Origin of the sequence: Streptomyces sp. GbtcB6, assembly GCF_019091475.1 — a bacterium.
Lineage (GTDB): Bacteria > Actinomycetota > Actinomycetes > Streptomycetales > Streptomycetaceae > Streptomyces > Streptomyces hyaluromycini.
This window is the reverse complement of record NZ_JAGXJL010000013.1, coordinates 170,461-225,772: the sequence shown is the minus strand read 5'-3', so window position 1 is coordinate 225,772 and position 55,312 is coordinate 170,461. Positions and strand designations below refer to the sequence as shown.

General features: G+C 71.3%; 52 protein-coding genes and 6 tRNA genes (2 of these 58 running past the window's edge). 23 read left to right on the top strand and 35 right to left on the bottom strand.

All coding sequences use genetic code 11. The features are described from left to right. The 4 genes from KVT45_RS23540 to KVT45_RS23525 all read right to left on the bottom strand — a co-directional run. Positions 1–969, bottom strand: the 5' portion of a protein-coding gene (locus KVT45_RS23540; protein WP_217550534.1) for a carbohydrate ABC transporter permease. Its footprint begins 6 nt before the window's first position; only the first 969 of its 975 coding nucleotides appear in the window; its start codon is at positions 967–969; the stop codon falls past the left edge of the window. Further along, positions 969–2,255, bottom strand: coding sequence for an extracellular solute-binding protein (locus KVT45_RS23535; protein ID WP_217550532.1), 1,287 nt, complete (start codon positions 2,253–2,255; stop codon positions 969–971). The genes KVT45_RS23540 and KVT45_RS23535 overlap by 1 nt, the downstream gene beginning before the upstream one ends. Positions 2,256–2,988: 733 nt before the next feature. Beyond that, positions 2,989–3,060, bottom strand: a tRNA-Val gene (locus tag KVT45_RS23530). Between the two features lie 76 nt (positions 3,061–3,136). Further along, entirely contained in the window at positions 3,137–3,601 is a 465-nt protein-coding gene (locus KVT45_RS23525) for a TIGR02611 family protein (RefSeq protein WP_217550530.1), read from the bottom strand. A 191-nt stretch (positions 3,602–3,792) separates the two neighbouring features. On the opposite strand from KVT45_RS23525, the gene KVT45_RS23520 reads away from it, so the two are divergent. Then, entirely contained in the window at positions 3,793–4,206 is a 414-nt protein-coding gene (locus KVT45_RS23520; protein WP_004002642.1) for an SsgA family sporulation/cell division regulator, read from the top strand. Positions 4,207–4,477: 271 nt separating this feature from the next. Further along, positions 4,478–5,038 carry a CGNR zinc finger domain-containing protein gene (locus KVT45_RS23515; RefSeq protein WP_089103201.1) on the top strand — a complete coding sequence of 187 codons (561 nt, stop codon included), beginning with the start codon at positions 4,478–4,480 and terminating at the stop codon, positions 5,036–5,038. Positions 5,039–5,161: 123 nt separating this feature from the next. On the opposite strand, the gene KVT45_RS23510 is transcribed toward KVT45_RS23515, so the two are convergent. Both KVT45_RS23510 and KVT45_RS23505 read right to left on the bottom strand, forming a co-directional pair. Continuing rightward, on the bottom strand, positions 5,162–5,311 hold the full coding sequence (locus KVT45_RS23510) for a hypothetical protein (RefSeq protein WP_217550528.1): 150 nt from the start codon (positions 5,309–5,311) through the stop codon (positions 5,162–5,164). A 257-nt stretch (positions 5,312–5,568) separates the two neighbouring features. Beyond that, a complete protein-coding gene (locus tag KVT45_RS23505; protein WP_217550526.1) occupies positions 5,569–6,024 on the bottom strand; it encodes a hypothetical protein in 456 nt (151 codons plus the stop codon). 519 nt (positions 6,025–6,543) lie between these two features. On the opposite strand from KVT45_RS23505, the gene KVT45_RS23500 reads away from it, so the two are divergent. Next, a complete protein-coding gene (locus tag KVT45_RS23500; RefSeq protein ID WP_217550524.1) occupies positions 6,544–7,062 on the top strand; it encodes a DsbA family protein in 519 nt (172 codons plus the stop codon). A 6-nt stretch (positions 7,063–7,068) separates the two neighbouring features. Here the strand turns inward: KVT45_RS23500 and KVT45_RS23495 are convergent, their stop codons facing one another. The 3 genes from KVT45_RS23495 to KVT45_RS23485 form a co-directional block, all read right to left on the bottom strand. Then, a complete protein-coding gene (locus KVT45_RS23495) occupies positions 7,069–7,893 on the bottom strand; it encodes a GNAT family N-acetyltransferase (protein WP_217550522.1) in 825 nt (274 codons plus the stop codon). Positions 7,894–7,971: 78 nt separating this feature from the next. Continuing rightward, entirely contained in the window at positions 7,972–8,793 is an 822-nt protein-coding gene (locus tag KVT45_RS23490; protein ID WP_217550520.1) for an aminotransferase class IV, read from the bottom strand. Between the two features lie 11 nt (positions 8,794–8,804). After that, positions 8,805–9,863 (bottom strand): chorismate-binding protein, encoded by a 1,059-nt coding sequence (locus KVT45_RS23485; protein WP_217550518.1) that lies wholly within the window; start codon positions 9,861–9,863, stop codon positions 8,805–8,807. A gap of 178 nt (positions 9,864–10,041) precedes the next feature. On the opposite strand from KVT45_RS23485, the gene KVT45_RS23480 reads away from it, so the two are divergent. From KVT45_RS23480 to KVT45_RS23460, 5 genes are all read left to right on the top strand, one after another. Beyond that, positions 10,042–10,114: transfer RNA gene (locus tag KVT45_RS23480), tRNA-Gly, on the top strand. Positions 10,115–10,152: 38 nt separating this feature from the next. Continuing rightward, a tRNA-Cys gene (locus tag KVT45_RS23475) sits at positions 10,153–10,226 on the top strand. 1 nt (position 10,227) lies between these two features. Further along, a tRNA-Val gene (locus tag KVT45_RS23470) sits at positions 10,228–10,299 on the top strand. 34 nt (positions 10,300–10,333) lie between these two features. Then, positions 10,334–10,405 (top strand) — tRNA-Val (locus tag KVT45_RS23465). 34 nt (positions 10,406–10,439) lie between these two features. Continuing rightward, a tRNA-Val gene (locus KVT45_RS23460) sits at positions 10,440–10,511 on the top strand. Between the two features lie 49 nt (positions 10,512–10,560). Here KVT45_RS23460 and KVT45_RS23455 read toward each other — a convergent pair. From KVT45_RS23455 to KVT45_RS23440, 4 genes are all read right to left on the bottom strand, one after another. Then, positions 10,561–10,872 (bottom strand): zf-TFIIB domain-containing protein, encoded by a 312-nt coding sequence (locus KVT45_RS23455; RefSeq protein WP_089103196.1) that lies wholly within the window; start codon positions 10,870–10,872, stop codon positions 10,561–10,563. 155 nt (positions 10,873–11,027) lie between these two features. Then, on the bottom strand, positions 11,028–11,948 hold the full coding sequence (locus tag KVT45_RS23450) for a phosphotransferase (protein ID WP_217550516.1): 921 nt from the start codon (positions 11,946–11,948) through the stop codon (positions 11,028–11,030). Between the two features lie 414 nt (positions 11,949–12,362). Next, positions 12,363–12,539, bottom strand: a complete 177-nt coding sequence (locus KVT45_RS23445; protein WP_046726640.1) for a hypothetical protein — start codon at positions 12,537–12,539, stop codon at positions 12,363–12,365. A 209-nt stretch (positions 12,540–12,748) separates the two neighbouring features. Further along, on the bottom strand, positions 12,749–13,024 hold the full coding sequence (locus KVT45_RS23440; protein ID WP_217550514.1) for a hypothetical protein: 276 nt from the start codon (positions 13,022–13,024) through the stop codon (positions 12,749–12,751). 196 nt (positions 13,025–13,220) lie between these two features. Here KVT45_RS23440 and KVT45_RS23435 point away from each other — a divergent pair, with 196 nt between their 5' ends. Further along, positions 13,221–14,543, top strand: coding sequence for a serine/threonine-protein kinase (locus KVT45_RS23435; protein ID WP_217550634.1), 1,323 nt, complete (start codon positions 13,221–13,223; stop codon positions 14,541–14,543). Between the two features lie 5 nt (positions 14,544–14,548). On the opposite strand, the gene KVT45_RS23430 is transcribed toward KVT45_RS23435, so the two are convergent. From KVT45_RS23430 to KVT45_RS23390, 9 genes are all read right to left on the bottom strand, one after another. Continuing rightward, complete coding sequence (locus KVT45_RS23430) at positions 14,549–15,367, bottom strand: RNA methyltransferase (RefSeq protein ID WP_217550512.1); 819 nt, start codon at positions 15,365–15,367, stop codon at positions 14,549–14,551. A gap of 79 nt (positions 15,368–15,446) precedes the next feature. Then, positions 15,447–16,679 (bottom strand): uroporphyrinogen-III C-methyltransferase, encoded by a 1,233-nt coding sequence (cobA, locus tag KVT45_RS23425; RefSeq protein ID WP_217550510.1) that lies wholly within the window; start codon positions 16,677–16,679, stop codon positions 15,447–15,449. Positions 16,680–17,114: 435 nt separating this feature from the next. Further along, positions 17,115–20,900, bottom strand: coding sequence for a nicotinate-nucleotide--dimethylbenzimidazole phosphoribosyltransferase (gene cobT, locus KVT45_RS23420; protein ID WP_217550508.1), 3,786 nt, complete (start codon positions 20,898–20,900; stop codon positions 17,115–17,117). Positions 20,901–21,244: 344 nt separating this feature from the next. Beyond that, positions 21,245–22,471 carry a precorrin-6y C5,15-methyltransferase (decarboxylating) subunit CbiE gene (cbiE, locus tag KVT45_RS23415; RefSeq protein WP_217550506.1) on the bottom strand — a complete coding sequence of 409 codons (1,227 nt, stop codon included), beginning with the start codon at positions 22,469–22,471 and terminating at the stop codon, positions 21,245–21,247. A 106-nt stretch (positions 22,472–22,577) separates the two neighbouring features. After that, positions 22,578–23,216, bottom strand: coding sequence for a GNAT family N-acetyltransferase (locus KVT45_RS23410; RefSeq protein ID WP_217550504.1), 639 nt, complete (start codon positions 23,214–23,216; stop codon positions 22,578–22,580). A 164-nt stretch (positions 23,217–23,380) separates the two neighbouring features. Next, entirely contained in the window at positions 23,381–24,211 is an 831-nt protein-coding gene (locus KVT45_RS23405) for a MetQ/NlpA family ABC transporter substrate-binding protein (RefSeq protein WP_217550502.1), read from the bottom strand. A gap of 79 nt (positions 24,212–24,290) precedes the next feature. Further along, positions 24,291–25,016 carry a methionine ABC transporter permease gene (locus KVT45_RS23400; protein ID WP_217550500.1) on the bottom strand — a complete coding sequence of 242 codons (726 nt, stop codon included), beginning with the start codon at positions 25,014–25,016 and terminating at the stop codon, positions 24,291–24,293. Then, complete coding sequence (locus KVT45_RS23395; protein WP_217550498.1) at positions 25,013–26,047, bottom strand: methionine ABC transporter ATP-binding protein; 1,035 nt, start codon at positions 26,045–26,047, stop codon at positions 25,013–25,015. Before KVT45_RS23395 ends, KVT45_RS23400 begins: the two co-directional genes overlap by 4 nt. Before the next feature lie 375 nt (positions 26,048–26,422). Beyond that, positions 26,423–27,070 (bottom strand): HAD family hydrolase, encoded by a 648-nt coding sequence (locus KVT45_RS23390; RefSeq protein ID WP_217550496.1) that lies wholly within the window; start codon positions 27,068–27,070, stop codon positions 26,423–26,425. A 69-nt stretch (positions 27,071–27,139) separates the two neighbouring features. On the opposite strand from KVT45_RS23390, the gene KVT45_RS23385 reads away from it, so the two are divergent. Both KVT45_RS23385 and KVT45_RS23380 read left to right on the top strand, forming a co-directional pair. After that, entirely contained in the window at positions 27,140–27,499 is a 360-nt protein-coding gene (locus tag KVT45_RS23385; protein WP_217550494.1) for a hypothetical protein, read from the top strand. Position 27,500: 1 nt separating this feature from the next. Then, a complete protein-coding gene (locus tag KVT45_RS23380; protein ID WP_217550493.1) occupies positions 27,501–27,920 on the top strand; it encodes a hypothetical protein in 420 nt (139 codons plus the stop codon). A 115-nt stretch (positions 27,921–28,035) separates the two neighbouring features. Here the strand turns inward: KVT45_RS23380 and KVT45_RS23375 are convergent, their stop codons facing one another. From KVT45_RS23375 to KVT45_RS23365, 3 genes are all read right to left on the bottom strand, one after another. Continuing rightward, positions 28,036–28,533: a GNAT family N-acetyltransferase gene (locus KVT45_RS23375; protein WP_217550491.1), complete on the bottom strand. Its 498-nt coding sequence runs from the start codon at positions 28,531–28,533 to the stop codon at positions 28,036–28,038. Between the two features lie 44 nt (positions 28,534–28,577). Then, complete coding sequence (locus KVT45_RS23370) at positions 28,578–29,084, bottom strand: sigma-70 family RNA polymerase sigma factor (RefSeq protein WP_217550632.1); 507 nt, start codon at positions 29,082–29,084, stop codon at positions 28,578–28,580. A gap of 74 nt (positions 29,085–29,158) precedes the next feature. Further along, positions 29,159–30,337: a glycerophosphodiester phosphodiesterase gene (locus KVT45_RS23365; RefSeq protein WP_217550489.1), complete on the bottom strand. Its 1,179-nt coding sequence runs from the start codon at positions 30,335–30,337 to the stop codon at positions 29,159–29,161. Positions 30,338–30,661: 324 nt separating this feature from the next. Between KVT45_RS23365 and KVT45_RS23360 the strand changes: the two genes are divergently transcribed. Further along, positions 30,662–31,333 carry a 1-acyl-sn-glycerol-3-phosphate acyltransferase gene (locus tag KVT45_RS23360; RefSeq protein ID WP_089103180.1) on the top strand — a complete coding sequence of 224 codons (672 nt, stop codon included), beginning with the start codon at positions 30,662–30,664 and terminating at the stop codon, positions 31,331–31,333. Between the two features lie 161 nt (positions 31,334–31,494). Next, positions 31,495–33,159 carry a multicopper oxidase family protein gene (locus tag KVT45_RS23355; protein WP_217550487.1) on the top strand — a complete coding sequence of 555 codons (1,665 nt, stop codon included), beginning with the start codon at positions 31,495–31,497 and terminating at the stop codon, positions 33,157–33,159. Between the two features lie 111 nt (positions 33,160–33,270). Here KVT45_RS23355 and KVT45_RS23350 read toward each other — a convergent pair whose 3' ends face one another. The 3 genes from KVT45_RS23350 to KVT45_RS23340 all read right to left on the bottom strand — a co-directional run bounded on the left by KVT45_RS23350 (position 33,271) and on the right by KVT45_RS23340 (position 36,398). Beyond that, positions 33,271–34,797 (bottom strand): MFS transporter, encoded by a 1,527-nt coding sequence (locus tag KVT45_RS23350; RefSeq protein WP_217550485.1) that lies wholly within the window; start codon positions 34,795–34,797, stop codon positions 33,271–33,273. Further along, a complete protein-coding gene (locus tag KVT45_RS23345) occupies positions 34,794–35,345 on the bottom strand; it encodes a TetR/AcrR family transcriptional regulator (protein ID WP_217550484.1) in 552 nt (183 codons plus the stop codon). The genes KVT45_RS23350 and KVT45_RS23345 overlap by 4 nt, the downstream gene beginning before the upstream one ends. 81 nt (positions 35,346–35,426) lie before the next feature. Further along, positions 35,427–36,398, bottom strand: a complete 972-nt coding sequence (locus tag KVT45_RS23340) for an aldo/keto reductase (RefSeq protein WP_217550482.1) — start codon at positions 36,396–36,398, stop codon at positions 35,427–35,429. A gap of 179 nt (positions 36,399–36,577) precedes the next feature. On the opposite strand from KVT45_RS23340, the gene KVT45_RS23335 reads away from it, so the two are divergent. Further along, complete coding sequence (locus tag KVT45_RS23335; RefSeq protein ID WP_217550480.1) at positions 36,578–37,333, top strand: HAD family hydrolase; 756 nt, start codon at positions 36,578–36,580, stop codon at positions 37,331–37,333. Between the two features lie 2 nt (positions 37,334–37,335). On the opposite strand, the gene KVT45_RS23330 is transcribed toward KVT45_RS23335, so the two are convergent. The 3 genes from KVT45_RS23330 to KVT45_RS23320 form a co-directional block, all read right to left on the bottom strand. After that, positions 37,336–38,772 (bottom strand): hypothetical protein, encoded by a 1,437-nt coding sequence (locus KVT45_RS23330; RefSeq protein ID WP_254647223.1) that lies wholly within the window; start codon positions 38,770–38,772, stop codon positions 37,336–37,338. Positions 38,773–39,073: 301 nt separating this feature from the next. After that, the gene (gene argH, locus KVT45_RS23325; RefSeq protein ID WP_217550478.1) at positions 39,074–40,504 is read right to left on the bottom strand and encodes an argininosuccinate lyase; all 1,431 of its coding nucleotides are present in this window, start codon (positions 40,502–40,504) and stop codon (positions 39,074–39,076) included. A 119-nt stretch (positions 40,505–40,623) separates the two neighbouring features. Beyond that, positions 40,624–41,820, bottom strand: coding sequence for an argininosuccinate synthase (locus KVT45_RS23320; protein ID WP_217550476.1), 1,197 nt, complete (start codon positions 41,818–41,820; stop codon positions 40,624–40,626). A 189-nt stretch (positions 41,821–42,009) separates the two neighbouring features. Here KVT45_RS23320 and KVT45_RS23315 point away from each other — a divergent pair, with 189 nt between their 5' ends. The 3 genes from KVT45_RS23315 to KVT45_RS23305 all read left to right on the top strand — a co-directional run bounded on the left by KVT45_RS23315 (position 42,010) and on the right by KVT45_RS23305 (position 44,300). Then, entirely contained in the window at positions 42,010–42,885 is an 876-nt protein-coding gene (locus KVT45_RS23315) for a hypothetical protein (protein WP_217550474.1), read from the top strand. Between the two features lie 119 nt (positions 42,886–43,004). Continuing rightward, the gene (locus tag KVT45_RS23310; RefSeq protein ID WP_217550472.1) at positions 43,005–43,592 is read left to right on the top strand and encodes a pyridoxamine 5'-phosphate oxidase family protein; all 588 of its coding nucleotides are present in this window, start codon (positions 43,005–43,007) and stop codon (positions 43,590–43,592) included. Between the two features lie 3 nt (positions 43,593–43,595). After that, positions 43,596–44,300, top strand: coding sequence for a L,D-transpeptidase (locus tag KVT45_RS23305; RefSeq protein WP_217550470.1), 705 nt, complete (start codon positions 43,596–43,598; stop codon positions 44,298–44,300). A 238-nt stretch (positions 44,301–44,538) separates the two neighbouring features. Here the strand turns inward: KVT45_RS23305 and KVT45_RS23300 are convergent, their stop codons facing one another. After that, on the bottom strand, positions 44,539–45,834 hold the full coding sequence (locus KVT45_RS23300; protein WP_217550468.1) for an MFS transporter: 1,296 nt from the start codon (positions 45,832–45,834) through the stop codon (positions 44,539–44,541). Positions 45,835–46,064: 230 nt separating this feature from the next. Beyond that, a complete protein-coding gene (gene manD / locus KVT45_RS23295) occupies positions 46,065–47,291 on the bottom strand; it encodes a D-mannonate dehydratase ManD (RefSeq protein WP_217550628.1) in 1,227 nt (408 codons plus the stop codon). Positions 47,292–47,399: 108 nt separating this feature from the next. Here manD and KVT45_RS23290 point away from each other — a divergent pair, with 108 nt between their 5' ends. Continuing rightward, entirely contained in the window at positions 47,400–48,119 is a 720-nt protein-coding gene (locus KVT45_RS23290; RefSeq protein WP_217550466.1) for a FadR/GntR family transcriptional regulator, read from the top strand. 75 nt (positions 48,120–48,194) lie between these two features. After that, entirely contained in the window at positions 48,195–49,157 is a 963-nt protein-coding gene (locus tag KVT45_RS23285) for an alpha/beta hydrolase (RefSeq protein WP_217550464.1), read from the top strand. Here the strand turns inward: KVT45_RS23285 and KVT45_RS23280 are convergent. Further along, positions 49,144–50,640, bottom strand: coding sequence for a HAMP domain-containing sensor histidine kinase (locus KVT45_RS23280; RefSeq protein ID WP_308310846.1), 1,497 nt, complete (start codon positions 50,638–50,640; stop codon positions 49,144–49,146). The genes KVT45_RS23285 and KVT45_RS23280 overlap by 14 nt on opposite strands. Positions 50,641–50,645: 5 nt before the next feature. Then, positions 50,646–51,386 (bottom strand): response regulator transcription factor, encoded by a 741-nt coding sequence (locus KVT45_RS23275; protein WP_217550462.1) that lies wholly within the window; start codon positions 51,384–51,386, stop codon positions 50,646–50,648. A 152-nt stretch (positions 51,387–51,538) separates the two neighbouring features. Here KVT45_RS23275 and KVT45_RS23270 point away from each other — a divergent pair, with 152 nt between their 5' ends. The 4 genes in view from KVT45_RS23270 to KVT45_RS23255 are tightly spaced (at most 59 nt apart) and all read left to right on the top strand, a layout consistent with a single transcriptional unit that may run on beyond the window. Then, positions 51,539–52,897, top strand: a complete 1,359-nt coding sequence (locus tag KVT45_RS23270; RefSeq protein WP_217550460.1) for a ferric reductase-like transmembrane domain-containing protein — start codon at positions 51,539–51,541, stop codon at positions 52,895–52,897. Between the two features lie 10 nt (positions 52,898–52,907). After that, on the top strand, positions 52,908–53,411 hold the full coding sequence (locus KVT45_RS23265) for an FMN-binding protein (protein WP_217550458.1): 504 nt from the start codon (positions 52,908–52,910) through the stop codon (positions 53,409–53,411). A 59-nt stretch (positions 53,412–53,470) separates the two neighbouring features. Next, positions 53,471–54,853 (top strand): ferric reductase-like transmembrane domain-containing protein, encoded by a 1,383-nt coding sequence (locus tag KVT45_RS23260; protein WP_217550456.1) that lies wholly within the window; start codon positions 53,471–53,473, stop codon positions 54,851–54,853. A gap of 46 nt (positions 54,854–54,899) precedes the next feature. Beyond that, positions 54,900–55,312 carry the 5' portion of an FMN-binding protein gene (locus KVT45_RS23255; protein ID WP_217550454.1) on the top strand. It continues 370 nt past the right edge of the window, so the window shows 413 of its 783 coding nt (coding positions 1–413); its start codon is at positions 54,900–54,902; its stop codon lies off the right edge, out of view.

Below are 55,312 nucleotides of genomic sequence, written 5' to 3'. Positions count from 1 at the left end.
GGCGTCCTCCTCGTAGTGCACCCACTTCTTCTGGGACCAGAAGAGGACGGCCGTCACCAGGGCCACGGCCAGCAGCAGCATCCAGGCCATCGCGGCGGCGAAGCCCATCCGGGCGTTCTGGAAGCCCTGCTGGTACAGGTAACAGGTGTAGACGAGCGTGGCGTCGGCCGGTCCGCAGTAGCCGTTGGAGACGACGTAGGCCGAGCCGAAGATCTGGAAGGAGTGGATGGTTTCCAGGAGCACGTTGAAGAACAGCACCGGGGAGATCATCGGCAGGGTGATGTTCCAGAACCTCCGCAGCGGCCCGGCACCGTCCATCTCGGCCGCCTCGTAGAGCTCCCTCGGCACCTGCTTCAGCCCGGCCAGGAAGATGACCATGGGCGCGCCGAACTGCCACACGGTCAGTGCGACCAGGCAGTACAGCACCCAGTCGGCGTTGCCGACCCAGCCGCCGACGTGCCAGCCGAAGAAGGTCTGGGTACGGTCCACGATCGCGTCGTCGGAGAACAGGGACCGCCAGACGAAGCCGACGGAGACGCTCGCGCCGATGAGCGAGGGGGCGTAGAAGGCGGCCCGGTAGAAGGCCTGGCCGCGCCGGCTCTGGGCCAGGAGCATCGCCACCCCGAGCGCGAGCAGCAGCTTCAGCGGGGTGCCGATGACCACGTACTTCGCGGTCACCTCCACCGACTTCTGCCAGCGGGGGTCGTCGAACATCTTGGTGAAGTTGTCGAACCCGACCCACTTCGGGGTGTTGAAGAGGTTGTAGTCGGTGAACGCGAAGTAGAGCGAGGCGACCATCGGACCGGCGGTCAGCAGCAGGAAGCCCGCGATCCAGGGGGACATGAAGAGGTAGCCGGCGAGGTTCTCGCGTCGGCGGCCGGGCCGCCGCCCCCTGGTGGCGGGGGCGGCCGAGCGCGTCTTGCGGGCGGTGGGCAGGGAGTCCTCGACAAGCGTCACGGCCGGTCCCATCAGGCCTGGAAGGCGGCCTCGGACTCGGTGAAGAACTGCTTCACCGCGTCCGCGACCTTGGTCTTGCCCTGGCCGAGGTCGCCGCCGATGCGCAGGAAGGCGGCCTCGATGGTGTCGGCACCGGAGGGGTGCGGGGTGATCGTGCCGAGGACGCCGGCCTTGGCGGTGTCGGCCTCGTACTGCGCGATCTCCTTGTTCACCGCGTCCGTGGGCTTGAACGCCGCGTACTGCTCGGTGCTCGCGAGAATGCCCCGGTCGTAGCCCATGATCGTGCCGACCTCGGGGTCGTGGACCATGAAGTCGATGAACTGCGCGACCTCCTTGGGATGGGCGGTGCGGGCGGAGGCGCTCAGCATCAGGGAGGCGAGGTACTGCCCGGTGTGCTTGCCGTCCATGGTCGGGATCGGGGCCAGGCCGTACGTGCTGTTGCCTTCCGCCGAGTAGCGGACGGTGAAGTTGTCCCAGGTGAACTCCGAGGCGCCGTGCCCGGCGGAGAGGGAGGACTTGGGGGTGTCCTGCTGGACGACCTTCGGGTCCGTGACGATGCCGGCCTTGACACGGCTGTAGCCGTCGGCCCACCACTCCGTCAGGTCGGCCTTGTCGAAGCCGAGCCCGTCGGCGGTGTAGAACGCCTTGCCATTCTGGCGGAGGTAGAGGTCGTAGAGGTACATGATGGCGAAGTAGCCGGTGTCGCCCGCGACCTTCGTCTTGTCATGGATGGTCTTCAGGGCCTTGAAGTAGTCGTCCCAGGTCCAGCCCGTGTGCGGCTCCACGCCGGCTTTCTCGAAGACCTTCCTGTCGATGACCAGCGCCATGGTGTTGGAGCCGACGGGGATTCCGAGCTGCTTTCCGTCGACCTCGCCGACCTTCGTCACTCCGGCCCGGAAGTGATCCAGGCTCAGATTTCCTGCCTGAACCTGTGACTTGAGATCGAGGAGAATTCCTCGCTTGTCGTACTTCCGGAGAAAGGTGACGGCATTTTGGAAAACGTCCGGGGGATTTCCACCGGCGGCCTGCGTCTGGAACTTCTCCCAGAACGACGCATACGTCTGAAAGTCGGTCTTGACCTTGATCTTCGGGTACTTGTTCTCGAAGAGAGCGATGGTCTTGTTGATCTTCTGCGCGCGTTCCTCGGCACCCCACCACGAGTAACGGATCGTCACCGTTCCATCCCCGGAACCGCTTCCGCCGCCACACCCGGCCGTCGCCGCGACCCCGAGCGCGGCAGCCGAGGCTCCGGCCGCCTTCAGGATGGTCCGCCTCTCCACATTCCTGCTGGTTCCCACAGTCGGGCCCCTCCCCGCAGCGTCGCCGACGCCTGCATGAATCGTTTCAAGTAAGCGCTTGCTGGCACAAGGTACGGAGGGGCCGGTGAGGCGTCAATGATTCGCACAGGAATTTCTTGTGGGCGGGGGCGGCGGGGCCGGGCGGTGGGGTGGGGGTACGGGGATTGCGAGGTGGGTGACCTCGCAGGTGACGGACATACGGTCGACGGGTCGAACGCGAAGTGGCTTGCGGGAGGCGGGGGTTACGGCTTGGCTTCGGCGAGCGGTCCGGGCCGGGCCGAGCCGGGCGGCGGGAGTCGACGGGGGTCGACGGGGGTCGGGACGCACCGGGGCACGCTTGCCGGCCCTCGGCACCGGCACTCTGCATCCGGGTCGCACACCTCCGACCACTACCGCCGGGTACACCCCACTCGGCAGGTCCGGCCACGGAGATCACCCACCGACCGCGTTCGCCAGCACCACCGCCACCGCCACCGCACCTGAACGACAGTCGCCGTACGGAGCTCGACCGTCGCCGTACGGCGCTCACCGGCCCCCGCAAGGGCGCTCACACCCCCGCCAGCCGACCCCGCACCGCCTTCGTCACCCCCGGGCCCCGGTCACGCCGCGCGAGGTGGCCATAGCCGCCCCAGCCCAGCCCTCGGGGCCCGGAGCGCCGAGCGCCGAGGCAACCGTGGCCCTTGAAAACGACCGCGGCCCACCTGCTCTCTGGCAGGTGGGCCGCGGTTCCGGGTGGGCGATACTGGGTTCGAACCAGTGACCTCTTCGGTGTGAACGAAGCGCTCTCCCACTGAGCTAATCGCCCGGGCGCACGGAGAACATTACCCCATGTCAGGGGGTGCCCCCGACCAGTCGCCGGGGGTCTGCGGCCGGTGGCCGGATCACTCCTCGATCTTCCAGGGCATCACGATCCCGAACCTGGAGAGATAGATCCCCACCCCGGCCGCCACGACCACCAGGCCGATCGCCGTGAGCGTGATGTTGCGGCGGCGCACCTTGGGATCGAGGGCCTTCTGGGCCGCCTCGGTGACCTTGCGCTTCGTCCAGCGCAGCACCAGCTGGGCCCAGACGAACTCGGTCGCCCAGATCGCCATACCACCAAAGATGATCACCCAGCCCGGCCCCGGCAACGGCAGCAGGACGATGCCCACAACCACCACCGCCAGACCGACCGCGAAGACTCCGACCTGCCAGCTCAGGTGCAGTGCCCGGCGTGCCTTGATGAACTCGGGCGCCCGCGATCCGAGCCCCCGCTCGGCGCGTGCCCGGTCCGTCGTCGTTCCGTCCACCTCGCTCCCGTCCGAGGTCGCGGCGACCTCGCCCGGTTCGTTACTCCCCGTATTCATACGACCAAACCCTACCTGAGCGATTCAGGTCACCGGAATGGTCGTAGATCGCGTCCGGGTTCTCGGCCGGAAGAGTTACGTAAAGGCACGCAAAACACGCAGAGGGGTTTACAACGGCACCGTAGGTGGCATGTCGATTTCGCCGACGTGCGAATCCCCGAGCGCACACTGAGCGAAAGGCCCTGGCGCTTATGAACACCACGGTCAGCTGCGAGCTGCACCTGCGCCTCGTTGTGTCGAGCGAGTCCTCCCTGCCTGTCCCCGCAGGCCTGCGGTACGACACGGCCGACCCCTACGCCGTGCACGCCACCTTCCACACCGGAGCCGAGGAGACCGTCGAGTGGGTGTTCGCCCGCGACCTCCTCGCCGAGGGGCTGCACCGCCCCACCGGCACCGGCGACGTCCGCGTCTGGCCGTCCCGCAGTCACGGTCAGGGCGTCGTGTGCATCGCCCTGAGCTCCCCGGAAGGGGAAGCTCTGCTCGAAGCCCCGGCGCGAGCCCTGGAATCCTTCCTGAAGCGAACAGACGCCGCCGTGCCGCCCGGCACGGAGCACCGGCACTTCGATCTCGATCAGGAGCTCTCCCACATCCTGGCGGAGAGCTAAGGCACCGCCCCTGAAAGCCGCCCGGCGCCGTCCACTCGGGGAGACGGCTCGGGCCAAGACAACCGCATACGGCAGCACCGGCGCCGCCACCGTGTTTCGGTCACGGGGCGGCGCCGGTGTGTCCGTACGCCCCGTGGAACCTCCGGGAGGCGGTGAGCGTTCTACCGGACAGCCGTGAGTGGGGCAGGGCACGGTGCGGAGCCGCCGTATGTCGCTACCATCGGCCACCATCGGCGGGCGCCCGCCCGACCCTCAGGCCAGGGAGCGAAACGTGCTGATCACCCACGACACCCGGTGTTCTCTCGACGCCGTGGTGGATCTGGTGAACACCGCACCGGAGGACGACACGGCGGCGGACGGACTGCCCGATGTCGCGGCTCTCCAGGATTTCGTACGAAACCACGACATCAGCGATGTCGGCGTGCTGTCGGAGTTCGATCTGTCGGCAGTCCGCAAGATCCGCGGACGGTTCGCGGGGATCTTCGCCGCTCCCGACGCCCGGACCGCCGCCGGGATGATCAACGAGCTGGTCGCGGCCGCGGGCACCACGCCCCGGCTCACGGACCACGACGGCTACGACTGGCATGTGCACTACTTCGCGCCTGGCGCCTCGATGGCCGACCATCTCGCCGCCGACTGCGGGATGGCGCTCGCGTTCTTCGTGGTCGCCGGGGAGCAGGAGCGACTGCGGCGCTGTGAGGCCCCGGACTGCCGACGCGCCTTCGTCGACCTCTCCCGTAACCGTTCGCGTCGTTACTGCGACAGCCGGACCTGCGGAAACCGCCTGCATGTCGCCGCGTACCGGGCGCGCCGCAAGGAGGCGGCCGGCTGATCCCGGAGACGTCGGGGACGGCCACCCGGTGCGGGATGCCCGATCAGCCCCGGTCGGGCGCGGTCGGGTGCGCAGATGCCGACGCCGGTCCCGGCGGGTGGCGCCGGGACGGGCGGGTACGGCTCACAGCCACAGCAGGTCGTGCAGCGCAGCCATGAGGAGCAGACACCCGATCACCGCTAGGAAGATCATCAGCGGTGGCTGGGAAAGGGCGAAGAGGCACCCGCGGGGCTCGTCCTTCGGCGCGGCCTCGCTCTGTTTCGTGTCCAGCATCTCGCGGCGATGATGTCCCAGCAGGCACCCGCCGCGCGATCAACACGCCCGGAATGGGCGGGAGTTCGTCGAATTCCGTGATGTCCGTTTCACTTCCGCTCGCACCCTGAACACTTCCGCGCGCGCCACAGCCGCACTGTGTCGTTTCAATGCCTCATGTGACTGTCATATGCATGCGCCCGCAACCCGGCTGAACAGCACCGCGCCGACGCACTGCCGGGCGCCGTCCGGCGCGCCCCGCCCGTCGCGGCGGAGTGTCATATTCCGTGCTTCTTGAGAATGGCCTCGATGTCGCTGAAGTCCTCGCCCGAGCCGGTGCTGCGGGGCGCCGCCGTGGGCCTGGTCGCCGGGCGGGTGGCCGGACTCAGGGACGGTGCCGACGAGGCTGGGGCGACGGCGTCGCGCTGTGCGCCCCGGGCGGCTGCCTTGCGCTCGGCGCGGGTGCCACGGGTGCCGCCGCGCCGGCGCTCCACCGCGCGGGTGGTGGCGAACAGGGCCCAGGCCGCCCCGAGCACTCCGAAGCCGGCCCAGGCGGTGGGGCTGAAGGCGGTGTCGGCGAGCCAGCCGACCACGCCCGTCATGACCAGGCCGACGGGTACGAGGGAGTAGGCGGCGATGCGGGCCGCTGCCAGGTACCGCTTGCGATAGGCGGTGACCACGGCGATGCCCAGACCGGCCGCGGACACGGCGGAACAGACTGTCTCGGCGATCATCCGGTCCTCCTGCTGGCTGGGTCGGGCGGGCGGGGCGGGGTGCGGAGTGCGCGCGCTGCTTCGCCCCTTCCATCGTGCACCGCCCGGCCCGTGCGATCCATGCCCGCGCCCGACAATCAGGGGCATCTCGGGGTCCTCTCCGGGTCACCTCCACCCCAGGGACGAGCCACGACCACACCCACTGCGGCCGCCACGGCCGGCCCTCGCAGCCGACCGCCACCGGTCCCAGCTGCCCACCACCGCCGGTCCGACAGCCGGACACCGCCCGAACCACCGACCGCCGCCCCGTCTCCGCCCCGGACACCGCCCGTCCCCGCCGACGGCAGCCGCCCGCCCCGGCAACCGACCGCCGCCCGAACCACCGATCGCCGCCCACCGCCCACCGCCGCCGACGACAGCCGCCGTCCCGGCCGCCGGCCACTGTCCGTCCCGGCAGCCGGCCACCGGTCGTCCCCGTCGGCAGCGGACGCGTGTCGGCTCGATTGGGTCGGTGGAGCGTGGCCTGGAAGACTGGTCGTCATGAACGACTCCCCCGCGCACACCGACGCCCTGGTCCTCGACGTCTGGTGCGAACTCCAGTGCCCCGACTGCCGCAGCGCCCTGGACGACCTCCGTGCCCTGCGTGCCCGGTACGGCGACCGGCTGGAGCTGCGGCTGCGGCACTTCCCGCTGGAGAAGCACAAGCACGCCTTCGCCGCCGCGCAGGCCGCCGAGGAGGCCCTGGAGCAGGGGAAGGGCTGGGAGTACGTCGAGGCGGTCCTCGGCCGGGTCGAGGAGCTGGACCGCAAGGGCGAGCCGTTCCTGGTCGAGGTGGCCGGTGAACTGGGCCTGGACGCCGAGGAGTTCGATACCGCGCTGGTCGACGGCCGACACATCCTGATCGTCGACGCCGACCAGGCCGAGGGCAAGGCCATCGGCGTGACAGGCACCCCGACCTATGTCATCGGCGGCGAACTCCTCGACGGCGGCAAGAGCCAGGAGGGCCTGCGCGAGCGCGTGGCGGAGATCGCCGACCGGCTGCTGGCCGGGCAGGAGTGACCGGGCTCAGATCAGGTCCTTGTGGAGGACGTACGACACGGTGACGTACCCCAGCGACTCGTAGAGCCGTTCGGCCGGGGTGTTGCCGGCGAACACGTTGAGGCCGAGGACGCGTCTGCCGGCGGCGATCGTCTGGTTCTCCGCCAGCAGCATGAGGGTGCGGCCGTGCCCCCGGCCGCGGTGGGCGGCGTCGGCCTCGACGTCGTACACCCAGGCCCTGTCGTCCCGGAAGGCCACCCATAGGACGCCGACGCGGGTCCCCTCGTGTTCGAGGACGCTGAACTGCATGCCCTCCGTGGCGAGCCCTCGCGGCAGCAGCTCCTCGTGGCCGATCCTGGAGTTCTCGTACGCCTCGGTCTCGGGCACGCCCAGCTCGATCCACACGCGCGCGTAGTGCTCGGACTCGTAGGCGAGCCACGCCTCGTACTCGGCCTCGGTCATGGCGCGGCCCAGGCTGCCCGGCGGCAGGGCGGGCGGGGTGTCGCCGAGCTGTTTCGACATGCTCCGGTTGCGCGGGACGTAGCCGAGTGCCTCGACGAGATGCAGCGCCGGCTCCGCGGCGGCGGGCACGTACACCTCGATCTGCCGGCAGCCCCAGCCGCGTGCCACCTCCTCCGCGGCGAGCGCGGCCACGGTGCCCCGGCCCCGGCGGCGGTCGGGCTCCTCGATGCGCAGGTCGACGATCCGGGCCACGCGAGCGCCGAGATTCCGCGAGGTGCCGAGGTGGAGGGTGCCGACGGGCCTGCTGTTCACGCACACCTGGAAGTGGCGGGAGAGCTCCCCGTCGGCGCCGTGCTGGAGCGGCTCGGTCGGCCGCAGGGTCGTGGTCATCAGGGGTGTTCTACCCGCCTGGGACGCCGACGTCAGCCCAATAAGGCCGCATCCCGCAAAGCCCCGCGGGAAGGGATCTCACGGGTCCAGGTCCTCGCCCGACCGCTCGTCGAAGATGCGCATGGCCTTGGCGGTCACCGGGCCGGGGGCGCCGGGGAGTTCGCGGTCGTCGACGCGGTGCACGCCCTGGACGTCGCGCAGGGTGGAGGTGAGGAAGATCTCGTCGGCCCGCTCCAGGACGTCCAGGGGCAGGTCGGTCTCCCGGGCTCCGGTCCACTCGACGGCCAGGGCGCGGGTGATGCCGGCCAGGCAGCCGGAGGCGACCGGCGGGGTGTGGATCTCGCCGTCGAGGACGACGAAGACGTTGGAACCGGTGCCCTCGCAGAGCTGCCCGACGGTGTTGGCGAACAGGGCCTCGGAGGCGCCGTGTTGGTGGGCGCGGGCCAGGGCGACGACGTTCTCGGCGTACGAGGTGGTCTTGAGGCCGGTGAGCGCGCCGCGCTCGTTGCGGGTCCAGGGGACCGTGATCACGGCGGTGGAATCGGCGCGGCGGCCGGTCTCGCCCAGGGCGACCACGAGGGTGGGGCCGTGGTCGCCGCGGTCGGAGCCGAGGGGGCCGTGACCGCCGGTGTAGGTGATGCGCAGCCTGCCCAGCGGCATCGGGTTGGCCGCGAGGACCGCCTCGCAGGCCCGCCGGACCTCGTCGTGGTCGGGATCGGGCAGGCCGAGGCCCCGGGCCGAGCGGGTCAGCCGGTCGAGGTGGCGGGTGAGCGCGAAGGGCCGGCCCGCGGTCGCCTTCACCGTCTCGAAGATGCCGTCCCCCACGGTCAGCCCGTGGTCGAAGACCGAGACACGCGCGGACTCGACGTCCTGCAACCCGCCGTCCAACCAGATCTTCACTGCTCTCTACCTCACAAGTCAGTGCCGGATGCGTCGGACCGGCCGTTCACGTCATACGTACCCGACGCTACCGCGAGCAGCCTGGCGGCCTTCAGCTCGGTCTCGCGCCATTCACCCTCCGGGTCGGAACCCCAGGTGATCCCGGCGCCGGTGCCGAACCGCAGCACGCCCGCGCCGCGGTCGATCCAGAAGGTGCGGATGCCCACGGCCAGCTCGCCGACGCCCCGGTCCGCGTCCACCCAGCCGATGCCGCCGCAGTACGGGCCGCGCGGCGCGGTCTCCAGGGCCTCGATGATCCGCAGGGCGCTCGACTTCGGCGCGCCGGTGACCGAGCCGGGCGGGAAGGCGGCGGCGAGCAGCTCGGGCCAGCCGGCGTCCGCGCCCAGCTCGCCGCGGACCGTGGAGACGAGGTGGACCAGCCCCGGATGCTTCTCCACGGCGCACAGGTCGGGGACGGTCACCGTGCCGGTGGCGCAGACCCGCCCGATGTCGTTGCGTACCAGGTCCACGATCATCACGTTCTCGGCGTAGTCCTTCTCCAGGAGGTCCGCCTCGGTACGGCCGGTGCCCTTGATGGGGCCGCTCTCGACGGTCCGCCCCGTCCGGCGCAGGAACAGTTCGGGCGAGGCGGTGGCTATCTCCACGCCGTGCTCCGGGAGGCGAATCGTTCCGGCATACGGCGCCGGGTTGCCGCGGGCCAGCAGCGCGGTCAGGGCGTCCACGTCGGCGTCCGGGGCGACCGGCGCGGACAGCACACGGCAGAGGTTGGCCTGATAGACCTCGCCGGCCGCGATGTGCGTGCGGATCCGCCGCACCGCCGCCGTGTACGCGGCGCGGTCGAGGGACGACGTCCAGTCGCCCTCCGCCGGCCCCCGCCACTTCCCCGGCACCGGCGCGGGCACCGGCTCCTCCCGTACGTCGCCGAAACGGGCGCAGGTCAGCCGGCCCTCGAAATCCGCGCATACGGCCCAGAAACCGGCGGACTCCAGGGCCGCCGGATCGGTCGTGACGTCGAGCAGGCCGGTGGCGACGCGGTCCCCGAAGCGGGCGAGCGGAGGGTGATGGAGCACGTCGTCGAGTCTATGGCGGGTGTCCTGGGGGTGACCCGGGCATGTCGTCAAGGGGGCCCTGACCACCTCATCCGTCGGGTCAGGCGCAGCACGCTGCGCAAACGCGTTTTTGTGCTGGCCCGGGAATCCGCTAGAGTTCAACACGTCGCCGGGACGCGAGAGCGGACCGAAACGACAGGCGGACGTAGCTCAGTTGGTAGAGCGCAACCTTGCCAAGGTTGAGGTCGCGAGTTCGAGCCTCGTCGTCCGCTCGAAGGAATCAGGGGTCTTCCCGATCCCCTACACTCCTGGTGGAGTGGCCGAGAGGCGAGGCAACGGCCTGCAAAGCCGTCTACACGGGTTCAAATCCCGTCTCCACCTCCAAGGACGATTAGCTCAGCGGGAGAGCGCTTCCCTGACACGGAAGAGGTCACTGGTTCAATCCCAGTATCGTCCACTGGATCTTGGCCGGAAGGCCGTGGATCTGCCCCGCGCGATTAGCTCAGCGGGAGAGCGCTTCCCTGACACGGAAGAGGTCACTGGTTCAATCCCAGTATCGCGCACGCAGTACTCGTGATCTTCGGGTCACGGTCCCGAGGACGATTAGCTCAGCGGGAGAGCGCTTCCCTGACACGGAAGAGGTCACTGGTTCAATCCCAGTATCGTCCACACAGCAAAGAGCCCCGGCCGTCTCCACGGCCGGGGCTTCTTCGTGCGATCAGCTGGAGAAGAGCATGTGCGCCCAGCTCTTGTTGTGGCCGTGGTGGCCGCCATGGCCGCCGTAGTGCCCGTGGCCGCCGCCGTGGTGACCGCCGCCGTGCTGCGGGGCGCCCCAGGCCGGCGCGGGCGGGGCCGGGTACGCCTGCGGAGCCGGCGGCGGGACCGGCTTGGACCACTGCGCCTCCAGCTGGGTCAGCGCCTCCAGCTCGCCGTAGTCGAGGAAGATGCCCCGGCAGCCGCTGCACTGCTCGATCTGGACGCCGTTGCGGTTGTAGGTGTGCATCGGCGCATGACACTTCGGACACTGCATGGTCGGCTCAACTCCTCGCCGGTAAAAACTGCTTCACGTTCTCCCAGGACAGACTCCGTCCGACCCTGGTCGGTTGCAGCCTACTTCGGAAAATCGCGCGTCAACCGGGCGGGGGGCAAGGCCGTTCCGGGACCGCGCAGGGGTTCATTTCGGGATCATTCCGGAGCCATCCGGGCACACGCGTCGATCAGGGACTGCTCCACCTCGTCCAGGGGCCGGTCCGCCACGAGCGCCTTGGCGAGATAGCGCGCACCGGTCTGGACGGTGAGGGCGCGGGCCGGGACGTCCAGGGCGGGCCAGGGGTCGCCGTCCCCTGGTACGGCCGGACCGCCGGCCGCGCGGTAGGCGGTGAGGAAGCGGGTCCACTCCTCGGGCGGGAGGAGACCGCAGGCGTACCAGGACGCGGGTCGGGCGAGGTCCCACGCGGGGACACCGACGCCGAGATCGTCGACGTCGATGAGCCGCCACGGGCCGTCCGGCGCCGGGTGCCGGACCAGCTGGCCGAGGTGCAGGTCGCCGTGGCAGAGGGTGCGGGGGCCGGGCATCGGGGCCTCGGCGCGGGCCCAATCGGGCAGCGCGGCCCAGGCACGGAGGACGGGCGGGGCGGCGAGGTGGGCGCCTGCGCCGGCGAGGGCCTCCCGGAGCCGGGCTATCGCATGGGCCGCCTTGGCGGGGCCGCGCATCGGGGGTGTGGCGGGGGCGGGTGGGGTGCGGTGCAGCAGGGCGAGGAGGGTGGCGGCGGCTTCCCAGGGGGCGGCGTCCGGGGCGTCGGGGTCCACGGGGGCGCCGTACGGCCAGAGGGTGACCGGGCGGTCGTCGACGAAGGCGGCGGGGGCCGGGGTGAGGGGCGGGAGGAAGACGCCGGGGAGGCGGGCGGCGGTGGCCAGCCGGAGGGTGAGGGCGGTGGGGTCGGTGTCGGGGGCGTGGGCCTTGGCGACGGTTTCCGCATGGCGGAGGACCGTGGTGTCGGGGCGGTGGGCGAGGGTTGTGGTGGCGCCGCAGTGGCAGGGGGCCGCGTCGGGGTGGGCGGCGGCTCTGATCCTGGCGGTGAGTTGGGGCAGTACGTCTGCGGTCATGGGGTCCCCCGGGAGGTGCGGCTGTGCTGCGGTGAGGGTACGTCGGTGCGGTGGGCCGGGGTGGGGGGCGCTGTACCGGGGTTTCGCTCGCCCGCGCTTGCGGGGTGCCGCTGCGCCCGCCCGTGCCGCCCTGGGGGCACCTCCGCCCTTAAGGCACTGGGGGAGGCACGACTGCCCGCAGCTATGCGAGACAGGGCTGGGCAGCGCCCCGTAAGGGGCGCGGGGAACTGCGTGACAAGCCCCCACCGGCCCGCAGCCGGAATCCACGGCGCAAGGTGTCCATGCAAAAAAAGCAATGCCGGCGCAGCTCCCCAGCTGCGCCGGCATTTTGCCGTCCGCCGCACCCCCGTCCCCACGGGGTTTCATGGGTGGATGTCCCCGCCCGGACCGCTCTTCCGGGCCTGGGGTCGCCGCTCAGCGCCCCAGCATCACTCCCACGGACGACGCCTGTGTGGCCACTGTCTCCCAGCCGTCGAAGACGAGGAGGAGCAGGGCCGCCAGGGGAAGGGCCATCAGGGTCGCCACCAGCGGGTGGCGACGGCCCTGTCGGCGGGGGCGGGTGGTGTGTGTCCGCTGTGCCGTAAGGGCCATGGTCCCTCTCCTGACCGTGCTCAGTTGTCGTTGGCAGCGGCGGGTGTCTGACCTCGGGGGACGAGTGCTGCACCCGCCGCTTGACCTCAAATCTAGGCGCGTGCCACCTCGCGGACGTCATGCCCTCGTACCGAATCACGGGCCTCCGAGAGGATGAGCCATGACCGGTGGTCTACTCCCCTGGGTGGAGACGGGTCCTAGGTCTCGTCCTACCCCTCGGGGTCTTCCCGGAGGGGGCGCCCGGTCCTTCCCGGTTTTTCCGAGCTGTCCTCGCGGGGCACCGGCTGCTCGACGAGGGCCAGGACCCGGGTCGCCATGAAGCGGGCGGTACGGACCACAGATCCGTTTCGCGTGACTTCGCTCACTTCCACCACCCCTCGTCGTACCGCTGTCTCCACCCGGCGGCCCGCCCTGCTCGCCACCACCTCGTAGGTGCGGGTCGTGTCGCCGGCGTCGACGACTATCTCCACGCGGTCACCCTTCACAGCATCAATCCCCCTTCTGTGACGGCTTGTTGGAGCAGACGGGTGCTCAAAGGAGCCGATAACGGCGCCTTCCTGACCACTCCTCAAGTCTCGCACCCGGCACTGACAATCCATCGATCCGAGAGGGCGCGGCCTCTGCGCACGGGCGGCCCGGTAAACGTAAGCTGTGCCACGTCAAACGGACCGGGCAGCGGGGATGAACATGGCGATGATGCGCCTGAGGCGCGAGGACCCGCGCGTCGTCGGCTCGTTCAGGCTTCACAGAAGGCTCGGCGCCGGCGGGATGGGCGTGGTCTACCTCGGCTCCGACAAGAAGGGTCAGCGGGTCGCGCTGAAGGTGATCCGGCCCGATCTGGCGGAGGACCAGGAGTTCCGGTCGCGGTTCGCCCGCGAGGTCTCGGCGGCCCGGCGGATCAGGGGCGGTTGCACGGCACGGCTGGTCGCGGCCGACCTGGAGGCCGAGCGGCCGTGGTTCGCCACCCAGTACGTGCCCGGGCCCTCGCTGCACGACAAGGTCGCCGACGACGGACCGCTGGGCGCGGCGGACGCGGCGGCGGTCGGGGCGGCGCTGTCCGAGGGCCTGGTCGCCGTGCACGAGGCCGGGGTCGTGCACCGGGATCTCAAGCCGTCCAACATCCTGCTGTCCCCGAAGGGGCCGCGGATCATCGACTTCGGCATCGCCTGGGCCACCGGGGCCTCCACCCTCACCCATGTCGGTACGGCGGTCGGCTCCCCCGGGTTCCTCGCGCCCGAGCAGGTGCGCGGGGCGGCCGTCACGCCGGCCACGGACGTCTTCTCGCTCGGTGCGACCCTGGCCTACGCCTCGACCGGTGACTCGCCCTTCGGGCACGGCAGTTCCGAGGTGATGCTCTACCGGGTCGTCCACGAGGAGCCGCACCTGCACGGGGTGCCGGACGCGCTCGCTCCGCTGGTGCGGGCCTGCCTGGCCAAGGACCCGGAGGAACGGCCGAGCACGCTGCAGCTGTCGCTCCGGCTGAAGGAGATCGCCGCGCGCGAGGCACACGGGCTGACCGACGTACGGCCGCCCGCGCCGCGTGCCGCGGAGGCGGACCGGCCCACCGGGCGGCTCACCGAGACCTACCCGGAGCCGCAGCGCACCCAGCGCCGGCCGCAGCCCTCGGCGGGCACTCCGGTACGGGGCAACGCCCCCTCGCGCGGTGGCAGCGGCCCGCGTCCGACCGGCGGTGTGCCGTCGCGCCCGAACGGCGCGCGCCCCACGCCCGCCCCGCGCGGCAACGGCACCAGGCCCGGGAGCGGGACCGGGAACCGGCCCGTGTCGCGCAGTGGTACCGGGCGACCGGCGCCGCGCCCCACGGGTACCGGACGGCGGCCGGCCAATCCGCGGCTGCTGCGTCAGCGGCTGTTCGTGTTCGTCGTGGTGACCCTGCTGGTGGCGCTCGGGATCGCGCTGGCGCAGGGCTGTTCCGGCCCGGCGCACGGGATGAGTGTGCCGGGGGGCGGGGTCGTACCCGCGAAGACGGTGGCCCTCAGGGAATAGCGGGCCTACGCCTCGGGGCGGCCCGCGGTCACCGCGTAGAAGGCGACCGCGGCCGCCGCGCCCACGTTGAGGGAGTCGACTCCGTGGGACATCGGGATGCGCACCCATTCGTCGGCGGCGACCAGGGCCTGGGTGGAGAGTCCGTCGCCCTCCGCGCCGAGCATGAGCGCGACCCTGTCCATCCGGTGCGGGGCGGCCTCGTCGAGGCTGCGGGCCTTCTCGTCCGGGGTGAGGGCGAGCAGCGTGAAGCCGGCCTCGCGGACCGAGTCCAGCCCCTTGGGCCAGGTGTCGAGACGCGCGTACGGCACGGAGAAGACCGCGCCCATCGAGACCTTCACGCTGCGGCGGTAGAGCGGGTCCGCGCAGTCCGGGGACAGCAGCACCGCGTCCATGCCCAGGGCGGCCGCCGAGCGGAAGATCGCGCCGATGTTGGTGTGGTCGTTGACGGACTCCATGACGACGACCCGGCGGGTGGTGCGCAGCAGTTCGGCCGCCGTCGGCAGCGGTTTGCGCTGCATGGAGGCGAGGGCGCCGCGGTGCACGTGGTAGCCGGTGACCTTCTCGGCGAGCTCCGGGCTGACCGCGTAGACGGGGGCCGGGAGTTCGTCGATGACATCGCGCATGACGTCGACCCACTTGGCGGACAGCAGCATGGAGCGCATCTCGTAGCCCGCGTCCTTCGCCCTGCGGATGACCTTCTCGCCCTCGGCGATGAACAGGCCCTCGGCCGGTTCGCGCTTGCGGCGCAACTCGACGTCGGTCAGGCCCGTGTAGTCACGAAGGCGCGGGTCGTCGGGATCCTCAACGGTGATGAGATCGGCCACAGGGTGATACTGCCTTGTCCTGGGTGGGGTGCCAATGGTCTGGGGCGGGTTGTGTTACCCGGGGTTACGTCGCTGCCCTTCAGGGCGCCGTCCGCGGGCCGACGTTCACGACCTCGCCGATCACGATGACCGCCGGGGGTTTCACTTCCTCCGCGCGGACGACCTCCGCGACCGTGGCGAGGGTCGCGTCGACCCGGCGTTGAGCGGCCGTCGTGCCTTCCTGGACCAGGGCCACAGGGGTCTCCGGGGACTTGCCGTGCGCGATCAGGGTCTCGGCGATCTTCCCGATCTTGTCGACGCCCATGAGGACGACGAGGGTCCCGGTCAGTTTCGCGAGGGACGGCCAGTCGGCCAGCGAGCGCTCGTCGTCCGGCGCGACGTGGCCGCTGACCACCGTGAACTCGTGTGCGACGCCCCGGTGGGTGACCGGGATGCCGGCGGCGGACGGTACGGAGATCGAGCTGGAGATGCCGGGGACGACCGTGCAGGGGATACCGGCCTCGGCGAGCGCCTGGACCTCCTCCATGCCCCGGCCGAAGACGTAGGGGTCGCCGCCCTTGAGCCGTACGACCGACTTGCCCTGCTTCGCGTGTTCGATCAGGGCGTTGTTGATGGCCTCCTGGGCCATGTAGCGGCCGTACGGGATCTTCGCCGCGTCGATCACCTCGACGTGCGGCGGGAGTTCGGCGAGGAGGTCGCGGGGGCCGAGGCGGTCGGCGATGACGACGTCGGCGGCTGCCAGCAGGCGGCGGCCGCGGACCGTGATGAGGTCGGGGTCGCCTGGGCCGCCGCCGACCAGGGCGACGCCCGGCGTGCGGGTGCGGTGGTGGGGGGCGACGAGGGTGCCGTCGCGCAGGCCCTCGACGACGGCGTCCCTGATGGCGGCGGTGTGGCGGGGGTCGCGGCCGCGCGCGTCGGTGGTGAGGACGGCGACCGTGACGCCCTCGCTGTGGCCGGTCGCCGGGGTCCAGGCGGTGGCCTGGTCGGCGTCGTCGGAACGCACGCACCAGACGCGGTGCCGTTCCGCTTCGGCGGAGGCGGCGGTGTTGGCGGCGGGGTCGCTGGTGGCGATCAGGGCGTACCAGGCGTCGGCGAGGTCGCCGTCCTGGTAGGGCCGCCGGACCCAGGTGATCTCACCGGCGTCCGCCATCGCTTCGACCGAGGGGGTCGCCTCGGGGGATACGAGGATGATGTCGGCGCCGGCCGCGATGAGGGCGGGGAGGCGGCGCTGGGCCACCTGGCCGCCGCCGAGGACGACCACGCGGCGGCCTGTGAGGCGGAGGCCTACGGGGTAGGCGGGGTGTTCGGCCATGAGGTGCGGCTCCTCCGAGGCGTTGCTATAGCCCTGACGTGCAGATTTTACGGGGCAGGGTGATTTGGTGGGACAGGTGTCCGGGGGCTGGGCGTTGCGTGCCGGGTGCAGGACTGTGGGTGGTTGTGCCCACCCGTTCCGCCCTGGGGGCACCTCCCAGGCCCTTAAGGCACTGGGGGAGGAACGACTGCCCACAACCACCCGGTCGGCCGGAAAGGAAGCCGGTGCTGCCGTCCCGCAGCCCAGAACCACCGGTCGGCCGACGAGGAACCCGACACGGCCGTCCCGCAGCCCACGACCACCGGACCACCGGCAACGAACCCGGACCGCCGTCCCGCAGCTCACAGCCACGGGGCGGACGGACGGGAACCCCGAACGGTCTTCCCGGAAGCCACTGCCACCAGTCCTCTATGACGGGCCCGGAGCCCTGGTCGCCTACTTCTCCGTCACGCCCGCCGAGTCGAACGTGGCCACCTCGTGCATCGCCCTTGCCGTGCTCTGGACCAGCGGGAGGGCCAGCAGGGCGCCCGTGCCCTCGCCCAGGCGGAGGTCCAGGTCGACCAGGGGGCGCAGGCCCAGCTTGTTCAGGGCTGCCACGTGGCCCGGTTCCGCGCTGCGGTGGCCCGCGATGCACGCGGCGAGGACCTCCGGGGCGATCGCGCGGGCCACCAGGGCGGCGGCGCCGGCGCTGACGCCGTCGAGGATCACCGGCGTGCGCAGGGACGCGCCGCCCAGCAACAGGCCCACCATCGCCGCGTGTTCGAAGCCGCCGACCGCGGCCAGGACGCCGATCGGGTCGGCCGGGTCCGGCTGGTGGAGTTCCAGCGCGCGGCGGACCACCTCGGTCTTGCGGGCGAGGGTCTCGTCGTTGATGCCGGTGCCGCGGCCGGTGACCTCGGCGGGGTCGGCGCCCGTGAAGACGGAGATCAGGGCCGCGGACGCGGTCGTGTTCGCGATGCCCATCTCACCGGTGAGAAGCGCCTTGTTGCCCGCGGCCACCAGGTCCCTGGCCGTCTCGATGCCCACCTCGATGGCCTGTTTGGCCTCCTCGCGGGTCATCGCGGCGCCCGTCGTCATGTCGGACGTGCCCGCCCTGACCTTGCGCGGGAGCAGACCCGGCGTGGCGGGCAGCTCGGACGCGACGCCGACGTCGACCACGCACACCTCGGCGCCCACCTGGCTCGCGAACGCGTTGCAGACCGCTCCCCCGCCGAGGAAGTTGGCCACCATCTGGGCGGTGACCTCCTGCGGCCACGGCGTGACGCCCTGGGCGTGCACCCCGTGGTCGCCGGCGAAGATCGCGACCGCCGCGGGCTCCGGGATCGGCGGCGGGCACTGGCGGGACAGGCCGGACAGCTGGGCGGAGATGATCTCCAGCATGCCGAGCGCGCCGGCCGGCTTGGTCATCCGCTTCTGCCGCTCCCAGGCCTCGCCGAGCGCCTTCGCGTCCAGCGGGCGGACACTGGCGACGGTCTCGGCGAGCAGGTCGTGCGGGTCCTCGCCGGGCAGCGCGCGACGGCCGTACGTCTCCTCGTGGACCACCCAGGACAGCGGGCGGCGCTTGGACCAGCCGGCCTGCATCAGCTCGGGCTCGTCCGGGAACTCGTCGACGTAACCCACGCACAGGTAGGCGATGACTTCGAGGTGCTCGGGCAGTCCCAGCGCGCGGACCATCTCGCGCTCGTCGAAGAAGCTGACCCAGCCGACGCCGAGGCCCTCGGCGCGGGCGGCGAGCCAGAGGTTCTCGACGGCAAGGGCGGCGGAGTAGGGCGCCATCTGCGGCTGGGTGTGCCGGCCGAGGGTGTGGCGGCCGCCGCGCGTCGGGTCGGCGGTGACGACGATGTTCACCGGGGTGTCGAGGATGGCCTCGATCTTCAGTTCCTTGAACTGCTTCGCGCGGCCCTTGGGGAGGGACTTGGCGTAGGCGTCGCGCTGGCGCATGGCCAGTTCGTGCATCGAGCGGCGGGTGTCGGCCGAGCGGATGACGACGAAGTCCCAGGGCTGGGAGTGGCCGACGGAGGGCGCGGTGTGGGCGGCCTCCAGGACGCGCAGCAGCACCTCGTGCGGGATGGGGTCGCTGCGGAAGCCGTTGCGGATGTCACGGCGTTCGCGCATGACCTTGAGGACGGCCTCGCGCTCGGCGTCGTCGTAGGCGGGCGCGGCCGGGCCGGTGGACTGACGTGTTTCTGCCACGGGGGCCGTGCTCTCTTCCTGGTCGGCGGCCCTGGTGTCCAGGTCCTCCGCTTGCTGTACGACATCGGGGTGCTCCGGCAGCGGAGCGGGTTCGGCCTCGCGGGGCCCGGGGACCGTCACGGCCTGCTCGGGCAGCGACTCGCCGCCCTGGTCCTGCGCGGGGAGGACCAGCGGGTGGGGCGGGGTGGGGGCGAGGTGCGGGGTGGTCGGCACCTGGCCGTCCACGGCGACGAACTCGCCCAGGGGCTGCTCCGGTGCCGGTTCCGCCGGAATGGCGGCGGCCAGGGGCTCCGGGTCCGGGGCCGCCGGGGTCTCCTCGGGGGCGGGCGCGATGCCCTGGATCTGCGGGCCGGCGAGGGGGACGCCGACCGGCTGGGCGGGCTGCGCCTCGGGGGTCTCGGCCGACGGTACGACAGCCTCTGCGAGGACCTCGGCCGGGGCCGGCGGGGTGACCTGCTCGGCCTCCGGGACGGCCGGCGCGAGGGGCTCCGGCGTCCCGGGGGGCTGCGGGGCCTCGGCGGCGACGGGTGCGGGGGCGGCCGGGGCGGGCTCCTCGACGGCGGCCTCCTCGGGCTGCACCGGCACGAGCGGCGCGGCGGGCGCGGGAGGCACCGGCTGGGCGAGCCCGGCCACGACGGGCTCCGGGGCCGGGACGGACTCCGGCACAACGGCTTCCGGTACGACGGCTTCCAGTACTACGGCTTCCGGCGCGACGGCCTGCGGCACCGGGCCGGTCTCGGGGGCCACGGTCTCCGTGACCTGCTCGGCCCCGACGGGTGCCACGACCTGCTGCTCCGGCGCGGCCGGCGGTGCGGGCTGCCCCGGCTCGGTCAGCACGGCCTCGGTGGCCGTCTCCGTGACCGCCACCGGCTCCGCGAGCTGCTGACCGGTCTCCTCCAGCACCGGCGCGGCTTCGGGTCCGGCAGGTCCACCCGGTGTCGTGTCGGCTCCGGGAGCCTGTACCGCCTCCGGAATCACCACGGCCGCCGGAACCGCCTGCATCGGCACCGCATCCGGCCCCTGCGGAACATCCGGGAACTGCGGAGCCTCCGGGAAGTGCGGAGCCTGCGCCACCTGAGCGGCATCCGGCGTCCGCACGGCCTGCGGCGCCACCGGCTCGGACCCCAGGTCGCCCCCCGGTTCGGCCGTCGGCACCGGAACGCCTCCGTCCACCGACTGGGTCGCGCCCTGCGGTCCGTACGCGTTCTCGGGCTGCACGCCGACGCCGGCCGCCGGTGCCTGCGGCTCGGCCGCGACGCCCGTGGCCACGGCCGCCGTGGCGAGCCGGGCGACGGCCGCCTGGGCGGCGCCGGACGGGTCGGGAGCACGGAGCTCGTGGGCGACCGCGGGCTGCGGCTCCGGCACAGCGGGAGCCGCAGGGGCGGCGGGAGCCGCGACAGCCACCGTCTCCGAAACCGGAACAACCGTTTCGGCAGCCGGGTCCTGGGCGGCCACCTGGGCCACCGGAGCGGCCTGTGGTGCCGTCAGCGGGACCGTCTGCGGCGCACCCCAGGGCGCGGCGGACTGCGGTACGGCCTCGCGCAGCGGCTGGCCGTCGAGGTACTCGGGACCGGCCGCCGGCAGGCCCGGCTGCCGTACCGGCGCGCCGGCCGGGCCGCGATCGGCGAGGGAGCGGACCGGGCTGGTGGAGGCGTCGGGGATCGGCGGGCCGAGATGCAGCGGGCGGCGCGGGGCCGGGGCGGCCGCCGGGTCGTGCGGCACGGAAAGGATCGGGGACGCCGGTACCGAACTGGGCAGCCGGACGGCGGTGAGGTCGACCGAGCCGCTGTCCCGGCCGCCCGTCTCGTGCGGGCCCGGCTCGTGGACGGTCTCGACGACCGGCTCCGGGGCCGGCGGCGGGACTTCGTTGCCCCAGGCCCCCTGGGCGCCGGGGAGCAGCAGGTCTTCGTCCTCGGCAGGCGACTCGGAGAGGTAGGTGTACGCGCCGTGCGCGGGAACGCCCGGCTGTTCCACCATGCCTGCGCTCTCCGGCAGTCCCTCGCCCGGGACCTGGCCGGTGTCCGTCATGCGTACCCCTCGCCCATCGGTTAGTGCCTTCTACGACCAGCTCACCCGGGGCGGCGCACCGACCGCCCCACAGTGAAGAACGAGCGTGCGTGCCCAGCGGCACGACCGACCCGCCAGAAAAGGCGACAAAGCCATTCAGTGGCATTGTCCCGGCCGTTCGACCGTCGCGACAGCGTGATCCGCGACAGCCCGCTGTGGACTGCGCCACGTTGCGCGTCCCCGGTTCTGCCGTACCACACCCGCCTCAAAAGGGGCGTGTTTTCCGGACATTGACGAACGAATTTCCGGGCCACCGGTGCAGTGCAGCGATCGGCCAGCCTACCGCGCGCAGTATGACAACAGGATCACGGGGCGCGCTCAGCCAGAACGCCGCTGAGCAGGAACGCGACGTTCCGCTCGGTCTCCGTCCAGGCCCTGGTGTCGAGTTCGACGGACTGCAGCAGGGCGCACTCGACCTGGTATCCGTGCTCGGTCAGGTCGCGGCCGACGAGTTCGGCGGCGTCCCGGGTGGCGGCGTGCGCGACGATGCGCTGCGGCCGGCGGTCGGCGACCGCGGAGACCACCGCAGCTCCCCCGCCCCCGACCCGGACCACATCGGGCTCGGGCAGGTTCTCCAGCACGTGCGGGGCGCTGCCGTGCACGATCTGGAGCTGGACCCCGAACCTGCGGGCGGCCGCCTCGCTGCGGACGCAGGCCGCGAGGTCGCGGTCGACGGCGATGACGGCGGCGCCGGCGCGCGCGGCCTCGGTGGCGAACGCGCCGCTGCCGCAGCCGATGTCCCAGACGAGGTCGCCCACCCGGGGCCCCAGCCGGGCGAGTTGGGCGGCCCGCAGCAGCTCCGTCTCCCCCTCGCCGAGCGCGGCTCCCTCGCCGTACTCCGCGTCGGGCTGCACCCAGCCGCGCGGGCCGGCCGCCGGGTCCCGGCCGGCGATCCAGCCGCCGCCCTCCCCCGCCGCCACCGGTCCGGCCGGTCCGCCGATGACGATGACGACGTTCGGGTCGCGCCAGGTGTGGTCGGCCGCCTTGTCGGAGGTGACGACGGAGACCTGCTCGCGTTCGGTGCCGAGCTCCTCGCAGATGACGAAGGTGCGGTGCACGCCCTCCATGAGCAGGCCGAGTTCGGCGGGGCCGGCGCCCGGCGAGGTGAGGACGGCCACCTTGGTGTGGGCGCGGCACACGTTCACCGCGCGTCGCAGGGTGCGCCGGTGTGCCACGACCACCTGTGCGTCGTCCCAGGGCATGCCGGCGCGGGCGAAGGCGGCGGCCACCGAGGAGACGGCGGGGACGACCTCGACCTCCAGGCCGAACTCGGGTGAGCGCAGGGTCCGTACGACGCCGAAGAAGCCGGGGTCGCCGTCGGCGAGCACCACGGCGGTGCCGCGGTGGCCGGTGATGCGGCGGGCGGCGAGGGCGACACTGCCGAGGCGGATACGTTCGGCGCGGGGCGGCACCTCGGGCAACGCCAGGTGGTGGGCAGCACCGGCCACCAGTGTGGCGGCGCCCAGGGCGGAGCGTGCCGCGGCGGTCAGCGGCGAACCGTCCCAGCCGATCACCGTGACGCGGTCGGCCATAGTCGTCGGTCTCCAGTGTGTTTACGCAGGTCGGGCTCCGTGAGGTTACCTGGTGGAAGGTGCCGTCGTCGTGACGGCGGTCGCTCCTCCAGCGGGCCCCGAGGTGTCAGTTCCAGTCGTTGAAGGACGTGAAACCACTGGTGTCGGCCAGTTGTTCACTCACCCCCGCGAGGTCCTCCGGCAGCAGGCTCCAGACGATGACGTCGGTGCGCACCTCGGTCCACTCCCCGGTCTCCGCCCGGGTGCGGGCTATCCAGGCGTTGCGGAGCACACCCTCGCTGATACAGCCGATCTTCTGGGCCACCTGCTGGGAGGCGGTGTTGTCGGCGGCGGTACGCAGTTCCATCCGCTCGAATTTCTGATCGTGGAAGAGCCACTGGGCGGTGGCGAGGGCCGCCTCGGTGGCGTAGCCCTCGCCACGGGCCCAGGGGGCGACGACGTACGCGATCTCGCTGGCGCGAACACGCCAGTTCGTGTTCTGCAGATGCACCATTCCGACGAGACGCTGGGTGAGGAACTCGGTGACGGCGAAGACGATGCCACGGCCCTCGGCGCGCTCGGCGGGGGCGATCTCGGTGATCCAGGCACGGGCGTTGCTCGCGGTGTACGGCTGCGGCACGGACGTCCAGGCCCCCACCTGCTCGTCGTTCATCATCTCGATCAGTGCGGGCACGTCGTCCTCGTCGAGGGGTCGCAGCACCAACCGCTCCGTGCTGATGGAGATGTTGGGGAAGGTGCTAGTCATGCGCCGCTCCGTAACCTTCGGAAACCTTCAGGGCCTGCGAACTGCCCAGCATGCAGCATGAAACCACCGAACCGCACGACGGGGTCCACCCGTGGTGACCGAGTGGACCCCGTGCGTGGCGATACGCCGTATACGTGCCGTCGGGAGGGCTGCCGGAAGGACGATCAGAAGGACGGGATGACCGAGCCCTGGTACTTGTCCTCGATGAACTTCTTGACCTCGGGCGAGGTGAGGAGCTTGGCGAGCTTCTTCACCCGCGGGTCCTTCTCGTTGCCCTTCTTCACGGCGAGGAAGTTGCCGTACGGGCTGTTCTTCGCCGACTCCAGGACGAGGGCGTCCTTGGCGGGCTTGATGCCGGCCGAGATGGCGTAGTTGCCGTTGATCACCGCGGCGTCCACGTCGTCCAGGGAGCGCGCGGTCTGGGCCGCCTCGACCTCCTTGAACTGGAGGTTCTTGGGGTTCTTGGCGATGTCCTGCGGGGTCGCCTCGCTGCCGGCGCCGGCCTTGAGGGTGATGAGTCCGTTGGCGGCGAGCAGCTTGAGGGCGCGGGCCTCGTTCACGGAGTCGTTGGGGACGGCGACGGTCGCACCGCTCTTCAGCGCGTCGACGCTCTTGACCTTGTGGGAGTAGAGGCCGAGCGGCTCCAGGTGCACCGTGACGACGGGCACGATGTGGGTGCCGCGCTTCTCGTTGAAGTCGTCGAGGTACGGCTTGTTCTGGAAGTAGTTGGCGTCCACCGAGCCGTCCTCGGTCGCCGTGTTCGGCGTGATGTAGTCGGTGAACTCCTTGACCTCCAGGTCGAGTCCGGCCTTCTTCGCCAGGTTGTCCTTGATGTAGTCGAGGATCTCGGCGTGCGGGGTCGGGCTCGCGGCGACGACCAGCGGTCCGCTGTAGTCGGAGGAGGCGGAGTCCTTGTCCGAGCCGCAGGCGGTGAGCCCGAAGGTGAGGGCTCCGGCGGCGAGGACGGCAGCGGTGAGCTTTACGGTGTTACGCACGAAAAGTGCCTTTCCTTAAGGATGGAGCGACCCCGCGGTGGGTGGTGCGGGGAAATCCGAGGGGGGTGCCGGTACTCGGTCAGACGGTTTCGCCGGCGGCCGTCGAGGCCTTCAGCAGACGCAGCCTCGGCGCCTGGCCGGACCGGCCGCCGCGCCGGTGCAGCGAGCGGGCGGCGTAGTCGCCGGCGAACTGGATGACCGAGATGACGACGGCGAGGATGGCGACCGTGATCCACATCAGCTCGGTCTCGAACCGCTGGTAGCCGTAGCGGATGGCGATGTCGCCGAGCCCGCCGGCGCCGACCGTGCCGGCCATGGCGGAGTAGCCGATGAGCGCGACGATCGTGGTCGTGGTGGAGGAGATGAGCGAGGGCAGCGACTCGGGCACGAGGACCTTCCGTACGACGGTCCAGGTGTTGCCGCCCATCGACTGCACGGCCTCCACGAGCCCGCCGTCCACTTCGCGGACAGCCGTCTCGACGAGGCGGGCGAAGAAGGGGATGGCGCCGATGGCGAGGGGCACGATGGCGGCCTCACGCCCGATGGTCGTCCCGGTGACCCAGCGGGTGAAGTTCATCAGCGCGACCATCAGGATGATGAACGGCATCGAGCGGGCGACGTTCACGATCTGCCCGATGACCTTGTTGGCCAGCACGTTCTGGAGCAGGCCGCCCCGGTCGGTGAGGACGAGCAGGACGCCGAGCGGAAGGCCGCCGACGACGGCGATCAGGGTGGACCAGCCGACCATGTAGAGCGTGTCCCAACACGCCTGGGACAGCAGCGGCTGCATCTCGGACCAGGTCACTGGGCACCGTCCTTCACCAGCAGGGCCTCCCGGCCCAGTACGTCGATCTGCAGGCCCTGCTCGCGCAGGAAGCCGATGGGCACCACGTTGTCCTCGTAGCGGCCGGGCAGTTCGATGCGCATCCGGCCGACCTGGAGGCCGCCGACGGTGTCGATGGCGGCGCCGAGGATCGATATGTCGATGTTGTAGGTGCGGGAGAGCTGGGAGATGACCGGCTGGGTGGCGGCCTCGCCGTGGAAGGTGACGTCGAGGACGGTGCGGTCGTCGCCGGAGGCCTCGCCGCCGACCGGGAAGAGCGCGGCGGCCAGTTCGGAGCCCGGGGTCGCGAGCAGTTCGCTGACGGTGCCGGACTCGACGATGCGGCCCTGCTCCATCAGCGCGGCCGAGTCGCAGATCGTCTTCACGACGTCCATCTCGTGCGTGATGAGCAGGACGGTCAGGCCCAGCTGCCGGTTCAGGTCGCGCAGCAGCTGGAGGATGGAGCGGGTGGTCTCCGGGTCGAGGGCGCTGGTGGCCTCGTCGGAGAGCAGCACCTTGGGGTCGCCGGCGAGGGCGCGGGCGATGCCGACGCGCTGCTTCTGGCCGCCGGAGAGCTGGGCCGGGTAGGCCTTCGCCTTGTCGGCGAGCCCGACGAGGTCGAGCAGCTCAAGTGCCTTGCGGGAACGTTCCTTCCCCGACGCGCCGAGGATTTCGAGCGGGAGCTCGACGTTGTCCTGGACCGTGCGGGAGGACAGCAGGTTGAAGTGCTGGAAGACCATGCCGATACGGCTGCGCGCCTGCCGCAGCTCCCTGCCGGCCCGGGGACCGCGCCCGGCGAGGGCGGTGAGGTCCCGGCCGTCGACCGTCACGGTGCCGGCGGTGGGGCGCTCCAGGAGGTTGACGCAGCGGATCAGCGAGGACTTGCCGGCGCCGGACTGGCCGATGACGCCGTACACCTCGCCTTCGCGGACGTGCAGATCGACGCCGTCGAGGGCGGTGACCTCGCGGCCGCGCGAGCGGTAGACCTTGGTCAGGTCCGTGGTGGTGATCACGTGGGTTTCCGTCACTGTCGAGTGCGCGGGCGTGGGTGTGCCCGGGCGCACGGGTGCGTTCGTTCAGGGACGCGGCACGGTTCTCGCAGGGGCGCTGAACCGGGGAGAACATGTGCGCGGGGGGCGGCTTGCGTCACGTACGGGCGTCGTGGCGCCGTACGGACATGCCACCGGTCTCGCTTCGGGGCGCGAGCTCTGGGGTGGTGCGGGGGCCCTCTAGAAGGCGCACATTCGACACATACAACGAGCACCGGGCGTCATGGTCGCCTCGGTCGCAGGGGTGCGGTCGCTCGTCGTGGTCATGCGAGCAGTAAACCAGACCTACGGTCCTGACAGGCCGCCGCTGTCCGCATGGTGGACAGCGGCGGACACCTCTCAGCCGCGGGGCGATATCTCGACGCCGTGGTCCGTGACCAGTGCGGACAAGGCCGAGAGGTCCTTCACCACGAGGTCCGCGTCCAGCTCGTGCGCCTGGTGGGTTGTGGCCAACGCCACGGTGGTCATACCGGCCGCGCGGCCCGCCTGGAGCCCGGCGGGGGCGTCCTCGAAGACCACGCAGTGCGCCGGGTCGACGCCGAGTTGGCGGGCGGCGAGGAGGTAGGGCTCGGGGTCGGGCTTGCCGCGGGTGATGTCGTCGGCGCAGACCAGCGTCTTCGGCCGGATCCCGACCGCTCCCAGGCGGGCCTCGGCCAGGCGGCGGGTGGCGGAGGTGACGACGGCCCAGCGGTCGGCGGGCAGGGAGTCGAGGAACGCGGCGGTGCCGGGGAGCAGGTGGACGCCGTCGTTCGGGACGTCCTCCACCTCCAGCTGCTCGACCCGGGCGACGGCTTCCGCCACGAGGGCCGCCGGGAGCAGGTCGGCGACGATGTCCGCGGCGGGCCGTCCGTGCAGTTCGACTCGGGCGAACTCCTCGGTGACGCCGTACTCCGCCGCCCAGCGGGTCCAGCAGTGCTCGACCGATTCGAGAGAGGAGACCAGGGTGCCGTCGTTGTCGAACAGGAGGGCTTGTGCGTGGATCGTCATGGTCTAGACCCTACGGCGTACGGCAGGGGCGAAGGCATCGGGCCGTTTCGGCCGTAATAAGGTCACCGCATGCTCAATGCCCTGCTGCTGGTGACCGGAGTCGCCGCGCTGCTGCTCGCCGCGTGGTGCGGCTGGGCGGCGTACCGGGACCAGCCGACGAAGGACTGGCACTTCATCGGGATGGCCGTGGTGACGGTGCTGGCGTTGATCCAGCTGATCGCCGGGATCGTGCTGCTGGCGCGGGGCGAGAAGCCGGATCAGGGCACGACGATCTTCGTCGCCTATCTGCTGGGTGCGTTCGCGTGCGTCCCGGCCGCGGGGTTCATGTCGCTCGCCGAGCGGACGCGGTGGGGTTCTGTGACGGTCGCCGCGGGCGGTGTGGTGCTGGCCGTGCTGGAGGTGCGGCTCTATGACATCTGGGGAGGGTGAGATGACGGCCGTGGAAGAGAGGCCGAAGCGGCTGACGAGCGGGCCGGGGACGCTGCTGGTGTGGTTCTACGGCGTGATGGTCGTCGGGGCGGTGTCGCGGTCCGCGTACCAGATCGCCACCGAGTTCGACCGGGCGCCGCTGGCGTACTCGTTGTCGGCGGTCGCGGGGGTGGTGTACGCGTTCATCACGTACACGCTGGTGCGGGGCGGCGAAACCGCGCGCAAGGTGGCGCAGGTGTGCTGCGCCGCCGAGCTTGCGGGGGTGTTGATCGTGGGTACGTGGACGGTCGTCGACTCTTCCGCGTTCCCTGATGCGACCGTGTGGTCGGACTACGGGATGGGGTACGTGTTCATCCCTGTGCTGCTGCCGATTTCCGCGTTGTACTGGTTGCGGAAGGGCGCCCAGGGGGCAGGGGGCTGAGGAACGTGCGCGACTGACGGTGCGTAGTGGCTGGTCGCGCCCACGCGGCGGCAGCCGCAAATCAAATACAGCCCCGCGCCCCTTTCGGGGCGCTTCGGCCAAGGGGGCTAAAAAGTCACGCCGTTGTCGCGTATGTGCTGACCGGCTTTTCCAGGACGATCATCGGGACGCCGTCTGCGCCCTTCGAGGTGCCTACCGTTTCGTAGCCGACGCGGCGGTACAGGCGGAGGTTGCCCTCGCTGCGGTGGCCGGTGAAGAGGCGGAACTTCTTGGCGCCGCGCTGTTCGGCAAGGGCCTCCTCGGCCGCGCGGAGCAGCCTCGCGCCGATGCCGTGGCCCTGGAGGCGGGGGTGGACGCAGAGCTTGCCGATGGCGGCGGCGCCGTCCTCGGTGACCGAGCCGCGGACCGAGCCGACGACCTCCTCGCCGAGGCGGGCGACGAAGACGCAGTCGGTGGCGAGCTCCTGGCGGACCGAGTCGAGGCTCTGGACGAGCGGGTCGATGCGGTAGTTGCCGTACAGCGCCGCCTCGCTCTGGAAGCACAGGTACTGCAGCCTGAAGATCTGCTCTGCATCCTGCTCGGTCGCCACCGAGATGGTCACGCTCATGCCCATGTGCGCACGCCTCCCGCTCACCTGATCGCCTGTCGTTCTCACTCCTATCCCCGCGCTTCGTGAGGCGCAACCTCCGGCGTCAACAATCGGCGCAGACATCCCAGACATCTGGAACGTTCCGGGCCGAGACTGCCCTGTGAGATACCCAACTCCCCCGCGATCTCCCGGTATGTCAGGTCCTTCGGGGAGAGCAGGGCCTGGAGGAGACGGGGGCAGCGGCCGGGGAGGCGGGCCACCGCCTCGCGCAGGGCGCGGTGGCGGGCGGTGGCGAGGACGCGTTGTTCGGGGGTGGGGGTGGTGGCGTCGGCGGGTTCGGTGCCGTACGGGCGTTCGCGGCGGGTCGTACGGCGGGCGCGGCGGGACTCGGCGCGGACCGCCCGGCGCAGCCAGTCCTCGGGGGCCCGGGGCGGGCCGTGGCTCTCCAGGCGCTCCAGGAGGCGCAGCCAGACGGTCTGCTCCAGGTCGCGGGGGTCGCCTCCGGAGGCATATGCCTCTGCGGCGGCCTCGGCGGTGAGCAGCGGGCGCAGGGCGGAGAGCAGGTCGTGCGTCACATGCGGAACGACGCGGCCGCCCCGGGGCAGGTTGCCGGGGCGGCCGGGAGACACCCCGAACGGGGTGCGGGGGCTCAGCCGTTGACGAAGTCGGCGCGGGCCAGCAGGGCGGTGTCGGCGTTGTCGGTGAAGACGCCGTCGATGCCGGTCTCGAAGTACTTCTGGAAGACGGGGAAGACGTTGCCGTAGGCGTCCGGGGCCGTGCCGTTGCGGTAGGCCGGCGGCAGGAAGGGGTTCTCGTTGCGCATGGTGTAGGGGTGCAGGACCAGGCCCACCTTGTGCGCGTCCGCGACCAGCGTGCTCGGCGTGGTGAAGTTGCCGTTCGCGTCCTTCGGGATGATCAGGTCGACGGTCGGGCCGATGCCCTGCGCGTAACCGGCGATCTCCCGCAGGCCCTTCGGCGTGATCAGGTCGGCGACCGTGCGCGGGTCGCCCGTCGCGACGAAGTCGTAGGGCTGTGTGGTGGCGCCGGAGAGCAGCACCACCAGCGGGTTGTCGAGCAGCGTGTTCAGGCGCTGGATGCTGCTGGGCTCGAAGGACTGCAGGATGACCGGCGAGTTCCGCTTGTCCTTGCCGTACTTGCGCAGCAGCTTGGCGACCCGCTCCTCAAGGCCGAGGCCGAGGCGGCGGAAGTAGGTGGGGTGCTTGGTCTCGGGATAGATCCAGACCTGCTTGCCGCGCTTGCGGGTCTGCTCGTCCTGCCACTTGAGGACTTCCTCGAAGGTGGGGATCTCCCAGCGGCCGTTGTAGAGCGTGTTGTGCGGGCGGTTGGCCGGGATGCGCTCGATGGCGCGCAGCGTCTTCAGCTCGGCGAGCGTGAAGTCCTCGGTGAACCAGCCGGTGGTGGGCACGCCGTCCAGCGTCTTGGTGGTCTTGCGGTCGGCGAACTCGGGGTGGTCGGCGACGTTCGTGGTGCCGCCTATCTCCGGCTCGTGGCGGCAGACCAGGTGACCGTCCTTGGTGGGGACGAGGTCGCCGGCCTCGACGACGTCGGCACCGAGGTCGAGGGCCAGGTTGTAGGAGCCGAAGGTGTGCTCGGGGCGGTAGCCGCTGGAGCCGCGGTGGCCGATGATCGTCGGCTTCGGCAGGCTGTGCAGGCCGCCGTGGCCGGACTGCTTGGCCTCGGCCGCTCTGGCCGCGCCGGGCAGTCCGAGAACCGCGCCGCCCGCGCCGAGCACCGCGGCGCCGAGCAGCGCCCGCCGTCCGGTCGTACCGTTCATCTGCGTCCGCTCGTTCGAGTCGTGGGTGTTCATGAGCGCTCTCCTGCCTGACCTTCGCCCTTTGATGCCGGCTGATCGTAGGGCTGCGGATGTGACCGAAGGGAGACCGCCGGCCCAACGGCCGGGTGACGCCGTATGGCTGCTGGACGGCGAGTCATGACGGTCCGTCGGCGACTTCCGTCACATCGTCGCGAGCTCGTTACGGCCTGGCCCCCGAGCGTCACCGCAGGTAAACCAGCGTCAACACTACGTAAGACCTCGGTGAACCGGCCGCACTCGATGTGCGCTTCCCACTGAGCCGCGAGTAATGTCCTCACCTGCACAGACTCATACCGCCCCTCGACATCGGAGGACCCGTTGTCCCGCTTCGCGCTCATCAAGGCAGTGCTCGGACCGATCATGCGCCTGATGTTCCGCCCCCAGGTGGAGGGCGTGGAGCACATCCCGGGGGACGGTCCTGTCATCCTCGCCGGCAACCACCTCACGTTCATCGACTCGATGATCCTGCCGCTCGTGAGCAAGCGGCAGGTGTTCTTCATCGGCAAGGACGAGTACGTCACCGGGAAGGGCTTCAAGGGCCGGCTGATGGCCTGGTTCTTCACCGGCGTCGGCATGATCCCGGTGGACCGGGACGGCGCGAGCGGCGGGGTCGCCGCGCTGATGACCGGCAAGCGGGTCCTGGACGAGGGCAGGATCTTCGGGATCTACCCGGAGGGCACCCGCTCCCCCGACGGCCGGCTCTACCGGGGCCGTACCGGCATCGCGCGGCTGACGCTGATGACCGGTGCGCCGGTGGTGCCGTTCGCGATGATCGGCACGGACAAGCTGCAGCCGGGCGGCGCGGGCATCCCGCGGCCGGGCAAGGTCACCGTCCGGTTCGGCGAGGCCATGGAGTTCTCCCGGTACGAGGGGATGGACCGGGACCGCTACGTGCTGCGGGCCGTGACCGACTCGGTGATGGCCGAGGTGATGCGGCTGTCCGGGCAGGAGTACGTGGACATGTACGCCACGAAGGCGAAGGCCGCCTGACACTCTTTCGGAGGAAGGGCACGGACCGGTGGTCCGTGCCCTTCTGTCTGCCATCTGCCTGATCCGTCAGGCGTCCGCCTGCCGGTGGAATCTGCCCCGACACATCGGTCATTCATCCGCATTTACCGCCCATATGAGCACACAGCATGTCTTATTCAGATATGCAGAAACCTTCTCGGCGTACCCTGCTCCGTGCTCCGTTCGCCGCCGCCGGGGCGGGGCTCCTTGCGGCATGTTCCGACTCCGGCTCCGAACCCAGTTCCGGCCCGCAGCACACGGCCGGCACGGCGGCGTTCGTCCCGCAGGGGCCGAGGGGGTACGTCAACCCGTCGGACCCAGAGGTGCTCGCGGCCGAGCGGAAGCGGGGGTCCGGCCCCGTCCGCATGATCAGGTTCACGGCCGCCAAGAGCATGCTGGACCTGGGCGGGCGGTCGGTCCACAGCTGGGCGTACAACGAGTCGGTCCCGGGGCCGCTGGTGCGCGTCACCGCCGGTGACGTCCTCAGCCTCACCCTCTCCAACCAGCTGCCCGAGAAGACCACGATGCACGCCCACGGGGTGCGGCTGCGCTGCGACATGGACGGTGTTCCGGATCTGACCCAGCCTCCCATCGCGCCGGGGACGGACTTCATCTACCGGTTCGTCGCCTCCCACCCGGGCACGTATCTGCTCCACTCACACGTCGGCATGCAGCCCGACCGGGCCCTCTACGCGCCGTTCGTCGTCGACGACCCGAAGGAGCCGCTCGCCTACGACCAGGAATGGATCGTCGTCCTGGACGACTGGGTCGACGACATCGACGGCTCCAACCCCGAGCAGGTGCTCGACCAGCTCAAGCCGGGCGGATCCATGGGGATGGACATGGGCATGGGCATGGGCCCCGGCCGCGGCAGCCCGAGCCCCCACGGATCGGCGCACGCGTCCGCTTCAGCGTCCGCGTCACCGTCCAGGTCCAGGTCCAGGCCCAAGTCCAAGATGTCGATGGGCCCCGACCGGGTGCTGCGCGACTCCCACAGCCAAATGCTCCACGGCGAGGGCGGCAACGTCGCCTACCCGCACTACCTGGCCAACGGGCGGCTGCGCACCGACCCCTCCGTCTTCCGCTGCCGCCCCGGCGACCGGGTCCGGATCCGCCTCATCAACGCGGGCTCCGAGACGGCCTTCCGGGTCGCGCTCGGCGGCCATGCCATGACCGTCACCCACACCGACGGCTATCCCGTGCAGCACAAGCAGACCGACGCGCTGCTCGTCGGCATGGCCGAGCGGTACGACGTCCTCGTCACCGCCAAGGACGGCGTCTTCCCGCTCGTCGCACTCGCCGAGGGCAAGAAGGGCAAGGCGCTCGCGATCCTCCGCACCGACAAGGGCAGAAACCTTCCCGCGCCGGATGTCCGTCCTGCCGAACTGGACCGCGAGATCGTGCCGGCGCGCCGCCTGCTGCCGGCCGAGTCCGTCGCCATGGACGACCGGGTTCCCGACCGCGACCTGCGGATCAGGATCACGGGGACGATGCAGAAGTACGACTGGGGGTTCGACCACAAGACGTACGACGTGCGGGAACGGCATGCGGTGCGGGCCGGTGAGCGGGTGCGGCTGACCCTCGTCAACGCGACCGACATGTGGCATCCGATGCATCTGCACGGGCACACGTTCTCGGTCGGCGGGATCAGCTCGGAGGGAGCGCGCAAGGACACGACGATCGTGCTGCCGCATCGCAAGCTGGTGCTCGACTTCGATGCCGACAACCCCGGGTTGTGGATGCTGCACTGTCACAACCAGTACCACTCGGAGAGCGGGATGATGACGGTGCTGGGTTATAAGAGGTGAGGATCGGGGGGCTTCGGCAGTACTTCGGGCGCGGGTGCGTTGCGGTTTCTCGCGCCCACGCGGCGGCAGCCGCAAATCAACCACAGCCCCGCGCCCCTTAGGGGGTGCGGCCTACGCGGTGCCCTCCAGTTTCTGCCCCTTCAGCAAGAACCAGGCGGCCAGCGCCGTCGCCAGCAGGACCGCGGCGCCCGCGCCCGAGGCCAGGTGCAGGCCGTGGGTGAAGGAGTCGCGGGCCGCCGTCAGCATCGCGGTCGCCGTGGGTGCGGGCATGGTCGTCGATGCCTCCACCGCCGCGCCCAGCGATTCACGGGCGGCGGCCGGGGTGCCCGGCGGGGCCGTGAAGCCTCGGTAGACGCCCGTCACGATCGAGCCGAGCAGGGCGATGCCGAGCGCCGCGCCCAGTTCGTACGCCGTCTCGGAGACCGCCGAGGCTGCGCCCGCCTGGTCCTTGGGGACGCTGGAGAGGATGACGTCCGCCGTGACCGTGAAGGAGAAGCCCGCCCCGATGCCGACCACCAGAAGGGCGGCGCCGAGGATCGGGTAGCCGGTGGACTGCGAGAGGGTGGTCAGGGCCGCGAGGGCCACGCCGACCGCCGCGAGGCCGCCGGAGACCACCGCCCGGACCGAGTAGCGGCGAGCCGCCCGGCCGGCCACCAGGCCCGCCGCCACCGCGCCGACCGCGGCCGGGAGTTCGGCGAGGCCCGCCTCGAACGGGTGCCTGCCCTGGACCAGTTGCAGGTACTGGGAGAGGAAGAACACCAGGCCCGACATGCCGAGCACGGTCAGCAGGTCGGCCAGGACCGCACCGCTGAAGCCGCGGTTGCGGAACAGCCGCATGTCCAGCAGGGGCTTGGGCATGGTGAGCTGGCGGCGGACGAAGCCGCAGAGGGCCACGGTGCCGAGGAGGGCGGTGACCGCGGTCACGCCGGTGAGGCCGTGGGCGGCGGCCTCCTTCACCGCGTACACGACGGCGATCATGCCGACCAGCGACAGGACGACGCTGGTCAGGTCCCAGGGGCCGGGGTCGGGGTTGCGGGACTCGGGGAGCGTCCTGCCGCCGACGAGGACCAGGACCACCATCACCGGCAGGTTGATCAGGAAGACCGACCCCCACCAGAAGTGCTCCAGCAGGAAGCCGCCCACGATCGGGCCGACGGCCGTACCTGCCGAGGCCGCCGCGCCCCAGATGCCGACGGCGAGGCTGCGCTCGCGCGGATCGTGGAACAGGTTGCGGATCAGGGCGAGGGTCGCGGGCATCAGGGTCGCGCCCGCGACGCCCAGCAGGGCGCGGGCCGCGATCAGCATCCCGGGGGTCGTCGCGTACGCGTTCAGGACGGATATCGCGCCGAACGCCGTCGCGCCGACGAGCAGGATCCGCTTGCGGCCGATGCGGTCGCCGAGGCTGCCCATCGAGACCAGCAGGCCGGCGATGACGAACGAGTAGACGTCCCCGATCCAGAGCAGCTGGGTGCCGGAGGGGTCGAGGTCTTCGCTGATGTAGGGGGTCGCGAGGCCGAGGACGGTCGCGTCGACGGCCACCAGCAGCACGGCGAGCACGAGGGCGGAGAGCGCGAGCCAACGGCCCGGACGCCTCTCCTCCGCCTCCGCGACGCGCGCCGGCTGCAGGGTGCTGGTCATGATTCCTCTCTTCGTCGTGCGCCGCCGAGCAACAGCTCGACGATCATGTGGGTGAAGTCGTTGCGGGCGACGCGGCCCTCCGAGACCGCCCAGGCGGCGGAGGCCAGCAGGCCGTACAGCGCCTCGGTGAGCCAGGCGGGTGCGAGATCGATACGGAACTCGCCGCTCTGCTGACCACGCCGGAAGAGGGCCGCGATGCGGTCGTCGATCCGCGTCCAGCCCTGGTTCTGCCCCTCGCCCTCGAACAGCTGGTTCTCGGTGTAGAGGAAGGCGAGCAGGCCGGCGGCCGGTTCGATCTCGCGGACCAGGCGGTGTACGGCGTCGGCCGCGGGGCCCTCGTCCAGGCGGGCCGCGTCCAGGGCCGCCTCGCACTCCTCGATACCGAGCGCCTCCAGCGCGCGGACGAGCGCGTCCCGCCCGGCGAAATGCCGGTGCAGGGTGGCCCGGCTGATCCCGGCGGCCTTGGCGACCTCGTCCATGGTCGCGGTGGACTTGCGGGTCAGCAGGGCGGCTGCGCTGCGCAGGACGTGGTCGCGGTCGAGGGCCATGAGACAAGAGTAGCCCATGTGAGACACTGATGTCTCATTATTGGCACGCATGACTCACAGAGGGCCGGATCAGGGGTCGCGTCAGTGCCAGGGCAGGCTGCCGCGTCGCTCCCAGTAGGCGCGCGGTTCCTCGGCCAGAGCGGCGAGCCGGGTCAGCTGGTCCGCGTCGAGGTCGACCACGGCCGCGTGGAGGTTGGAGGCGAGTTGGCCGAGCGTCGCCGCGCCGGAGAGGACCACCCCGGCCCAGGGCTCGCGCAGGACGACCGCGAGGGCGACGGCGTCCGCGCCCATGCCGGTCTCCTCGGCCACGGCCTGCACGGCGTCGGGGGCGTGCGGGGCGGCCAGCCGGCCGTTGGCCATGCCCTCCTTCACGATCACCGTCAGCCCGGCGTCGTGCGCCTCGGCGAGGGCCGGTCCTGCCGAGGTCTCCAGGACGTTGTACGTCGACTGGACGGTACGGAAGAGGGGCTCGCCGTCGACCGTGACGGCGAGGGCGGCGCGGATGGCGTCGGCCTGGGCGGGGCCACTGGTGGAGAAGCCGATGGTGAGGCCGGTGGCCGCGGCCTCGGCGAGGCGGGCGTGGAGTTCCTTGTCGGTGAGGGCTGGGCTGTCCGGGGTCACCGAGTGGATCTGGTAGAGGTCGAGCCGGCCGCCGAGCAGCGCGGCGGTCTCGGCGCGCTGACGGTCGTACGTCTGCAGGCTGTGGTCCTTGACCTCGTGCGTCTCGGCGTCCGCCGACCAGCCGGCCGTGTACGTGTAGCCCCACTTGCTGCCTACGACGATGTCCTGGACGTCCGGGCGGGCGGTCAGCCAGTCGGCCAGGAACTCCTCGGAGCGGCCGTAGGAGCGGGCCACGTCGAAGTAGCGGACGCCCTGGGCGTAGGCGGCGTCGAGGAGTTCGTGCGTGCGGGAGCGGAGGGCGCCGACGCTGCGGTCCTCGCCGAGGTCGGCTTCGCGGCCGAGGTTGATGTAGCCGGGGCGGCCGACCGCGGCGAGGCCGAGGCCGAGGTGCGCGGTGGGCGTGGTCACGGTGGCCAGGCGGCTGAACGGCATGGGGGCTCCCGGCACGGTCGGCGTAGGGGATCCCACCTCAGGAGAGGGATCCCGCACCAATCTACCCAGCCCCGCGCGGTTCGGTCTTGCGCCGGGAGCCGCCGCCGCATGTCAGGCCCGCGCTGTTTTCACTCCGGCGGTCCCGACTCGAAAGTGTTCGCCATGGGGAGGCACTCACCATGTCTGTGATCTTCTTCGACATCGGAGGGACCCTCGCGGATCCCCATGTGGACCCCGACGGCTCGCTGAGTCTGCGGCCCCTGCCGCGTGTCGCCGCCGCGCTCGACGCCCTCCGCGAGGTGCGCAAGGGCATCATCTCCAACCCCGGGTCGGGCGACGGTGCCGCAGCGCGGGCAGCGGGCGCGTTGGCGCAGGCGTTCCCCGGCCGTTTCACGGACGAGGCCCTTGTGCACTGGGGCGCGAAGGACAGCCGGGAGATCTTCGACCGGGCAGTCGCGAGCACGGGGGGTGCGACAGCCGACGACTGTGTCTTCGTGGGCGAGAACGCCCAGGAGCGCGCGTTCGCCCGGGAGGCGGGGATGCGTACCGCGACGCACCCGGTGTTCACCCTGGCCGCGATGGAGAACCGTCCCGTGTTCCGGGCGCGGATCGAGGTGCCGGACGGCCAGGACCAGCCGGCGTTGACCGCGGTCATGAACAGGACCGAGGCCGTTCCCGTGCAGGTCGTCTCCCGGCGACTCGTGGTGGCCATGGTGACCACCCGGGGCACCGAAGTGCTCGAGCGCGCCGGTTTCACGGTGGACGTGCAGGGAGGGGTGGAGGAGCTGGCGGGCACCGAGAAATTCGTCAGCGACCTGCTGGCCCGCGGCGAGGCGGTCTTCGAGGGTGAGGAGCCGACACCCGAGACGACGCACGTGGTCAAACGCGAGGACGACGGACGGCTCACCGTCCGTCGCCTGCGGTTTTTTCAGTGACTTCAGTCGAAGCACCGCCGGACCAGGGCCAGGCCCTCGCCGGTCGCGCTCCGCGAGATCTCGTGCGTCTTGAGCCGGGAGGGGCTGTCGTCCGCGAACGACGTGGCGGAGCGGTGCTCCGCGGGCACCTGGACCCGGCCGCGGCGGAAGAGGTCCTCGAGGAACGACGTCGCGACGCGTTCGGGGTCGGAGGGCCGCACCGAACCGCCGGCGGGGTCGGAGCCCGCGATGCCGAAGCGTCGCTCCTGCGCCGGGGCGGCGAGGGTGAGCGGCTGGGTGACGCCGTAGATCGTCCCCTGGACCGTGACGGGCGTCAGTCCCTCGTCGTCTCCACCGCCCGGCATCGACTCGGCGATTCCGGGGCTTCGGCGTGCCACCTCCGGCTCGGTGATGGAGGCGGCGGCCTCCAGGGAGAGAATGCCGTGCCGGATGAACGCCGAGCGCAGGGACTGGCCGTACATGCCGCCGTTGCGGCGCTGGTCCGCGGCGATCATGTGGCCCGCCACCTGCGCGTAGTAGGCGGACACCACGGGTGCGGCCACGACCGCGTCCACCAGCAGCTGTCCCGCGATCTCGGCCGCCCTGCCCAGACCGGCCTGGTCCTGCAGGTCCTGCTGCCTGAAGATCCCCGCGACGATCTTCAGGAAGGCGCCGCTGAACACCCGGGAGAACGAGTGCGGCTCACTGGAGAGCCTGCTCGCGGGCTCGCTGGGCGACAGCAGCACCGGGTCGCGGTAGAAGAAGTTGTTCGCCATGTTGCGCAGACAGTCCGGGTCCACCGCGCTCGGCGCGCCCTGGCGGATCGCCCAGCCCAGCTGCTCGGCCGTCCTGGACACCCGCGAGGACAGTTCGAGGTTGCCGTGCGTCTCGCCCAGGACCGCGATCCGCAGCGATTCCAGCTGGAGCGAGCCCAGCAGGGCGCTGATGTCGCCGAACGCCTCGTGCAGGGCGGCCGTCTCCGCGCTCGCCATGTTGAACAACTGGGGACGCAGGGCGTCGAGGACCCCGTGCCCCGTCTCGTGCAGGACGACCTCGTTGCTCTCGCACGAAGCGACGTTGACGCCTGCCACCGTGCTGCGGAAGAACCACACGCCTTTACGGTCGTAGAAGGCGTTCAGGTCGTCTCCTGCGTTGAGGTGCGCCGTGAGGGCGCGTCCGACCTGCGGATGCCACTTCGTCCCGGCCGGAACCAGCGGACCCCAGGTCTGGCTGGCCCGGCCGAGCGAGTCGGCCGCCACCCAGTAGCGAAACGCCTCGGTGCCGGGCCCGGCGCCGTTCGGCTGCGGCGCGGTCTCCGCGATGGCCGTCGGGAAGGGCTGGGTGTCCAGTTGGGGGACGGGATGCGGTACGGGCATGTTGATGTGCAGAGGATTTCCGCCGGGGTCGTCCTCGAACACCAGGACTGTCGGCATGGTCGCTTGCTGAGGCTGCACCGTCATGGCGGCTCCATGTGGGGGTGGGGTGGGGGGTGGTGAAGTGCACCGAAGAGACGCTTTTGATCAAAAGTGTCTCCTGGTTCAGTACGAGGCCCCGGTAGCCCGGTGTCAATTCGAACAGGAGCAGTCGGCAGTGCTTCCGACCGGCAGTGGTGCGGCCGAGCAGGCCGTCCCTGCTGGCCCACGCCCGGTACACACAGGCCGCCGAACGCGGCGGGTTCGGCGACCAGTCGAGGGACGGCGCAGCCAGAAGGGCCCGGACAATGTGTCCGGGCCCTTCTGGCTGCGCTGGCTCAGGCCTGGGCTAGGCCGTCCTGGCCGCCGCCCAGCCGTGCTGTGCCGCCACGTCCGCCTTGACCTCCGCCAGCTGCACTGCCACCGCGCTCGGTGCCGTACCGCCACGGCCGTTGCGGGAGGCGAGGGCGCCGGGGACGTTCAGGACCGTCCGTACCTCCGGCGTCAGGTGGGCGCTGATCTTCGCGAACTGGTCGTCGGTCAGTTCGTCCAGCTCCTTGCCCTCGGCCTCCGCCGCCTTCACGCACTCGCCGGCCACCTCGTGGGCGACCCGGAAGGGGACGCCCTGCTTGACCAGCCACTCGGCGATGTCGGTGGCGAGGGAGAAGCCGGCCGGGGCCAGTTCCTCCATGCGCTCGCGGTTGACGGTGAGGGTGGCCATCATGCCGGTGAAGGCTGGGAGCAGGACCTCCAGCTGGTCGCAGGAGTCGAAGACCGGCTCCTTGTCCTCCTGGAGGTCGCGGTTGTAGGCGAGGGGCAGCGCCTTGAGGGTGGCCATGAGGCCGGTCAGGTTGCCGATCAGGCGGCCGGACTTGCCGCGGGCCAGCTCCGCGATGTCGGGGTTCTTCTTCTGGGGCATGATCGACGAACCCGTGGAGAACGCGTCGTGCAGGGTCACGAAGGAGAACTCCTTCGTGTTCCAGATGATGACCTCCTCCGCGATCCGGGAGAGGTTCACGCCGATCATCGCGGTGATGAAGGCGAACTCCGCCACGAAGTCGCGGGAGGCCGTGCCGTCGATGGAGTTGGCGACGCTGCCGTGCTCGAAGCCGAGGTCGGCGGCGACCGCCTCCGGGTCCAGGCCGAGGGAGGAGCCCGCGAGGGCGCCGGAGCCGTACGGGGAGACGGCCGTGCGGTCGTCCCACTGCCGCAGGCGCTCGGCGTCCCGGGACAGGGACTGGACGTGGGCCAGGACGTGATGGGCGAAGAGGACCGGCTGGGCGTGCTGGAGGTGGGTGCGGCCGGGCATCGCCACGTCCGGGTGAGCCTCCGCGAGGCCGATGAGGGCGTCCTGGAGGTCGGCGATCAGGCCGCCGATGGTGCGGGCGTGGTCCCGGAGGTACATCCGGAAGAGGGTCGCGACCTGGTCGTTGCGGGAGCGGCCGGCGCGGAGCTTGCCGCCGAGGTCGGGGCCGAGGCGTTCGAGGAGGCCGCGCTCCAGCGCGGTGTGCACGTCCTCGTCGGCGATCGTGCCGACGAAGGAGCCGTCGGCGACGTCGGCCTCCAGCTGGTCGAGGCCGGCGATCATGCGCTGGAGCTCGTCCTCGGTGAGCAGGCCCGCCTTGTGCAGCACGCGCGCGTGGGCACGCGAACCGGCGATGTCGTAGGGCGCGAGCCGCCAGTCGAAGTGGACGGACGCGGACAGCTTCGCCAGGGCCTCGGCGGGACCGTCGGCGAAACGGCCGCCCCAGAGCCGTACGTCACCGCTGTTGCTGCTCACTTGCGTTGCTCCTAGAAGAGATACGGATGTGGCACCGCCTCCCCGGCCATGAACGGGGAGGCGGTCGTCACGCTACTGGCTGCGCGAGGTCGCGACCGGTCACGCGAGGTCGCGTCGGGCTACGCCCGCAGTTGACGCTGCGCCGCGATCTTCGACGACAGGCTGTAGATGTCGATGAAGCCCTTGGCCGCGGCTTGGTCGAACGAGTCGCCGGTGTCGTAGGTGGCGAGGTTGAAGTCGTAGAGGGAGGAGGCGGAGCGGCGGCCGGTGACGACCGCGCGGCCGCCGTGCAGGGTCATGCGGATGTCGCCGGTGACGTGCAGGCTGGCCTCGTCGACGAAGCCGTCCAGGGCGCGCTTGAGCGGGGAGAACCACTGGCCGTCGTAGACGAGTTCGCCCCAGCGCTGCTCCACCTGCCGCTTGTAGCGGGCGAGTTCGCGCTCGACGGTGACGTTCTCCAGCTCCTGGTGGGCCGTGATGAGCGCGATCGCGCCCGGCGCCTCGTACACCTCGCGGGACTTGATGCCGACGAGACGGTCCTCGACCATGTCGATACGGCCGACACCCTGGGCGCCGGCGCGCTCGTTGAGCTCCTGGATCGCCTGGAGCACGGTGACCGGCCTGCCGTCGATCGCGACCGGGGCGCCCGCCTCGAAGGTGATGACCACCTCGTCGGCCTCGCGCGGGACGGCCGGGTTCTGGGTGTACTCGTAGATGTCCTCGATCGGGCCGTTCCAGATGTCTTCCAGGAAGCCGGTCTCGACGGCGCGGCCGAAGACGTTCTGGTCGATGGAGTACGGGGACTTCTTGGTGGTCGCGATCGGAAGGCGCTTGGCCTCGCAGAAGGCGATGGCCTTGTCGCGGGTCATCGCGTAGTCGCGGACCGGTGCGATGCAGGTGAGGTCGGGGGCGAGGGCGACGATGCCGGCCTCGAAGCGGACCTGGTCGTTGCCCTTGCCGGTGCAGCCGTGGGCGACCGTGCCGGCGCCGTGCTTGCGGGCGGCGGCGACCAGGTGCTTGACGATCGTCGGCCGGGAGAGGGCGGAGACCAGCGGGTAGCGGTCCATGTAGAGGGCGTTGGCCTTGATCGCCGGGAGGCAGTACTCGTCGGCGAACTCGTCCCTGGCGTCGGCGACCTCGGCCTCTACCGCGCCGCACGCCAGGGCGCGCTTGCGGATGACGTCCAGGTCCTCGCCGCCCTGGCCGACGTCCACCGCGACGGCGATGACCTCGGCGCCCGTCTCCTCGGCGATCCAGCCGATGGCGACGGAGGTGTCCAGCCCGCCGGAGTAGGCGAGTACGACGCGCTCGGTCATGGGTCCCTCCTCCCGTACATCCACTTGCTATGCATGAGTATGCAGAGCTCTGCATGATTCGTCAATCCGACCGACTTCGGCGGACAGATATGAAAAAGGTTTGAACAAACGAAACCGCTTTCTCGTACCCATCCCTGAACGCCGGCGCCGCGTTTGTAAACCCACCTCTGACCCAAGTGAGGCATCCGCATGTCCAGGGCTCTTCCGAAGTACAACAAGCGTCGCGTCGTGCTCATCGGCGGCGCTGCCGCCGTGGCGCTCTCCGGTGCGGTCATCGCCGGTTCGGCCCTCGCCGGTACGCCCGACAAGAGCAGTGGCACGAGCAACGCGCGCACCCTCGCCGCCTCGCCCGGCACCATCACCTGCCCGGACGTCGCCTCCCAGCTGCCCGCGATCCCGGCCTCCGCGAAGGCCGAGGTCGACCGGAACCTCACGCTCCTGCAGACGCAGATCCAGGAGGCCAACAAGCGACTGGTCGACACGGTGGGCCAGGGCGGACCGAACTTCGTGAACAACGCGATCCTCGGCCCCCTCAAGGACAAGCGGGTGGCGACCGTCAACCGGATCGCGACCGCGATCGGCCGTACGGCCGCCAAGCCGACCGGCCTGGACTCGCTGGCGCCGTGCACCCTGAACGCGAGCGGGACGAGCACCAACACGGGCAGCGGTACGGCGACGGGCACCGCCTCCGCCTCGGCCGCACCGAGCACGGCCGCGACCCAGCAGCAGTCGACGGGCAGCACCGGCAGCACGAGCACCGGCACCAGTGCCGTCGGGACGATCACCTGCCCGGACGTCGCCTCGCAGCTGCCCGCGATCCCCGCGTCCGCGCAGGCGGAGGTCGACCGCAACCTCACCCTGCTCCAGACTCAGATCTCCGAGGCCAACAACCGGCTCCAGACCACGGTCGGCCAGGGTGGCCCGAACTTCGTGCAGAACGCGATCCTCGGCCCGCTGGAGGACAAGCGGAAGTCGACCATCGACCGGATCGCCATCGCGATCGGCCGGACGTCGACCAAGCCGACCGGCCTCGACTCCCTGGCCGCCTGCACGCTCACCAAGTGACGTGACAGGCAGCTGTGGCCGCCCCGTGTACAGCGCCGGCCGGGGCGGCCACGGTGAGGCCTGTCCGGATCGCGGAATTGCTTAGACGTGCGAAGTAAATGCGCCGATAATTTCCAGGTATGGGAAAGACCTATGAGCGCATCGACGGCAGGCTCCGCACGTTCATCGAGGAACAGCCCCTGTTCTTCACCGCCACCGCCCCGCTCGCGGGCGACGGCACGGTCAACCTCTCCCCCAAGGGCCTCAGGGGCTCCTTCGCCGTACTCGACGAACGCACCCTGGCCTACCTGGACTTCGCCGGCTCCAACGCCGAGACCATCGCCCATCTGCGGGAGAACGGCCGTATCACCCTGATGTGGTGCGCGTTCCAGGGCCCGCCGAACATCGTGCGGGTGCACGGCCGCGGTGAGGCGGTCTTCCGCGACGACCCGCGCTTCGCGGAACTCCTCACCCGTTTCCCGGACATCGACCCGGCCCTGCACGGCCTGCGCGCGATCATCGTCGTACACGCCGAACTCATTCGCGACAGCTGTGGTTACGCGGTCCCCTACATGGCGTACGAGGCCGACCGTGAGCTGCACGGGAAGCGCTTCGCGCGCGAGGACGACGCCTCGCTGAGCGCGTACTTCGAGAAGAAGGACCACATCGCGGTGAGCCTGGACGGCCTACCCGGGCTGCCGTTGCCGCTGCCCCCGTCTACCGTCTGAGCCATGCGTCCAGGCGTCGTCGTCACCCTTGTCTCCGCGTCCCTGCTGCTGCTCGGTGCGGCACCGGGCGGCAGGGATCCGCAACCGCTGCCCGCCCAGCTGGCCGACACGGGCGGCGGCAGCCAGCTGATCACCGCGGAGGCGTCCGCACTGAGCTCGACGTCGGGGACCCTGACCTGGTGGGAGCGCCGGGACGGGCAGTGGGCGCAGGTGGGATCGGCCGCCGCGCGGTTCGGCGCGAAGGGGCTGGTCGAGGGGGACAAACGGCAGCAGGGGACGAACACGACCCCGACGGGCCTGTACGACCTGCCGTTCGGGTTCGGCCTCCAGGCGGCGCCGACGGGGACCTCCGTCGAGTACCGGCCGGTGACGGCGAATTCGTGGTGGTGCCAGGACAACGACTCGACCTCCTACAACCGTTGGGTCGAGCCGCTGCCGTCCGACTGCCGGGCCGCCGAGTCGGAGAAGTTGTCGTCGTACACGACGCAGTACGCGTACGCGCTGGTGATCGGGTTCAACTACCGGCAGCCCGTGCGGGGGCGGGGGGCCGGGATCTTTCTGCATGTCAACGGGCAGGGGGCCACGGCAGGGTGTGTGTCGGTGCCGGAGGAGGCGATGCGGGAGATCGCGCGGTGGGCGGATCCGGCGAAGGCACCGCATATCGCCATCGGGACGATCAGCGGGAGTACGGCGCTTTCCCGGTACTGATCGCCGACCGGCAGAACGGGCCTGATCCTCGGCGCCGGGTACGACGGGTACCCGGCGGAGATCGGGCGCGTGCACCGGTTCCTCGCGCGCCGGAGATCCGACGTCGGGCATCGCTGATCCCCTCGGTCGTCCGCGTACTGCGGCCTCGCTGGATCCGACGAACCGTCCCCGGTTTCCAGGAGTCCCCGAACCGGGTTCCAAGAGAGCGGTCCGTCCGAGTCGGGGCCGGGCGGCGGTCTCAGACGCGAGTGATCGGTGCCGAGCGGCCGGGTATGTGCTCTCGCCCCACCTCCGGCACGCGCAGGATGGCGGCGGCGCCGAGCAGACCGAGCGCCGCCAGCGTCAGGTACAGCGTTGGGTAGCCGCCGAGGGCGATCAGCGCCGGTGCGGCGAAGGGGACCAGCGACTGGGGCAGCGCGACGGCGATGTTGATGATGGCCAGGTCCTTCGCGGTGTCGGCGGCGCTGGGCAGCACCCGCATGCACAGTGCGAGGTCGACGGCGAGGAACGTGCCGACGGCGAAGCCGAGCAGCCCGGAGGCGACCACGACCGTGGTGACGGTGTCGGCGGTCGACATCAGGACCAGGGCGGCAGCGGCGGCGATGCCCGCGAAGACGACGAAGGGCCGCTGCCTGCGAAGCGCGTCGGAGGCGTATCCGGCCAGCGCACTGGAGATTCCCAGGCAGACGACGCTCACCAGGCCGGCTTCGAGGGTGACCGTACCGACCCTGGACTTGCTCACGTCCAGGTGCTGCATGAGGAAGAAGGCGGTGTAGCCGCCGGCGGAGTACGTGCACATGATCAGGAAGCGCACGAGCCAGGCCCAGCCGAACGCGGGATGCCGGTAGGGGTTGAACCAGAACGCGCCGGCCAGGGTGCGCAGGTCCAGCGGCGGTCTCGGCTCCGTGCTGGGCGGATCGCGGAACAGCAGCACCGCGACGAGGGTGGTGCCGAAAGAGCCCGCGGCGAGGGCGAGCCACTGTGCCGCCGCGCCCGCCGGGAAGGCGTCGGCCACCGCGATCCCCGCGAGCGGGCCGACCGCCGCGACGAGCCCGACCAGCCCGGACACCAGACCGCGCCGGTCGGGTGCGACCTGGTCGGCCATGATCGCCACGTTCGCGGCGAACTGGAAGTTGCCCGCCACCTGTGCCAGGCACCACAGCAGGACGACCTGCCAGACAGCGGTCGTCACGGTCATCGCCGCGAGTACGAGGGCGAAGACGAGTGACCCGGTGAGGATCCAGGTGCGGCGCCTTCCGAACCGTGCGCGGGTCCGGTCGGAGAGACGGCCGCCGATCGGGGTGGCCACGACCGCGCAGAGTGCGCCGAATCCGGTGACGACACCGAGCGCGGATCGTGCGCCCGGGCCGGCGATCGAGTCGAGGCGGAGGACGAGCAGCAGTTGCAACGGGGTCGTCAGGGCTGCGTAGAAGCCGATCTGGGTGAGCAGCATCGCCGGGACGAACCGGCGCAGCGGGGTGGGCCGGGCGCTGCGGTCTGCCCGCCGGGCCAGCGGGACGTACGGGGCGGTCATGTGCACTCCTTCGTGCGAACTGACTGGGTGATGCGTCGACCTGCCCATGCGGCTGCGGCGAGGCTGGGCAGGGCGGGGGCGGCCGGAACGGCTTGCCGACGGAGGTGCCGGGCGGCCATCGTGACCGGCACCCGCCCGTCGGCTGGGCGTGCGCACGGCGGGTCAGGAGGTGCGGGATACGGGCGGTCCTGTGACGGCCGACAGCGCGTGAGCCGTGGGAACCCGCGCCGTCACCAGTCGTGGACCGTGCCGTCGACGGCGAGGCGGTTCACCGGCAGATACGCGCTCTGGTAGGGGAAGGCCGCGGCGGCGTCGAGGTCCATCTCGACTCCCAGGCCCGGGCGGTCACCCGGGTGCAGGAGGCCGTCCTCGAAGCGGTAGCCGGTCCGGAAGACCTCCAGCGTCTGCGCGCTGTGGCGCATGTACTCCTGGATACCGAAGTTGTGGATCGCCAGGCCGAGGTGCAGTGCGGCGGCCATGCCGTTGGGGGAGACGTCGGTGGGGCCGTGCATGCCGGACTTGATCTGGTGGAGGGCGGCGAAGTCGAGGAGCTTGCGCATGGCCGTGATGCCGCCGGTGTGCGTCACCGCCGAGCGCACGTAGTCGATGAGATGCTCGCTGATCAGCGTCTGGTAGTCCCAGACCGTGTTGAACACCTCGCCGAGGGCGAGCGGTGTCGTGGTGTGCCCGCGCACCAGCCGCAGGCCCGCGGGGTTCTCGGCCGGGGTGCAGTCCTCCAGCCAGAACAGGTCGTAGGGCTCCAGGCTCTTGCCCAGCCGCGCGGCCTGGATCGGTGTCATCCGGTGGTGCCCGTCGTGCAGCAGCGGCAGTTCCGGCCCGTACTTGGCCCGGACGGCCTCGAAGACGGTCGGCACATGGCGCAGGTAGGCCCGGGTGTCCCACTGCTCCTCGGCCGGGCGGGCGGCGGTGCGCGCGGGTTCGTAGTCGTACCGCTCTCCGCTGCCGCCGCCGGCCACACCGTAGATCTGGCCGAGACCGGGTACTCCCGTCTGGATGCGCACGGCCCGGTACCCGGCGTCCAGGTGCTGGTCGACGGAGTCGAACAGCTGGGGCAGGTCGCCGCCGGACGCGTGGCCGTAGGCGAGGAGCCCCCGTCGGCTCGCGCCGCCGAGCAGCTGGTACAGCGGCATCTGGGCACACTTGGCCTTGATGTCCCACAACGCCACGTCCACGGCGGCGATGGCGGCCATCGTGACCGGGCCGCGGCGCCAGTAGCCCCCGCGGTACAGGTACTGCCAGGTGTCCTCGACCGCGCGGGCGTCGCGGCCGAGCAGCACCGGGTTCACGTGGTCGCGCAGGTAGCTCGCCACGGCGAGTTCGCGGCCGTTGAGCGTGGCATCGCCCCAGCCGACCACGCCGTCCTCGGTCTCCAGCCGTAGACTCACGAAGTTGCGGCCCGGGCAGGTGACGACGACTTCGGCGGATGTGATCTTCACGGTCATGCCTCTCGGATCCGAGAAACATCCTCTTGGTAGGACGTTTGTAGCCGCAAAGTTAAAATGAAGGATGTTTGGCGTCAACCGTCTGACAGGAGGCCGTCTCCCGTGGCTGCGCGGACCCGGGGCCAGATCGTGGCCCAGCAACTGCTCGACGACATCACCTCGGGGGTGTTCGAGCAGGGCTCGAAGCTGCCGCCCGAACGCGAGCTGATGACGCGCTACGGCGTGGGCCGGAACTCGCTGCGCGAGGCCGTCCAGAGCCTGGTCGCCACGGGCGTCCTGGACGTGCGCGCCGGCGCCGGGACCACGGTCCAGAAGATCGACGGCAGCTCGGCCATCACACAGGGCTTCACGGCCGCGATGCTGCAGGACGCGGCCGTCGGCGAACTCCTCGAACTGCGCGTCCTGCTGGAGGTCGACGCGGCGGCCCGAGCGGCCGCACGCGCCGAAGAGGCGGAACTACAGGAGATCCGTGCCGCCCTGGCCGCCTACCAGGACGCCGTCCGCCGCGACGAGGACCTCTACGCGCGAGACGTCGCCTTCCACCGCTCGATCGCGGCGGCCGCGCACAACCGCCTCTATCTCAGCGTCGTCGACACCACCGCCCAGCTGCTGGAACGATTCATGCGCGCCGCACACCACACCCCCACGGACGTCAGGGCCGCGGCCCAGGAGCACGCGCTGATCGCCCACCACATCCTGCTCGGCGACTCGGAGTCGGCCGCCGCGGCCATGCGGGCGCACCTCGCGTCGAGCAATGAGCGGCGCAACCGGCGCGAAGAGACCGCACCCCCGGCGACGGACGGCTTCCCTGCGAACCCTTGACGCCACACCAGGCCCGACCTATCGTCCCACCGATAGATCTTGCATCACTAAACATCCCACCTAAGGGGAGGATGGATGACGAAGGAACTGGCCGCCCCCGTCCGTGCGCTGCTGGAGCAGTACCGGTCGATGGGGGAAGGGGTCCAGGACATCGAGGCCGCGCTCCCGCAACTGCGGGCCTGGCGGGCGCCGGACCTCTCCGACGGGCCGGTGGACGACGTCGAGATCAGCGACATCACGATCGGGGACGTCCCGGTCCGTCTGTACCGGCCCGCCGGTGACGGCGGCCTTCCGCTGCACGTCTACTTCCACGGCGGCGGGGTCGTCCTCGGCTCCGCGCTGGCCGGGGATCTGGACGGGCTGCTCTCCCGACGCGCCCACGACGCCGCGTGCCTCGTGGCGTCGGTCGAGTACCGGCTGGCTCCGGAACACCGGTTCCCGGCCGGCGCCGACGACTGCTACACCGCGTTGACGGGGCTGGTCGCGGACGCCGAGCGACACGGCATCGCACGCGGCGCCGTCACGGTGGGCGGTGCGTCCGCGGGCGGGAACCTCGCGGCCGTGGTCGCGCTGATGGCACGGGACCTGGGCGGCCCCGCCATCGCCCTGCAGCTGCTGGAGGCCGCCGGCACCGACCTCACCAAGACGTCGAGCGCGTGGCGGCACCCTCGTCCGGAACACGACACGACACGCGAGGCGGACCTCGCCATGATCGATCTCTACCTCTCCTCGCTCGCCGAGCGGGCCCACCCCTACGCGTCCCCGCTCTTCGCCCCCAGCCTCGACGGCGTGGCACCCGCCTACCTCGTCAACGCGGAGTTCGACCCGCGCAGGGACGAGTGCGAGGCCTATGCGGCCCGGTTGCGTGACGCCGGCGTGCAGGCGGTCAGCCGGACCCTGCCCGGCCACGTCCACGGATCGTTCGGGCTGCCGGACTGGCAGCCCGCACGCGACTGGCGGGCCGCGGCCAACGCGGTCCTCGCCTCGGCCAACGCCGCCGCACGGGCCGGCCGGCCCCTCCGCCTCACAGCTCTGTAGCGCTCCGCGCACCGGTTGCCGGAAGCCCGACCGTGAACGTCGTCGATCCCGGGGCGCTTTCCAGGGCCACCGTCCCCCCGTGCGCCTCCACCACCGCCGCCACGATCGACAGGCCCAGGCCCGCTCCGCCTCCGGAGGCGTCCGCGCGGCGGCGGTGTTCTGCTCTGGTGAAGCGTTCGAAGACGCCGGGCTGGATGTCCGGGGGAATGCCGGGGCCGTCGTCGTGGACGTGGAGGACCGCCGTCGCGTCGTCCGTCTCCAGGGTCACCGTCACCTTCGTGCCGGCGGGGGTGTGCAGACGTGCGTTGGCCAGCAGGTTGGCCAGTACCTGTTGGAGGCGGTGGGTGTCGCCGGTCACCGTCACCGGTTCTTCGGGGAGGTCGAGGGTCCAGCGGTGGTCGGGGCCCGCGGCACGGGCGTCCGTGACCGCGTCCAGGACGAGGTGGGTGAGGTCGACCGGGTGGCTCTCCAGGGGGCGGCCGGCGTCCAGGCGGGCCAGGAGGAGGAGGTCGTCGACCATCTCGCCCATGCGGGAGGACTCGGCGGCGATGCGTTCCAGGGCCCGGGTGATCTCGGGGGGCAGGGGGCCCGGGTGGAGCAGCGCCAGTTCCGCGTGGCCGCGGACCGAAGCGACCGGGGTGCGCAGTTCGTGGCTGGCGTCGGCCGCGAAGGAGCGCAGGCGTTCCTCGCTCGCGTGGCGTTTCGTCAGCGCGTCCTCGACATGGCCCAGCATGCGGTTGAAGGCGGCGGCCACCCGGCCGACCTCGCTGCGGGGGTCGGATTCGGGGGCCCGGGGCGGCAGGGCCACCTCGCCGCTGGCGAGTGAGAGTTCGCTGACCCGGGTGGCCGTGGCCGCGACCCGGCTCAGCGGACGCAGGGACCAGCGGACCCAGAGGGCGCCGGCCACCCCCGCGGTGGCGAGGGCGAGGCCGAAGACGCCGGCGGCGACCAGCTCCAGGCGGTGGACGGTGGCCCGTACCGGCTCCAGGGGCAGACCGGTGATCAGGACGTCGCCGTCGCGGCCCGTCCAGGCCAGCAGCCGGTAGTCGCCGATCGAGGAGAGGGGGACCGTGTGGCCGCGGCCGTCCACCTGCAGTGCGGCGAGGGCCGCACGGTCGTGGTCCGTGAGGGCGACGGTCAGGTCCGGGTCGGCTCCGGAGGGGATCAGGGCCGCGTTGGTGACCCGGCCCTTGAGCAGGCGGGCGCCGAAGGTGCCGGCGGCCTGGCGGCGGGTGTCGCCGTGCTCGTCGCCGTCCCGGTCGCTGGGCTTGAACGTCCCGTGTTCGAGGGACTGCGGGAAGCTCGCGCCGGTCTGCTGGAGCTGCTGGTCCAGGCGGCCCGTGAGGAAGCCGTTCAGTTCGACCACCGCCGCGACGCCCACGGCCGCACAGCTCACCGCCAGCAGCACGACCAGGCCCGCGGTGAGGCGGGCCCGGAGGGTGCGGGGGCGGGGCAGGTGCCGTAGCCGTCGCAGGAGATTCACCCTGGTCACCTGGTCACCGGCTTGAGGACGTAGCCCGCGCCGCGGACCGTGTGGATCATGGGTTCGCGGCCCGAGTCCACCTTCTTGCGCAGGTAGGAGATGTACAGCTCGACGACATGGGCGCGGCCGCCGAAGTCGTAGGACCAGACGCGGTCGAGGATCTGTGCCTTGCTGAGGACGCGGCGCGGGTTGCGCATCAGGAAGCGGAGGAGCTCGAACTCGGTCGGGGAGAGCTCGATCAGCTCGCCCGCCCGGGTCACCTCGCGGGCCTCCTCGTCCATGGTCAGATCTCCGACGACCAGCCGGGGACCGTCCTCCTGCTGGCGGGCCATGCCGGCGCGGCGCAGCAGGCCGCGCAGCCGGGCGACCACCTCCTCCAGGCTGAAGGGCTTGGTGACGTAGTCGTCGCCGCCCGCGGTGATACCGGCGATACGGTCCTCGACGGCGTCCCGGGCGGTGAGGAAGAGCACACAGACGTCCGGCTTCACCTGGTGCAGCGAGCGGAGCACGGCGAAGCCGTCGGTGTCCGGGAGCATCACGTCGAGGACCACCGCGTCCGGCAGCAGCTCCCGGGCCGTGGCCAGTGCGGCCGCGCCGTCGCCGGCCGCGCGGACCTCCCAGCCCTCGTAGCGCAGGGCGCCGGTGAGGACCTCCGCGAGGTCGGGGTCGTCGTCGACGACGAGGACGCGGAGCGGGGTGCCGTCGGGGCGGGTGAGGGCGGGGCGGCCGGAGCGGGTCGTGTTCATCGCGTCTACCAGCATCGCCCCTGCGGGTGGCGAGGAGGGACCACGGGTGCTCTGAGTTTGCTCTGAGTGCGCTGAGCAGGGCGGGGACTGAGAGGTCCCTCAGAGGTTCGGGCTGCACAGTGGCGGCACCGGACGGAGAAAGGACCCGACTCATGACGACCGTGGACGAACGGCATACGGCCCCGGCCGTGCCCGCCGTGGCCACGCGCCGCTCCCCCGCCGCCGCCGTGCTCGCCGTGCTGTGGGCCGGAGCGGCGGCCGTGATCGTGCTGTGGTGGTCGGACACCGGCTCGGTCGTCGGAGCGGCCGGCTGGCTGACCGGGGCCGGGCGGATGGCCGGGCTGCTGTGCGGGTACGCCTGCGCGGTGCTCGTCGGCCTGATGGCCCGGGTGCCGCTGCTGGAGGTCCGGGTCGGCTCCGACCGGGTGGCGCGGTGGCATGCGATGGCCGGGCGGTACACGGTGTGTCTGCTGGTCGCGCACATCGCGCTGATCCTCACCGGATACGCGGCCCAGGACCACGCCTCGATCGTCCACGAGACGTTGAACGTCGTCCTGGACTACCCCGACATGCTCAAGGCGACCGCCGGCACGGTGATCCTCTTCGCCGTCGGCATCACCTCGATGCGCGCGGCGCGCCGGCGTACCAGCTACGAGTTCTGGTACTACGTCCACCTCCTCACCTACGCGGCCGTCTTCCTCGCCTTCTTCCACCAGCTGACGCTGGGCAACGACTTCAACGGCAAGCCGGTCGCCACCGCCTTCTGGTACGCGCTGTACCTGGGGGTCGCGGCTCTGGTGGTGTGGTTCCGGCTGCTGGCGCCGGTGCGGCTCAACCTCCGGCACCGGCTGCGGGTGGAGTCCGTGCAGCAGGAGGCGCCCGGCGTGTACTCCGTCGTGGTGCGGGGCCGGCGGATCGGTGAACTGGGCGCGCAGGCGGGGCAGTTCTTCCGCTGGCGGTTCTTCGGCGGCGACGGCATGGGCTGGGCGTCCACGCCGTACTCGCTGTCGGCGCCGCCGCGCGGCGACCTGCTGCGGATCACGGTCAAAGCTCTCGGCGACCACAGCACGGCCGTGGCGCTGCTGCGCCCCGGTACCCGGGTGTGGGCGGAGGGGCCGTACGGCTCCCTCACCGCCGACCGGGCCACCGGCCACCGCTCCCTGCTGATCGCGGCCGGCGTCGGGGTCACCCCGCTGCGGGCGCTCTTCGAGACGCTGCCCGGCGAGGTCACGCTGCTCTACCGGGCGCGTAGCGCCGAGGACCTGGCGCTGGGCGGCGAGCTGGAGGCGATCGCGCGGTGGCGCGGGGCCCGGGTGCTCTACGCCCTCAACGGTCCGCGCGGCGAACGCCCCGCCCTCACGGCGGACGCGCTGCGGGCGACCGTCCCCGGTCTCGCCGGGCACGACGTGTACATCTGCGGCCCGCACGGCTTCGCCCAGGAGCTGTACGGCGCGCTGCGGGCCGCCGGAGTGCCGGACCGCCGTATCCACCACGAGTCGTTCGAGCTGTGAGGCCCCTGTCGTGCACGCACTGAACAAGAACCGGCCGCTGCGCCGCATCATGCTGGCGAGTGCCGCCACCGTCTCCGGGATAGTGATGCTGCTGGCGCTGAAGCCGCACACCGCCCCGACCGTGATCACCGACTCGGCGGCCCCCGCCCCGTCGGCCGCCGCGAGCGCCTCACCGGGCGCGAGCAGCGGCTCGGGCAGCTCCGGCAGCTCCGGCAAGTCCGGGAGCAGCAGCACCGGCACCAAGACCGTCACCGGGGACACCGTCCAGACCCGCTGGGGCCCCGTCCAGGTGAAGGTGACCATCAAGAACGGCAAGATCACCGACGTCACGGCGCTCCAGTACCCGTCGGACAACCCCAGGGACCAGCAGATCAACGACTACGCCCTGCCGCAGCTGCGCAGCGAGGCGCTGGCGGCGCAGAGCGCGAGCATCGACACCGTCTCCGGGGCCACCTACACCAGCCAGGGCTACCAGCAGTCACTCCAGTCCGCACTGGACTCCGCGGGTCTCTGAACACTCGGGCAGTACGGCACGTATCTGTGGGCCAAGGGTCAATTCCCTACGGAGGAACCGTGACCACCACGCTCGCAGGCGGACGTGCCGCCCGACGACAGACGATGCGCCGCATCCGCCCGCGCCGCTCCCCGGCAGTTCCGCTGCTGCTCGCCGTATGGGCGGGCGCGGCGGCCGTGCTGTGGCTGTGGTGGCACAACACCCCGTCCATCGCCGACCAGAACGGCAAGATCCTCAACGCGGGCCGGATCACCGGCCTGCTGGCGGGCTATCTGATGGCACTGGTGGTGCTCCAGATGGCCCGGGTGCCCGCGCTGGAGCGGCGGGTCGGCTCCGACCGCGTCGCCCGCTGGCACGCGATGAGCGGCCGCTACACGCTCTGCCTGGTCTTCGCGCACGTCTTCCTCATCATGTGGGGCTACGCGCTGCAGGCCGGCAAGACGCTGAACGACATCGTCCAGCAGACCATCGACTCCGTGAACCAGCTCCCCGACATGGGCAAGGCCGCCATCGGCACCGGCCTGTTCGTCGTCATCGGCCTGACCTCGATCGGCCCGGTCCGGCGCCGGATGCCGTACGACACCTGGTACCACGTGCACCTGCTGACGTACGCGGCGGTGTTCCTGACCTTCTGGCACCAGATCACCACCGGCAACGACTTCGCGCTCACGCCGATGGCCAAGACCTTCTGGTACGGGCTGTACGGCGCGGTCACCGCGCTGGTGGTCTGGTACCGGATCCTCACCCCGATCCGGCTCAACCTGCGGCACCGCATGCGGGTCGAGGCGGTCATCGAGGAGACGCCGGGCATCGTGTCGGTGCTGATCGGCGGGCGCAAGCTGCACCGGATGGGCGCGGAGGCCGGCCAGTTCTTCCGCTGGCGGTTCATGGCCCCCGGGATGCGGTTCAGCTCGCACCCGTACTCCCTGTCGGCGGCACCCCGCCCCGACATGCTGCGGATCACCGTCAAGGCGATCGGCGACCACAGCGCGCGGCTGCGCGAACTACGGCCCGGCACCAAGGTGTGGGCCGAAGGGCCGTACGGGGCGATGACCGCGTCCCGGCGCAGCCGCGGCAAGGTCCTGCTGGTGGCGGGCGGCGTCGGGATCACGCCCATGCGGGCGCTGTTCGAGACGCTGCCCGGCGCCGCGGGCGACCTGACCCTGCTCTACCGGGCCAACACCACGCAGGACCTGGCCCTCTGGGACGAACTGGCGAAGATCGCCAACGAGCGCGGGGCCCGGCTGATGTACGCGGTCAACAGCCCGGAGGGCGAGCGTCCTGACATCTCCGCCGAGAACCTCCAGCGGAAGATCCCGGACATCGACAACCACGACGTCTTCATGTGCGGCCCGCCCGGGTTCGCGCAGGGCGTGTACGAAGCACTGCGCGGCGCGGGAGTTCCCGCCCGCCGCATCCATCACGAGTCGTTCGAGATGTGAGCGACGGGACCACACGGGAATCCAGGGAATCGGGAGTTCGTAAGCGATGAGGAAGAGTCACCCCATCAGGCGTGTGGTGCTGGCCACTGCGGCGACCGTGTCCGGTGTCGTGCTGCTGCTGTCGCTGAAGCCGTCGTCGGACCCGGCGTCCGCGTCGGCGGCGGGCGCGGCCCCGTCGGCCGCTGCGGCGGGACAGGAGTCGCCGCAGGGCGGCACCGGAGCCGCCGGGGCCACGACGGTGGACGGGGACGCGACCCAGACGCAGTACGGGGTCGTACAGGTCCGGCTGACCGTCGCCAACGGCAAGATCACCCAGGCCCAGGCGATCCAGGCGCCCAAGGGCGGCACCAGCGACCAGAAGACCGCGCTGTCGGTGCCGCAGCTGAACAAGGAGACGGTGGCGGCGCAGAGCGCGAACATCGACTCGGTCTCGGGGGCGACGTACACGAGCACCGGCTA

Bases quoted from the DNA above. Each gene is read 5' to 3' on its own strand.
- KVT45_RS23275 (WP_217550462.1), bottom strand. From the start codon at position 51,386: ATGAACACGACCCGCTCCGGCCGCCCCGCCCTCACCCGCCCCGACGGC.
- KVT45_RS23270 (WP_217550460.1), top strand. From the start codon at position 51,539: ATGACGACCGTGGACGAACGGCATACGGCCCCGGCCGTGCCCGCCGTG.
- KVT45_RS23435 (WP_217550634.1), top strand. From the start codon at position 13,221: ATGAACATGGCGATGATGCGCCTGAGGCGCGAGGACCCGCGCGTCGTC.
- KVT45_RS23410 (WP_217550504.1), bottom strand. From the start codon at position 23,216: ATGACTAGCACCTTCCCCAACATCTCCATCAGCACGGAGCGGTTGGTG.
- KVT45_RS23365 (WP_217550489.1), bottom strand. From the start codon at position 30,337: ATGAACACCCACGACTCGAACGAGCGGACGCAGATGAACGGTACGACC.
- KVT45_RS23315 (WP_217550474.1), top strand. From the start codon at position 42,010: ATGTCCAGGGCTCTTCCGAAGTACAACAAGCGTCGCGTCGTGCTCATC.
- cbiE (WP_217550506.1), bottom strand. From the start codon at position 22,471: ATGGCCGACCGCGTCACGGTGATCGGCTGGGACGGTTCGCCGCTGACC.
- KVT45_RS23285 (WP_217550464.1), top strand. From the start codon at position 48,195: ATGACGAAGGAACTGGCCGCCCCCGTCCGTGCGCTGCTGGAGCAGTAC.
- KVT45_RS23320 (WP_217550476.1), bottom strand. From the start codon at position 41,820: ATGACCGAGCGCGTCGTACTCGCCTACTCCGGCGGGCTGGACACCTCC.
- KVT45_RS23500 (WP_217550524.1), top strand. From the start codon at position 6,544: ATGAACGACTCCCCCGCGCACACCGACGCCCTGGTCCTCGACGTCTGG.
- KVT45_RS23335 (WP_217550480.1), top strand. From the start codon at position 36,578: ATGTCTGTGATCTTCTTCGACATCGGAGGGACCCTCGCGGATCCCCAT.
- KVT45_RS23390 (WP_217550496.1), bottom strand. From the start codon at position 27,070: ATGACGATCCACGCACAAGCCCTCCTGTTCGACAACGACGGCACCCTG.
- KVT45_RS23525 (WP_217550530.1), bottom strand. From the start codon at position 3,601: ATGAATACGGGGAGTAACGAACCGGGCGAGGTCGCCGCGACCTCGGAC.
- KVT45_RS23510 (WP_217550528.1), bottom strand. From the start codon at position 5,311: ATGCTGGACACGAAACAGAGCGAGGCCGCGCCGAAGGACGAGCCCCGC.
- KVT45_RS23310 (WP_217550472.1), top strand. From the start codon at position 43,005: ATGGGAAAGACCTATGAGCGCATCGACGGCAGGCTCCGCACGTTCATC.
- KVT45_RS23505 (WP_217550526.1), bottom strand. From the start codon at position 6,024: ATGATCGCCGAGACAGTCTGTTCCGCCGTGTCCGCGGCCGGTCTGGGC.
- KVT45_RS23355 (WP_217550487.1), top strand. From the start codon at position 31,495: ATGCAGAAACCTTCTCGGCGTACCCTGCTCCGTGCTCCGTTCGCCGCC.
- KVT45_RS23300 (WP_217550468.1), bottom strand. From the start codon at position 45,834: ATGACCGCCCCGTACGTCCCGCTGGCCCGGCGGGCAGACCGCAGCGCC.
- KVT45_RS23495 (WP_217550522.1), bottom strand. From the start codon at position 7,893: ATGACCACGACCCTGCGGCCGACCGAGCCGCTCCAGCACGGCGCCGAC.
- cobA (WP_217550510.1), bottom strand. From the start codon at position 16,679: ATGGCCGAACACCCCGCCTACCCCGTAGGCCTCCGCCTCACAGGCCGC.
- KVT45_RS23375 (WP_217550491.1), bottom strand. From the start codon at position 28,533: ATGGGCATGAGCGTGACCATCTCGGTGGCGACCGAGCAGGATGCAGAG.
- cobT (WP_217550508.1), bottom strand. From the start codon at position 20,900: ATGACGGACACCGGCCAGGTCCCGGGCGAGGGACTGCCGGAGAGCGCA.
- KVT45_RS23455 (WP_089103196.1), bottom strand. From the start codon at position 10,872: ATGCAGTGTCCGAAGTGTCATGCGCCGATGCACACCTACAACCGCAAC.
- KVT45_RS23345 (WP_217550484.1), bottom strand. From the start codon at position 35,345: ATGGCCCTCGACCGCGACCACGTCCTGCGCAGCGCAGCCGCCCTGCTG.
- KVT45_RS23350 (WP_217550485.1), bottom strand. From the start codon at position 34,797: ATGACCAGCACCCTGCAGCCGGCGCGCGTCGCGGAGGCGGAGGAGAGG.
- KVT45_RS23380 (WP_217550493.1), top strand. From the start codon at position 27,501: ATGACGGCCGTGGAAGAGAGGCCGAAGCGGCTGACGAGCGGGCCGGGG.
- KVT45_RS23340 (WP_217550482.1), bottom strand. From the start codon at position 36,398: ATGCCGTTCAGCCGCCTGGCCACCGTGACCACGCCCACCGCGCACCTC.
- KVT45_RS23520 (WP_004002642.1), top strand. From the start codon at position 3,793: ATGAACACCACGGTCAGCTGCGAGCTGCACCTGCGCCTCGTTGTGTCG.
- KVT45_RS23450 (WP_217550516.1), bottom strand. From the start codon at position 11,948: ATGACCGCAGACGTACTGCCCCAACTCACCGCCAGGATCAGAGCCGCC.
- KVT45_RS23385 (WP_217550494.1), top strand. From the start codon at position 27,140: ATGCTCAATGCCCTGCTGCTGGTGACCGGAGTCGCCGCGCTGCTGCTC.
- KVT45_RS23445 (WP_046726640.1), bottom strand. From the start codon at position 12,539: ATGGCCCTTACGGCACAGCGGACACACACCACCCGCCCCCGCCGACAG.
- KVT45_RS23305 (WP_217550470.1), top strand. From the start codon at position 43,596: ATGCGTCCAGGCGTCGTCGTCACCCTTGTCTCCGCGTCCCTGCTGCTG.
- KVT45_RS23330 (WP_254647223.1), bottom strand. From the start codon at position 38,772: ATGACGGTGCAGCCTCAGCAAGCGACCATGCCGACAGTCCTGGTGTTC.